This is a genomic window from Microvirga sp. 3-52 (genome assembly GCF_018383585.1).
Classification (GTDB): domain Bacteria; phylum Pseudomonadota; class Alphaproteobacteria; order Rhizobiales; family Beijerinckiaceae; genus Microvirga.
Map to the genome: position 1 here is coordinate 1 of NZ_JAHAMK010000011.1, position 55,124 is coordinate 55,124.

General features: G+C 63.2%; 60 protein-coding genes and 1 tRNA gene (1 of these 61 running past the window's edge). 35 read left to right on the forward strand and 26 right to left on the reverse strand.

Features of this window, described 5'->3' with window-relative positions; translation table 11 throughout:
- The 5 genes from KHP60_RS10555 to KHP60_RS10575 form a co-directional block, all read right to left on the reverse strand.
- Nucleotides 1-242: porin (locus KHP60_RS10555; RefSeq protein ID WP_213563859.1), on the reverse strand; the 242-nt coding region annotated here is incomplete at its 3' end.
- Between the two features lie 497 nt (nt 243-739).
- The gene (gene hppD / locus KHP60_RS10560) at nt 740-1,855 is read right to left on the reverse strand and encodes a 4-hydroxyphenylpyruvate dioxygenase (RefSeq protein ID WP_213563860.1); all 1,116 of its coding nucleotides are present in this window, start codon (nt 1,853-1,855) and stop codon (nt 740-742) included.
- 89 nt (nt 1,856-1,944) lie between these two features.
- Nucleotides 1,945-2,571 carry a maleylacetoacetate isomerase gene (gene maiA / locus KHP60_RS10565; protein WP_213563861.1) on the reverse strand — a complete coding sequence of 209 codons (627 nt, stop codon included), beginning with the start codon at nt 2,569-2,571 and terminating at the stop codon, nt 1,945-1,947.
- Nucleotides 2,568-3,071: a MarR family winged helix-turn-helix transcriptional regulator gene (locus KHP60_RS10570; protein WP_213563862.1), complete on the reverse strand. Its 504-nt coding sequence runs from the start codon at nt 3,069-3,071 to the stop codon at nt 2,568-2,570. Before KHP60_RS10570 ends, maiA begins: the two co-directional genes overlap by 4 nt.
- Before the next feature lie 201 nt (nt 3,072-3,272).
- Nucleotides 3,273-4,361, reverse strand: a complete 1,089-nt coding sequence (locus KHP60_RS10575) for a TRAP transporter substrate-binding protein (protein WP_213564006.1) — start codon at nt 4,359-4,361, stop codon at nt 3,273-3,275.
- A gap of 73 nt (nt 4,362-4,434) precedes the next feature.
- Between KHP60_RS10575 and KHP60_RS10580 the strand changes: the two genes are divergently transcribed.
- Entirely contained in the window at nt 4,435-5,454 is a 1,020-nt protein-coding gene (locus KHP60_RS10580; protein WP_213563863.1) for a fumarylacetoacetate hydrolase family protein, read from the forward strand.
- Between the two features lie 92 nt (nt 5,455-5,546).
- A complete protein-coding gene (locus KHP60_RS10585; RefSeq protein ID WP_311924879.1) occupies nt 5,547-5,762 on the forward strand; it encodes a hypothetical protein in 216 nt (71 codons plus the stop codon).
- 104 nt (nt 5,763-5,866) lie between these two features.
- On the opposite strand, the gene KHP60_RS10590 is transcribed toward KHP60_RS10585, so the two are convergent.
- Nucleotides 5,867-6,403: a DUF4142 domain-containing protein gene (locus KHP60_RS10590; protein WP_213563864.1), complete on the reverse strand. Its 537-nt coding sequence runs from the start codon at nt 6,401-6,403 to the stop codon at nt 5,867-5,869.
- Between the two features lie 192 nt (nt 6,404-6,595).
- Here KHP60_RS10590 and KHP60_RS10595 point away from each other — a divergent pair, with 192 nt between their 5' ends.
- Together KHP60_RS10595 and KHP60_RS10600 are read left to right on the forward strand one after the other, a co-directional pair.
- On the forward strand, nt 6,596-7,369 hold the full coding sequence (locus KHP60_RS10595) for a tellurite resistance TerB family protein (protein WP_213563865.1): 774 nt from the start codon (nt 6,596-6,598) through the stop codon (nt 7,367-7,369).
- A 55-nt stretch (nt 7,370-7,424) separates the two neighbouring features.
- Entirely contained in the window at nt 7,425-7,652 is a 228-nt protein-coding gene (locus tag KHP60_RS10600) for a dodecin (protein ID WP_409366277.1), read from the forward strand.
- 107 nt (nt 7,653-7,759) lie between these two features.
- Here KHP60_RS10600 and KHP60_RS10605 read toward each other — a convergent pair whose 3' ends face one another.
- The 3 genes from KHP60_RS10605 to KHP60_RS10615 all read right to left on the reverse strand — a co-directional run bounded on the left by KHP60_RS10605 (nt 7,760) and on the right by KHP60_RS10615 (nt 12,868).
- The gene (locus KHP60_RS10605; protein ID WP_213563867.1) at nt 7,760-9,016 is read right to left on the reverse strand and encodes a glycosyltransferase; all 1,257 of its coding nucleotides are present in this window, start codon (nt 9,014-9,016) and stop codon (nt 7,760-7,762) included.
- A gap of 829 nt (nt 9,017-9,845) precedes the next feature.
- Complete coding sequence (locus KHP60_RS10610) at nt 9,846-10,811, reverse strand: DUF6454 family protein (protein ID WP_213563868.1); 966 nt, start codon at nt 10,809-10,811, stop codon at nt 9,846-9,848.
- 245 nt (nt 10,812-11,056) lie between these two features.
- Nucleotides 11,057-12,868, reverse strand: coding sequence for an ABC-F family ATP-binding cassette domain-containing protein (locus KHP60_RS10615; protein WP_213563869.1), 1,812 nt, complete (start codon nt 12,866-12,868; stop codon nt 11,057-11,059).
- Between the two features lie 159 nt (nt 12,869-13,027).
- Between KHP60_RS10615 and KHP60_RS10620 the strand changes: the two genes are divergently transcribed.
- The gene (locus KHP60_RS10620; RefSeq protein ID WP_213563870.1) at nt 13,028-15,136 is read left to right on the forward strand and encodes a sensor histidine kinase; all 2,109 of its coding nucleotides are present in this window, start codon (nt 13,028-13,030) and stop codon (nt 15,134-15,136) included.
- Between the two features lie 162 nt (nt 15,137-15,298).
- Here the strand turns inward: KHP60_RS10620 and KHP60_RS10625 are convergent, their stop codons facing one another.
- Entirely contained in the window at nt 15,299-16,726 is a 1,428-nt protein-coding gene (locus KHP60_RS10625) for a coniferyl aldehyde dehydrogenase (protein WP_213563871.1), read from the reverse strand.
- Between the two features lie 412 nt (nt 16,727-17,138).
- Here KHP60_RS10625 and KHP60_RS10630 point away from each other — a divergent pair, with 412 nt between their 5' ends.
- The 3 genes from KHP60_RS10630 (at nt 17,139) to KHP60_RS10640 (ending at nt 21,201) form a co-directional block, all read left to right on the forward strand.
- The gene (locus KHP60_RS10630; protein ID WP_213563872.1) at nt 17,139-18,755 is read left to right on the forward strand and encodes an ABC transporter ATP-binding protein; all 1,617 of its coding nucleotides are present in this window, start codon (nt 17,139-17,141) and stop codon (nt 18,753-18,755) included.
- A gap of 13 nt (nt 18,756-18,768) precedes the next feature.
- Nucleotides 18,769-20,241, forward strand: a complete 1,473-nt coding sequence (locus KHP60_RS10635; RefSeq protein ID WP_409366274.1) for an aldehyde dehydrogenase family protein — start codon at nt 18,769-18,771, stop codon at nt 20,239-20,241.
- 210 nt (nt 20,242-20,451) lie between these two features.
- Nucleotides 20,452-21,201 carry an SDR family oxidoreductase gene (locus tag KHP60_RS10640; protein WP_213563873.1) on the forward strand — a complete coding sequence of 250 codons (750 nt, stop codon included), beginning with the start codon at nt 20,452-20,454 and terminating at the stop codon, nt 21,199-21,201.
- A gap of 237 nt (nt 21,202-21,438) precedes the next feature.
- Here KHP60_RS10640 and KHP60_RS10645 read toward each other — a convergent pair whose 3' ends face one another.
- Nucleotides 21,439-21,726 (reverse strand): DUF2218 domain-containing protein, encoded by a 288-nt coding sequence (locus tag KHP60_RS10645; protein WP_213563874.1) that lies wholly within the window; start codon nt 21,724-21,726, stop codon nt 21,439-21,441.
- Nucleotides 21,727-21,925: 199 nt separating this feature from the next.
- On the opposite strand from KHP60_RS10645, the gene KHP60_RS10650 reads away from it, so the two are divergent.
- The 3 genes from KHP60_RS10650 to KHP60_RS10660 all read left to right on the forward strand — a co-directional run bounded on the left by KHP60_RS10650 (nt 21,926) and on the right by KHP60_RS10660 (nt 25,393).
- Nucleotides 21,926-23,407 carry an ABC transporter substrate-binding protein gene (locus KHP60_RS10650; RefSeq protein ID WP_213563875.1) on the forward strand — a complete coding sequence of 494 codons (1,482 nt, stop codon included), beginning with the start codon at nt 21,926-21,928 and terminating at the stop codon, nt 23,405-23,407.
- Nucleotides 23,408-23,606: 199 nt separating this feature from the next.
- Nucleotides 23,607-24,554, forward strand: a complete 948-nt coding sequence (locus KHP60_RS10655; RefSeq protein ID WP_213564009.1) for an ABC transporter permease — start codon at nt 23,607-23,609, stop codon at nt 24,552-24,554.
- On the forward strand, nt 24,551-25,393 hold the full coding sequence (locus KHP60_RS10660; RefSeq protein WP_213563876.1) for an ABC transporter permease: 843 nt from the start codon (nt 24,551-24,553) through the stop codon (nt 25,391-25,393). Before KHP60_RS10655 ends, KHP60_RS10660 begins: the two co-directional genes overlap by 4 nt.
- 138 nt (nt 25,394-25,531) lie before the next feature.
- On the opposite strand, the gene KHP60_RS10665 is transcribed toward KHP60_RS10660, so the two are convergent.
- Nucleotides 25,532-26,533 (reverse strand): LLM class flavin-dependent oxidoreductase, encoded by a 1,002-nt coding sequence (locus KHP60_RS10665; RefSeq protein ID WP_213563877.1) that lies wholly within the window; start codon nt 26,531-26,533, stop codon nt 25,532-25,534.
- A 168-nt stretch (nt 26,534-26,701) separates the two neighbouring features.
- Nucleotides 26,702-27,790 (reverse strand): TRAP transporter substrate-binding protein, encoded by a 1,089-nt coding sequence (locus tag KHP60_RS10670; RefSeq protein WP_213563878.1) that lies wholly within the window; start codon nt 27,788-27,790, stop codon nt 26,702-26,704.
- Between the two features lie 571 nt (nt 27,791-28,361).
- On the opposite strand from KHP60_RS10670, the gene KHP60_RS10675 reads away from it, so the two are divergent.
- Nucleotides 28,362-29,105, forward strand: a complete 744-nt coding sequence (locus KHP60_RS10675) for a hypothetical protein (RefSeq protein WP_213563879.1) — start codon at nt 28,362-28,364, stop codon at nt 29,103-29,105.
- A gap of 81 nt (nt 29,106-29,186) precedes the next feature.
- On the opposite strand, the gene groL is transcribed toward KHP60_RS10675, so the two are convergent.
- On the reverse strand, nt 29,187-30,767 hold the full coding sequence (groL, locus tag KHP60_RS10680) for a chaperonin GroEL (RefSeq protein WP_213563880.1): 1,581 nt from the start codon (nt 30,765-30,767) through the stop codon (nt 29,187-29,189).
- 246 nt (nt 30,768-31,013) lie between these two features.
- Nucleotides 31,014-31,328, reverse strand: coding sequence for a co-chaperone GroES (gene groES / locus KHP60_RS10690; RefSeq protein ID WP_213563881.1), 315 nt, complete (start codon nt 31,326-31,328; stop codon nt 31,014-31,016).
- A 233-nt stretch (nt 31,329-31,561) separates the two neighbouring features.
- Between groES and KHP60_RS10695 the strand changes: the two genes are divergently transcribed.
- On the forward strand, nt 31,562-31,774 hold the full coding sequence (locus KHP60_RS10695; RefSeq protein ID WP_213563882.1) for an alkylphosphonate utilization protein: 213 nt from the start codon (nt 31,562-31,564) through the stop codon (nt 31,772-31,774).
- Between the two features lie 22 nt (nt 31,775-31,796).
- Here KHP60_RS10695 and KHP60_RS10700 read toward each other — a convergent pair whose 3' ends face one another.
- From KHP60_RS10700 to KHP60_RS10710, 3 genes are all read right to left on the reverse strand, one after another.
- Nucleotides 31,797-32,009, reverse strand: coding sequence for a SlyX family protein (locus KHP60_RS10700; RefSeq protein WP_213563883.1), 213 nt, complete (start codon nt 32,007-32,009; stop codon nt 31,797-31,799).
- Nucleotides 32,002-32,757, reverse strand: a complete 756-nt coding sequence (locus tag KHP60_RS10705; RefSeq protein WP_213563884.1) for a rhodanese-related sulfurtransferase — start codon at nt 32,755-32,757, stop codon at nt 32,002-32,004. Before KHP60_RS10705 ends, KHP60_RS10700 begins: the two co-directional genes overlap by 8 nt.
- 357 nt (nt 32,758-33,114) lie before the next feature.
- Nucleotides 33,115-34,488 (reverse strand): amidase, encoded by a 1,374-nt coding sequence (locus KHP60_RS10710; protein WP_249688683.1) that lies wholly within the window; start codon nt 34,486-34,488, stop codon nt 33,115-33,117.
- 437 nt (nt 34,489-34,925) lie between these two features.
- On the opposite strand from KHP60_RS10710, the gene KHP60_RS10715 reads away from it, so the two are divergent.
- The 3 genes from KHP60_RS10715 (at nt 34,926) to KHP60_RS10725 (ending at nt 36,688) form a co-directional block, all read left to right on the forward strand.
- Entirely contained in the window at nt 34,926-35,711 is a 786-nt protein-coding gene (locus tag KHP60_RS10715; protein WP_213563886.1) for a Crp/Fnr family transcriptional regulator, read from the forward strand.
- 106 nt (nt 35,712-35,817) lie between these two features.
- Nucleotides 35,818-36,102 (forward strand): hypothetical protein, encoded by a 285-nt coding sequence (locus tag KHP60_RS10720; RefSeq protein WP_213563887.1) that lies wholly within the window; start codon nt 35,818-35,820, stop codon nt 36,100-36,102.
- Between the two features lie 151 nt (nt 36,103-36,253).
- Nucleotides 36,254-36,688, forward strand: a complete 435-nt coding sequence (locus tag KHP60_RS10725) for a hypothetical protein (RefSeq protein ID WP_213563888.1) — start codon at nt 36,254-36,256, stop codon at nt 36,686-36,688.
- Nucleotides 36,689-36,756: 68 nt separating this feature from the next.
- Here KHP60_RS10725 and KHP60_RS10730 read toward each other — a convergent pair whose 3' ends face one another.
- The 3 genes from KHP60_RS10730 to KHP60_RS10740 all read right to left on the reverse strand — a co-directional run bounded on the left by KHP60_RS10730 (nt 36,757) and on the right by KHP60_RS10740 (nt 40,871).
- Nucleotides 36,757-37,875 (reverse strand): branched-chain amino acid ABC transporter substrate-binding protein, encoded by a 1,119-nt coding sequence (locus KHP60_RS10730; protein ID WP_213563889.1) that lies wholly within the window; start codon nt 37,873-37,875, stop codon nt 36,757-36,759.
- Between the two features lie 28 nt (nt 37,876-37,903).
- Nucleotides 37,904-39,043: an N-methyl-L-tryptophan oxidase gene (gene solA / locus KHP60_RS10735; protein ID WP_213563890.1), complete on the reverse strand. Its 1,140-nt coding sequence runs from the start codon at nt 39,041-39,043 to the stop codon at nt 37,904-37,906.
- Nucleotides 39,044-39,197: 154 nt separating this feature from the next.
- Nucleotides 39,198-40,871 (reverse strand): calcium-binding protein, encoded by a 1,674-nt coding sequence (locus KHP60_RS10740; RefSeq protein WP_283770693.1) that lies wholly within the window; start codon nt 40,869-40,871, stop codon nt 39,198-39,200.
- A 427-nt stretch (nt 40,872-41,298) separates the two neighbouring features.
- Here KHP60_RS10740 and KHP60_RS10745 point away from each other — a divergent pair, with 427 nt between their 5' ends.
- The 4 genes from KHP60_RS10745 (at nt 41,299) to KHP60_RS10760 (ending at nt 43,210) form a co-directional block, all read left to right on the forward strand.
- Nucleotides 41,299-41,793 carry a YidB family protein gene (locus KHP60_RS10745; protein ID WP_213563892.1) on the forward strand — a complete coding sequence of 165 codons (495 nt, stop codon included), beginning with the start codon at nt 41,299-41,301 and terminating at the stop codon, nt 41,791-41,793.
- 254 nt (nt 41,794-42,047) lie between these two features.
- On the forward strand, nt 42,048-42,347 hold the full coding sequence (locus KHP60_RS10750) for a hypothetical protein (protein WP_213563893.1): 300 nt from the start codon (nt 42,048-42,050) through the stop codon (nt 42,345-42,347).
- Nucleotides 42,348-42,470: 123 nt separating this feature from the next.
- Nucleotides 42,471-42,734 (forward strand): hypothetical protein, encoded by a 264-nt coding sequence (locus KHP60_RS10755; protein ID WP_311924894.1) that lies wholly within the window; start codon nt 42,471-42,473, stop codon nt 42,732-42,734.
- Between the two features lie 385 nt (nt 42,735-43,119).
- A tRNA-Ser gene (locus KHP60_RS10760) sits at nt 43,120-43,210 on the forward strand.
- A 179-nt stretch (nt 43,211-43,389) separates the two neighbouring features.
- Here KHP60_RS10760 and KHP60_RS10765 read toward each other — a convergent pair.
- Nucleotides 43,390-43,671, reverse strand: a complete 282-nt coding sequence (locus tag KHP60_RS10765) for a hypothetical protein (RefSeq protein ID WP_213563895.1) — start codon at nt 43,669-43,671, stop codon at nt 43,390-43,392.
- A gap of 543 nt (nt 43,672-44,214) precedes the next feature.
- On the opposite strand from KHP60_RS10765, the gene KHP60_RS10770 reads away from it, so the two are divergent.
- Nucleotides 44,215-44,424 carry a hypothetical protein gene (locus KHP60_RS10770; protein WP_213563896.1) on the forward strand — a complete coding sequence of 70 codons (210 nt, stop codon included), beginning with the start codon at nt 44,215-44,217 and terminating at the stop codon, nt 44,422-44,424.
- Between the two features lie 104 nt (nt 44,425-44,528).
- Here KHP60_RS10770 and KHP60_RS10775 read toward each other — a convergent pair whose 3' ends face one another.
- A complete protein-coding gene (locus KHP60_RS10775; RefSeq protein ID WP_249688684.1) occupies nt 44,529-45,779 on the reverse strand; it encodes an alpha/beta fold hydrolase in 1,251 nt (416 codons plus the stop codon).
- 206 nt (nt 45,780-45,985) lie between these two features.
- On the opposite strand from KHP60_RS10775, the gene KHP60_RS10780 reads away from it, so the two are divergent.
- From KHP60_RS10780 to KHP60_RS10810, 7 genes are all read left to right on the forward strand, one after another.
- Nucleotides 45,986-47,137, forward strand: coding sequence for a sensor histidine kinase (locus KHP60_RS10780; RefSeq protein WP_213563897.1), 1,152 nt, complete (start codon nt 45,986-45,988; stop codon nt 47,135-47,137).
- 364 nt (nt 47,138-47,501) lie between these two features.
- Complete coding sequence (locus KHP60_RS10785; protein ID WP_213563898.1) at nt 47,502-47,711, forward strand: cold-shock protein; 210 nt, start codon at nt 47,502-47,504, stop codon at nt 47,709-47,711.
- Between the two features lie 138 nt (nt 47,712-47,849).
- Entirely contained in the window at nt 47,850-48,059 is a 210-nt protein-coding gene (locus KHP60_RS10790; RefSeq protein WP_213563899.1) for a hypothetical protein, read from the forward strand.
- Entirely contained in the window at nt 48,056-48,349 is a 294-nt protein-coding gene (locus KHP60_RS10795; RefSeq protein ID WP_213563900.1) for a hypothetical protein, read from the forward strand. The genes KHP60_RS10790 and KHP60_RS10795 overlap by 4 nt, the downstream gene beginning before the upstream one ends.
- A 104-nt stretch (nt 48,350-48,453) precedes the next feature.
- Nucleotides 48,454-48,759 carry a hypothetical protein gene (locus tag KHP60_RS10800; protein WP_213563901.1) on the forward strand — a complete coding sequence of 102 codons (306 nt, stop codon included), beginning with the start codon at nt 48,454-48,456 and terminating at the stop codon, nt 48,757-48,759.
- Nucleotides 48,760-49,131: 372 nt separating this feature from the next.
- Nucleotides 49,132-49,365 (forward strand): hypothetical protein, encoded by a 234-nt coding sequence (locus KHP60_RS10805; RefSeq protein ID WP_213563902.1) that lies wholly within the window; start codon nt 49,132-49,134, stop codon nt 49,363-49,365.
- An 81-nt stretch (nt 49,366-49,446) separates the two neighbouring features.
- A complete protein-coding gene (locus tag KHP60_RS10810; protein ID WP_213563903.1) occupies nt 49,447-49,668 on the forward strand; it encodes a hypothetical protein in 222 nt (73 codons plus the stop codon).
- Nucleotides 49,669-50,085: 417 nt separating this feature from the next.
- Here the strand turns inward: KHP60_RS10810 and KHP60_RS10815 are convergent, their stop codons facing one another.
- From KHP60_RS10815 to KHP60_RS10825, 3 genes are all read right to left on the reverse strand, one after another.
- Complete coding sequence (locus tag KHP60_RS10815) at nt 50,086-50,256, reverse strand: hypothetical protein (protein ID WP_213563904.1); 171 nt, start codon at nt 50,254-50,256, stop codon at nt 50,086-50,088.
- A 40-nt stretch (nt 50,257-50,296) separates the two neighbouring features.
- Nucleotides 50,297-50,578: a DUF6894 family protein gene (locus KHP60_RS10820; protein ID WP_213563905.1), complete on the reverse strand. Its 282-nt coding sequence runs from the start codon at nt 50,576-50,578 to the stop codon at nt 50,297-50,299.
- A 336-nt stretch (nt 50,579-50,914) separates the two neighbouring features.
- Nucleotides 50,915-51,151, reverse strand: a complete 237-nt coding sequence (locus KHP60_RS10825; protein WP_213563906.1) for a hypothetical protein — start codon at nt 51,149-51,151, stop codon at nt 50,915-50,917.
- A 263-nt stretch (nt 51,152-51,414) separates the two neighbouring features.
- Between KHP60_RS10825 and KHP60_RS10830 the strand changes: the two genes are divergently transcribed.
- The 7 genes from KHP60_RS10830 to KHP60_RS10860 all read left to right on the forward strand — a co-directional run.
- On the forward strand, nt 51,415-51,813 hold the full coding sequence (locus KHP60_RS10830; RefSeq protein WP_213563907.1) for a PRC-barrel domain-containing protein: 399 nt from the start codon (nt 51,415-51,417) through the stop codon (nt 51,811-51,813).
- A gap of 326 nt (nt 51,814-52,139) precedes the next feature.
- Nucleotides 52,140-52,358, forward strand: coding sequence for a hypothetical protein (locus tag KHP60_RS10835; RefSeq protein ID WP_213563908.1), 219 nt, complete (start codon nt 52,140-52,142; stop codon nt 52,356-52,358).
- A 46-nt stretch (nt 52,359-52,404) separates the two neighbouring features.
- Nucleotides 52,405-52,623 (forward strand): hypothetical protein, encoded by a 219-nt coding sequence (locus KHP60_RS10840; protein ID WP_213563909.1) that lies wholly within the window; start codon nt 52,405-52,407, stop codon nt 52,621-52,623.
- 66 nt (nt 52,624-52,689) lie between these two features.
- Nucleotides 52,690-52,911, forward strand: coding sequence for a hypothetical protein (locus KHP60_RS10845; RefSeq protein WP_213563910.1), 222 nt, complete (start codon nt 52,690-52,692; stop codon nt 52,909-52,911).
- A 32-nt stretch (nt 52,912-52,943) separates the two neighbouring features.
- Nucleotides 52,944-53,375 (forward strand): hypothetical protein, encoded by a 432-nt coding sequence (locus KHP60_RS10850; protein WP_213563911.1) that lies wholly within the window; start codon nt 52,944-52,946, stop codon nt 53,373-53,375.
- 152 nt (nt 53,376-53,527) lie between these two features.
- The gene (locus KHP60_RS10855) at nt 53,528-53,737 is read left to right on the forward strand and encodes a hypothetical protein (RefSeq protein WP_249688685.1); all 210 of its coding nucleotides are present in this window, start codon (nt 53,528-53,530) and stop codon (nt 53,735-53,737) included.
- Between the two features lie 132 nt (nt 53,738-53,869).
- Nucleotides 53,870-55,124, forward strand: partial view of an AI-2E family transporter gene (locus KHP60_RS10860; protein WP_213563913.1) — the 5' portion only. Its footprint extends 1,160 nt past the window's final position; only the first 1,255 of its 2,415 coding nucleotides appear in the window; it begins with the start codon at nt 53,870-53,872; its stop codon lies off the right edge, out of view.

Here is a 55,124-nt window from a genome sequence, read left to right on the forward strand (position 1 = left end):
CCGATGGCGTCCTGCGAGCGGTCGGTCGGCTCGAGGTAGCGGAACTCGGCGCGAACACGGCCGCCGACGCGGAGGCAGGTTTCGGTGCCGGGGATGTAGAAGAAGCCTGCGCCGTAGGTGGAGCAGACGCGAACGTATTCGACAGCAGCGGCCTTCTTCGCGGGAAGGTCGGCGGCTTGAGCTCCGGCAACAGCCGCGAGACCCGCGACCGATCCGAGGAAGAGGCTCTTAGCGAGCTTCATGGTTAAACCTCCAAAGTTTCGAGACCCTGGGGGGCCGGGTTTTTGTGCTTCGAGTCTTCAACGAAGCCCTAAACACGTCCCTTTTCCCCTAGTACCCGGCGAGCCGCCTTTTTGGTCGAACTCGCCGTGATGACGACTGGGGTGCCCCCGTCGCTGCAGCCACATTATCCAGGACTGGACCGCAAGCAACTGAATGAAGGCGCAAAACGGGCAAGAGAGGGGGGTTTTCAGGGGCATGTTGCACAAACGCAACGTTCAAAGCCGGCTTCTTTACGTCTCGTTAAGACTTTGCCCCTGGACTCCACAAATCCTTAAGGAAAAAGGGTTTGGTCATTGTCCATCCGCCCCTCGGGAGACGCCGACAGGGGACCTGCTGAGGTGGACGATAACTCCCACCTGTGAATAACGCCGGTCACGATTTCGACAACCGCCTGTCCGCAGCCAAAGAAAAAGGCCGGGCGAACCCGGCCTTTCTCGAATCGCAAGACAAGTCCCGCCTAAGCGACCTTCGGGCCGATCACGCCCCGTCGGATCTGGTCTTCCTCGATCGATTCGAAGAGGGCCTTGAAGTTGCCCTCGCCGAATCCGTCGTCGCCCTTGCGCTGGATGTACTCGAAGAAGATCGGCCCGATGGCCGTCTTGCCGAAGCGCTGGAGCAGCACCTTCGTGAAGCCGCCTTCGACCACGCCCTCTCCGTCGATCAGGATTCCGTTTCTCTTGAGGCGCTCGAGAGGCTCCTCATGGCTGGGCAGGCGCTTGTCGATGCGGCCGTAATAAATCTCGTTCGGGGCGGGCATGAACTCGAGCCCGCCCTCGATGAGCGTCTCGATGGATTCGTAGAGATCGTGCGAGCCGAGAGCCACGTGCTGGATGCCCTCGCCTTTGTACTCCTGCAGATATTCCTCGATCTGCCCGGTCTCGCCCGCGTCCTCGTTGATCGGGATGCGAATCTTGCCGTCCGGACTGGTCATGGCGCGGGAGTGCAGGCCCGTCAGCTTGCCTTCGATGTCGAAGTAGCGAATCTGGCGGAAGTTGAAGAGGCGCTCGTAGAAGCCCGCCCATTCGTTCAAGCGCCCGCGATAGACGTTATGGGTCAGGTGATCGATGTAATAGAGGCCGACGCCCTTCGGCTTCGGATCGGGCTCGCCCAGCCACTCGAAGTCGACATCGTAGATGGAGCCTTTCGCGCCATAGCGATCAACGAAATAGATCTGCAAGCCGCCGATTCCCTCGATGGCGGGGATTTCGAGCTCGTTCGGGCCGATCTGCGTTTGCACGGGCTTGGCACCCATGGAAAGCGCACGGTCATAAGCATATTTCGCATCGGCCACGCGGAAGGCCATGGCCGGGGCCGACGGGCCGTGCTGGCTGGCAAAACGCTTGGCGAAGGAGCCCGGCTGCGCGTTGACGATGAAATTGATGTCGCCCTGGCGATAGAGCATGACGTTCTTCGAACGGTGCTTGGCGACCGCGCTGAAGCCCATCGTCTTGAAGAGACGATCCAGGGCCTGCGGGTCGGGATGACAGAATTCCACGAATTCGAAGCCGTCCGTACCCATGGGGTTCTCTTCGGAGATGGCGGCTGGCGGCGCATCGTGCGGGAACGGTCCCATGATTATCCTCCTGTTGTGCCTCTCTGCCGGTCGAGAGGCCTCTGCTTGTGGGAACAACGCATTCGCCCTGCGACGGATGCGATTCTTCTTCAGGTTGCGTCGGGTTGATTGGCCGGAGCGGCGTCCTGGAAGGCTTTGTGCGCGGCGCATGCCGCATCCACCGCTGCGATCTTCGGATAGTCATCGAGCGGGATGTTGAAGCGCCGTGCGTTGAAGACCTGCGGCACGAGATAGACGTCGGCCAGCGTGATCCGGGGACCGAAGGCATAGGGTCCGGGCCCCAGCAGAGCCTCGATGGCCTCGAATCCCTCCCGCACCCAATGGGCATACCATTCGTCGGCAGCGGCCTTGTCATGCCCGAGCTGGTTCTTGAGATAGGCCAGCGTTCCGGAATTGTTGAGCGGATGGATATCGCAGGCGATCAGGCTGGCAATCGCCCTCACCTTGGCACGGGTCACCGCACCGACCGGCAGCAAGGGAGGCTCCGGATAAACCTCGTCGAGATATTCGAGGATGGCCGGAGACTGGATAAGCGTCGTGGCGCCGATGTCGAGGGACGGCACGCGCTTGTGAGGATTGACGGCCTTGTAGCTCTCCTCGCGCTGCTCCCCTTTCAGCAGATTGATCGACACGGATTCGTACGTCACGCCCTTCAGGTTGAGCGCGATCCTGACCCGGTAGGCCGCGGATGAGCGGAAATAGGTATAGAGCTTCACGAGTCACCCTCCTCGGCGCTCTGAGGCGCCAGCACCCGGGCCTGCCGGGTGAGCTTGTCGATCAAGGCAGCAAGCGTTTTCTGTTCCTGCGGCGTCAGGACCGACAGGAGACGCTCCTCGACGGCAAGTGCCTCGGGAGCCACCGCCTCGTAGATCGCCCGCCCGTCCGGTGTCAGGGCCAGCCATTCCTCCCGGCGATCGTCGAGATTGGGGCGGCGAACGACGAGACCCCGCTTCTCGAGAGCCGAGACCGCGCGAGAGACCGTCGATTTGTGCATGACACCGTCGGGTGCCATGTCCCGCGCCGTGCGGGCCTCATATTGCCCGAGGGTCACGATCACGCGCCATGCGGGGATCGAGAGACCGAAGCGATCGGCGTAGATCTGGGCGAGCGCGCTCGACGTCAATCCCGCCAGAACATTGAGCCGGTAAGGCAGAAACTGCTCAAGGATGACCAGCGGCTCGGGCTCGCTCTTCTTCGCTGCAGATCCAGTTGCCATCGCCATGCCAATCGTTGCACAGGCAACCAATAGCACAATTCGTTGCACCGGCAACGAGATTCTCTGACCTTGGGTCAAGCTTGGCCGAACAAAAACGGCGCGGCCGGGGTGACCGGCAGCGCCGTCGATGGGGATCTACTGTCCCGCAGCGCCGCGGATGCTGCCGAGACGTATGGCCCTAGGAGCCTGGACGCCTTCGGCCTATGCCCGCCCGCGGGTGCGGATCATGAAGGTGTCGAACGCATATTCATTGAGCTGCCACCAGGGCAGAACATCGTTGCGATAGGCCACCATGGAATCGTAGGCCTTCTTGAAGTCCGCGTTCTTGGCCGAGAGCTCGGAGTAGAGCTCGTTCGCCGCCTTCAGCGAGGCGTCCATGATGGCCGGGGAGAAGGTGCGCAGCTCCGCGCCTGCGCCGACCATGCGACGCAGGGCCTGGCCGTTCACCGCGTCGTACTTGGCCAGCATCCAGTTGTTCGCCGCTTCCGTAGCCTGGTTCATGATGGCTTGGTACTGCTTCGGCAGCTCGTTCCACTTCTGCTGGTTGACCACGAGGTGCAGCATGGCGCCGCCCTCCCACCAGCCGGGAGCGTAGTAGTACTTGGCGACCTTGAGGAAGCCGAGCTTCTCGTCGTCGTAGGGACCGACGAACTCGGCCGCGTCGAGGGTTCCGCGTTCCAGCGCCGGATAGACGTCGCCGGGAGCGATCTGCTGCGGCACGACGCCGAGCTTGGCCAGCACCTGCCCGCCCAGGCCGCCGATGCGGAACTTGAGGCCCTTCAGGTCGTCGACCGTATTGATTTCCTTGCGGAAGAAGCCGCCCATCTGGGCGCCGGAATTGCCGCAGACGAGGGAGGTGCAGTTATATTTGCCCATCACCTCGTTGATGATCTCCTTGCCGCCGGCGAAGTGCCACCAGGAATGGAGCTGGCGCGCGTTGAGGCTGAAGGGCAGGCCCGTGCCCATGCCGAGCGCCGGCTCCTTGCCGATGTAGTAGTAGAGCGGGGTGTGGGCGCATTCGACCGAGCCGTTCTGCACCGCGTCCATGGCCTGCAGGCCGCCGACGATCTCGCCGGGGGCGAAGACCTGGATCTGGAACTTGTTGTCGGTCGCTTCCGCCATGTACTTGGAGAAGGTCTGGGCGGTGCCGAAGATCGTGTCCAGGGATTTCGGGAAGCTCGAAGTCAGACGCCAGCGGATCTCCGGCATGCTCTGGGCGATCGCCGGGGCCGCCACCGTGCCGGCCGCAGCCGCGAGCCCTGCCCCCTTCAGAAAGTTTCTTCTCTTCATCGTCGTCATTGGCGTTTCCCCGGAAAGCATTCTGTTGCAAGTTGAATGGACCATAACAACCCGGTCGGTGGCAATGAAGCTCTCTTCCCTCAACCAAGGCCGTGACGGCCGCCTCGTCATCGTGTCGAAAGACCTGACCCGCGCGACGGATGCTTTTTTCATTGTTCCAACGCTTCAGCAAGCCTTGGACAATTGGGAAAAAGTCGAGCCTCGGTTGCGAGACCTCGCGGAGCAGTTGGAGCACGGTTCCGTCCCGGCCTTCCGCTTTCACGAGCACGATTGCGCCTCGCCCCTGCCCCGTTCCTATCAATGGGCGGACGGCTCCGCCTATGTGAATCACGTCGAGCTGGTGCGCAGGGCCCGCGGCGCCGAGATGCCGGCTTCCTTCTGGACCGACCCGCTCATGTACCAGGGCGGCTCCGATTCCTTCCTCGGGCCGCGGGAGCCGATCCTGGCGGCCGACGAGGCGCACGGGATCGACTTCGAGGCCGAGATCGCGGTGATCACCGGCGACGTGCCGATGGGCGCGACCAGGGAGGACGCGGCCAGGGCCATCCGCCTGATCGTCCTCGTCAACGACGTCTCCCTCAGGAACCTGATTCCCGCCGAGCTGGCGAAGGGCTTCGGCTTCTTCCATGCCAAGCCCTCCTCCACCCTCTCGCCCGTGGCCGTCACGCCCGACGAGCTCGGCGAGGCCTGGGACGGCGGCAAGCTCCACCTGCCCCTGCTCTCCAGCCTCAACGGCAAGCCTTTCGGCAAGCCCGATGCGGGCGTGGACATGACCTTCGACTTTCCGACCCTGATCGCCCACGCGGCCAAGACCCGGCCGCTCGGAGCGGGCACGATCATCGGCTCCGGCACGGTCTCCAACAAGGACGAGAGCGGCGGGCCGGGCAGACCCATCGATCAGGGCGGGCTCGGCTATTCCTGCATCGCGGAGCTGCGCACCGTGGAGACGATCCTCCAGGGCGAAGCCAGAACGCCGTTCATGCGCTTCGGCGACACGATCCGCATCGAGATGAAGGACCGACAGGGCCACTCCATCTTCGGCGCCATCGAGCAGGAGGTGCGAGCCCTCCGGCAAGAGGGCTGACTCTGCGCATCGACCACGTCCAGCTTGCCATTCCGGAAGGTGCGGAAGATCGGTGCCGGCCGTTTTATGTCGGTCTTCTCGGGATGCGGGAGGTGCCGAAGCCTCCGGCCCTCGCGCGGCGCGGCGGCCTCTGGCTGGAGAAGGGATCCGTGCGGATCCATCTCGGCATCGAGAACGCTTTCCAGCCGGCCCGCAAGGCGCATCCGGCCATTGCCGTCGACGACCTCGATGGATTGGCACATCTGCTGACGGGAGCCGGCTTCGAGCCCTCCTGGGACGATGCCATCCCGGATGTCCGCCGGTTCTAGGTGTCGGATCCTGTCGGGAACAGGATCGAGTTCATGGACGGCTGATCCTGCAAGAAAGCCGCCGGAAGATTTCCGGCGGCCAGACTTGAAAACAGCGGGAAGCCTTACATGGCGCGGGCCGTGCCGCCGCCGAGGCTCTGCGCATGCTCGAGGTGCATTTCCAGGGTGGGCAGGGTCGCGCCGGCGAACTGGGCGAGCTGCGGGACGTCGCCGTTCTGCGAGTAGGACGTGAACAGGGCCACCGCCTCCTGGTGCGCCATGAGCTGGGCGTTCACATAGGCCGCATCGAAGTCGGACGCGGATTGAACGGTCGCCAGCATCTGTTGGTGCTTGGCGTTCATGGCGGGCGGAGACATCGGGAGACCGGCACGGCGTACGACGGACGTCATGCGCCGGGAGGCGGCGTTGTGATCGCGGATCATCTGCTGGGCGAAGCGGCGGACCTCGGGATCGCGCGAACGCTGCAGGGCCAGACGGCTCGACTCGATCTCGAACAGGTTCGAGGATGTTGCTGTGGGCACGAATTCCGCCGCGCTGGTGACGGCGATGGGGGCAGGAGCAGGAGCCGATCCCATCGGCGTCATGCAGCCTGCAACACCGAGCGCAAGGGCGCTCGAAACAAACAGTACCTTGAAGTTCATCACGGGAAGTCCTTCCTCCACCCGGTCCTGTATGGCCGAGCTGACGGCTCCCCAACGATGAAGCAGGCTTCGAAGTTCCGAACACGCCGTCCCGGCCCTGACGAATCCGTGAACCCTGGCGTGCCGAACGCGGAACTCTTGGGAATCCCCTGCCTTTTCCTGCTGCAGATCCTCGGCACAGGGAGAGTGAACATGAATCTCGGCAGCATCCTGGATGGTCTGATGCGCAATCAAGGCTCGCACAGTGGCCAGCGGACGCATCAGCAGGGCGGCTCGGGCAGCATGGGAGGCCTCGGCGGCATCCTCGGCGGGTCAGGCGGGCTCGGCTCGAAGATCCCGGGCGGCATGGGCGGCCTTGCGGCGGGAAGCCTCCTGTCGCTGATCCTGGGATCGCGTGGCGGGCGCTCCGCCGGCGGCTCGCTGATGAAGGCCGGCGGGCTTGCGGTGCTCGCGAGCGTCGCCTTCAAGGCCTATCAGGACTGGCAGACCAAACAGGCACCGGGCGCCAGCCAGCCCGGCAATCTCCCTTCGCAGCCGCCGGCGGGCAGCGGCTTCCATCTGAAGGAGGAAAAGGACAAGGAAGGCCACGAGATGGGTCTCGCCCTGGTGCAGGCCATGATCTCGGCGGCGAAATCCGACGGGCACCTGGACGGTGAGGAAAGCACGCGCATCCAGGAGCAGATCCAGCAGCTCGGCCTCGGCAACGAGGAGAAGGGCTTCCTGCTCGACATGATGGGCAAGCCCGCCGATGCGGCCGCCATCGCCCGCCTCCCCAAGACGAAGGAGCAGGCCGCCGAACTCTATGTGGCCTCGCGGGTCGCCATCGGGGATGCGGACACGCCGGAGGAGAAGGCCTATCTCGACCGCCTCGTCGCGCTCATGGACCTGCCGGCCGATCTGGTGACCCATCTCGACGCCCACATCGGCGCCGTGCGCCGGACCGTCGCCGGCGGAACGGCAGCCTGATCCCACCAAGAAGGCTTCATGGGCACCCATGAAGCCACATCTGCTTTCACGACATATGGAGCGCGCCATGGACGACCATGTCTACAAGATCGTCGAACTCGTCGGCTCGTCCGAGACCAGTATCGAGGATGCCATCCAGACGGCGATCCGGCGGGCAAGCCAATCCTTGAGAAACCTGCGCTGGTTCGAGGTCATCCAGACCCGCGGCCACGTGGACAATGGCGAGGTCCGCCACTACCAGGTGGTGCTCAAGGCCGGGTTCACCCTGGAGGCGGGCGAGTAGTTCGCAGCTCCGCCGAGGGTCATTCCGGTCCTCGCACCTGACCGGAGGATCAGTCGTGGAGCGGGCAAAGCTCCCCGTGAGAGCCCCTCCCAGGCCCTTGCGACCACTCATCTCGCGATGTGCCCGTCCAAACGGGTTTGCCGCACCCCTTCACGGATCGCAGCGACGAGCATTTCGGCCGCTATTCTCGCTCCGTCGCTGCGGATCGTCTCGGCGATGGCGGCCGCGCGCTCGCGGGTGTCCGGGGCCAGCGCCAGCCTGAGCGGGGCCAGGAGCGACGCGGTGCACGGAACCGGGCCGTCGTGCGCCGCGCCGATCCCTAATTCGGTGACACGGCTGGCCCAATACGGCTGGTCGGCGACCTGGGGCACCACCACCTGGGGCGCGCCGGCGCGGGCGGCTGCCGTGGTCGTGCCGGCGCCGCCATGGTGCACGACGGCCGCGACCCGGGCGAAGAGCGCCTGCTGGTTGACCTCGCCGATGGCAATGCAGTCGTCCCGATCGTCGATCGGCGCGAGAGCGGCCCAGCCCCGGGCGAGGATCACGCGGCGGCCTTGCGCGCGCACCGCCTCGATGGCGGCGCGGGCGGGGTCTTCCGAGCCGTGCATGGCCATGCTGCCGAAGCCGACATGAACCGGGGGCTGGCCAGCCTCGAGGAACGCCTCCAGTTCGGCCGGAAGCGGGCGCGTGTCCGGCAGGATCCACGCGCCGGTCTGCACGGTGTCGACAAGGTCGGTCGGCCGCCATGGGCTCAGGATCGGGTCCGATGCCAGCCACGGACGATGCGTGAAGACATGGTCCCGCACGTTGTCGAGGGTCGGCAAGCCGATCGACACCCGGTGAGTGTTGACCGCCGCGCCGAAGAGCGCGTTCATCGCCTCGGCGTTGTGCTCCCACAGGGCCAGGTTGTCGGTCACCTCCGGCGGGTGCGGCCAGCCGGGATACGGCATCGGCGGGTGGTGCGGAGACGGCACCATGAGCGGGCAGAAGGCCGCCCAGACGAAACGGACGTCCAGCTTTTCAGCCACCGACTGCGCGGCCGCCAGAGATGGGAACAGGCCGGTTGCCACGATGGCATCGCAGCCCTCGGCCGCCGCAGCGATCGCATCGAACTGGGCCGGGACCATCCGGGCCGCCAGCTGGGGCAGGCTCAGGCCCGACTGCTTCGCCGTCCTTATCCATTGGCGCACAGGCATGAAGGCCGGCGCCAGCGGTAGGTTCACCCGGTCCAGCAGCTCCAGGAATTCCGCATCGGCCGGAGCGCAGACCAGCACCTCCGCGCCGAGCGTCCACAAGGCCAGGCCGAGCGCCACCAGCGGCTGGACGTCTCCCCGCGACCCGTAGGTCGACAACAGCACTCGCATCTTCACGGCTCCCTCAGGTTTGATCGAGGGCCGCTTTATGGCGCACGACCGGGGGCTTGCCGCAAGCCGGGGGTCCGCTACAAAACAATAATGGAGAGTGATGAGCTTCCTTTCATTCCCTCCAAGCTGCGAACGGTCGCCCGCCGGGCCATGGCGCGGGGCGTCGAGCCTAATCGAGCACTTCGATCGTGCGTGCAGCAGAAGCCCGCCCGGTTGGGCGGCCTCTCAGACCATTTGCGGAAGAACCTCGCTTTACATGTCATCAGCCCCGGCCCGGCACGCCTCCATCCCACCTCTTCTCCCTCATCCTGAGGAGGTCGGTGTCTCCGAAGTCGTGGATCGCCGCGGATGACACTCTCCACGTCATGGCCGGCCTTGTGCCGGCCATCCCGATGCTGAGAGGTGCTGTGCTTCAGGCTATCGGGATCACCGGGACGAGCCCGGTGATGACGTCGGAGGTGGAGGTGACGTCGGAGAGTCCGAGGGCCGGTGATGACCGGACTGGAACGGTGATGACGCGGTGGGGCATAACACTGTCCTGGGTCACNGGGATCACCGGGACGAGCCCGGTGATGACGTCGGAGGTGGAGGTGACGTCGGAGAGTCCGAGGGCCGGTGATGACCGGACTGGAACGGTGATGACGCGGTGGGGCATAACACTGTCCTGGGTCACACACTTTTTCGTCCCGCACCCGCCTTCGTCACACCCTCCCCGTCATGGCCGGGCTTGACCCGGCCATCCCGATGCGGTGAGGCGCAGCGCTTCAAACAACCGTCATCACCGGCACAAGGCCGGTGATGACGGAAGCGTTGTCGTTCGTTTCGAGCGCTACTTCACCTCGGTCTCATAGATGTAGAGCGTCGACTTGTCGTCCTCGGGCATGAAGTAGCCGCGGATGCCCGTATCGCTCGCTTCCATCCAGACTGGGTTGTGGGTCATGTCCATTCCGGCGGCGGTCCAGAGCAGCACGGGCGTCTGGAAGATCGGGCGGCCGTCGGCGAGGTTGACGAGATCGAGCCCGCCGAGGCGGAACGGGGCCGCCTCGGGCGTGAGCCGCATCTCGGTCACGCCGGAGCACAGCATGCGGCTTTTGCCGGCATACTTGCAGTCCTGATAATCGAGGTAATGCGACGTGTTGAGCGTCCTCAGCTTCTCGGGACTTTCATTCGCGTTCGTAGGCTTTCCGCTGTCGTCGAGAGACCAGCGGTAGAAGCGGCGCGAGCCCCAGCTCACCCCATGCAGGGTCTTGTCGTCGGTGTTGTGCACCACGCCGCCCACGTGATCGGCAAAGCGGAACATCTCTTCGGCCTTCATGGTCTCTGGATCGACGCGGTAGACGATGGAGCGGCTGTTCGGCCGGTATTCGGCCACCGGAACCCAGATATACTTCCCGTCGTAATCGATCCCGCCCGGATGATAGATCGTGCCTTCGCCGAGGGTGATGTCGGCGATGAGGTTGCCCTTCATGTCGATCTTGAACAGATGCCCGACGCCGGCGCCTGTGTCGCGGTCGTATCCGTCCACCGGCTGCGGGAAGCGCTTCGTCGGCTGCTGGATCTCGACAGACGACACGAACAGCGTGTCGCCGATCTTCACCATGCCCTGCGGGTGATGGGTCAGGAAATTGACCGGAACGGCCGACACGGGCTTCCACTGCGTGCCGCGCGACAGTTTCGTCACGCGGTCGGCCAGAACATCCCGGTCCGGCTCCGCGGCTTGCAGAGCCGCGGGCGCGACCCCGAGACAGAGAACTGTCAGAATCGCAGTCAGGCGACGTCTCGAAATGCAGTCCATGGCGTTCCTCCTTCAATGACGATCCGCTTCTATCGAACGGGTGATGTCACTTTAGTGTCGCGTATGGATTCTCTGCAAATCCGCTCCGTCCCTCCTCGTCATGGCCGGCCTTGTGCTGGCCATCCCGATGCCGTGAAGCGCCGTGTCCTTCCGATCGGGATCACCGGCACAGATCCGGTGATGACGGGGTGAGGTCATGAACTCTCGAGCGCGTCGTGCGGCATCGAAGGGTCGTGTCGAACGCCCTACCCCTCCAGCTCTTCCCGCAGCATCTCCAACTCCAGCCAGCGCTCCTCGGCCGCGTGCAGCTCCGCCTGCAGCTGCGTGAGCGCATCCATGGCCTTCTGGAAGCGGGCGGGGTCGCGGGAATAGAGCTCGGAATCGGCGAGGATCTCCTGCACCTTGGCGATCCTGGCCTCCATCTCGCTCATGCGCTTCGGCAGGGTCTTGAGGTCGTGCTGCTCGTTGAAGGAGAGCTTGCGCTTGTCCCGGGCCGGAGCCGAGGCCGCCGGCCTGTCGGCGCTCCTGGGCTTTGCCTCCTTCTCGACCACGCGGGCCTGAACCCCGCGGCCGCGCTGGGCGACCATGTCGGTATAGCCGCCCGCATATTCGAGCCAGCGCCCCTCGGCTTCCGACACCAGGACGGAGCTCACCGTGCGGTCGAGAAAGTCGCGGTCGTGGCTGACCAGGATCACGGTGCCGGAATAATCCTGGATCATCTCCTCCAGGAGGTCGAGGGTTTCCAGGTCGAGGTCGTTGGTCGGCTCGTCGAGCACCAGGAGGTTCGAAGGCTGGGCCAGCGCGCGGGCCAGCATGAGGCGGTTGCGCTCGCCGCCCGAGAGCACGCCCACCGGGGTGCGAGCCTGTTCGGGCGAGAACAGGAAGTCCTTCATGTAGCCGATGACGTGCTTGGTCTGCCCGCCGATGGTGACCGTGTCGCCGCGCCCGCCGGTCAGGGTCTCGGTCACGGTGGCGTCGGGATCGAGGCTCGCGCGGCGCTGGTCGAGGGTGACCATCTGCAGGTTGGAGCCGAGGCGAATTTGGCCCTCGTCCGGCTCCAGAACTCCGGTGAGCATGTTGATGAGGGTGGTCTTGCCGGCGCCGTTCGGACCGATGATGCCGAGGCGGTCGCCGCGCAGGACGCGTAAGGAAAGGTTCGAGACGATCGCGCGGTCGCCATAGGTCTTCGAGATGCCCTCCGCCTCGACCACGAGGGTGCCGGACTGCTCGGCCTCGGCGAGGCTCATGGAGACCGTGCCGACGGCGCGGGTGCGCTCGCGGTATTGCTGGCGCATGGCGTGGAGATTGCCGAGGCGCCGCACGTTGCGCTTGCGCCGTGCCGTCACGCCGTAGCGCAGCCAGTCGGCCTCGGCCACGAGCTTGCGGCCGAGCTTATGGTGCTCGGCCTCCTCCTGCTCCAGGACCTGATCACGCCACTCCTCGAAATGGGCGAAGCCCCGGTCCATGCGGCGGGTCCTGCCCCGGTCGAGCCAGACCGTCGCCTGGGACAGGCTCTCAAGGAAGCGGCGGTCGTGGCTGATGAGCACCAGCGCCGAGCGCAGGCTCTTCAGCTCGCCTTCGAGCCATTCGATGACCGGCAGGTCGAGATGGTTCGTCGGTTCGTCGAGCAGCAGGATGTCGGGCTCGGGCGCCAGCACGTGGGCCAGCGCAGCGCGGCGGGCCTCGCCGCCGGAAAGGTCGGCGGGCTTCTCGTCTCCGGTCAGACCCAGCTGCTCCAGGAGGTAGCGCGCCCGGTAGGGATCGTCGCCCGGTCCAAGACCCGCCTCCACATAGGCGAGCGTCGTGGGATAGGCGGCGAGATCCGGCTCCTGCGCGAGATAGCGCACGGTCGCTCCCGGCTGCACGAAGCGCTTGCCGTGGTCCGCCTCGATGAGGCCTGCGGCGATTTTGAGCAGGGTGGACTTGCCCGAGCCGTTGCGGCCGACAAGGCAGGCCCGCTCGCCCTGGGAGACGGATAGCTCGGCGCTCTCGATCAGCGGGGTGCCGCCGAAGGTGAGAGCGATGTCTTGGAGGAGAAGAAGAGGAGGAAGCGCCATTGCCGCTCACCTGACACCTCTTAGTCGCAGATGCAAGACCGCTCGCGCCGGTTAAAGCATGGTCCGGAGAACCGGGCCATTTTTCCCGGACCATGCGCGAGAAGGGTGGACGGTCTCTGAAGTTTGTGATCCCCTTCCGATGTTAAGCTGAGCGTTTGAATGACACTGACGAGGCGTCTGCTTCTTCTTGCTCTGATCTCGGTTCTGCCGGCGATCGTGATCTGGACCTACACGGAAGTCTCGTTGCGTCGGGCCCGGGAGGCCGAGGTGAACGACCTCGCCATCAGGCAGGCTCAGCTCGTGGGCGCGGAACTCGAGAGGGTCTTCGACGGCATCCACAGCCTTCTGCTCGCCGTGGACGAGACCCCGTCCATCCGCTCCTTCGACACGGCCGCCTGCAGCCCCTACCTGAAGGCCATTCAGGAAAAGGTCCCCTATATCCTTTCCTTCGTGGCGATGGACATCAGCGGGCATATCCGATGCCGTCCGCTCGGGACCATCGATACCCAGCACTATTTCGCCGACCGGCCCTACTTTCACGAGGCCCTAGCCAGGAAGGGGCTCGTCGTCGGAGAATATACGCCTGTCTTCGAGGAGGGCGGGCTCGATCGCCATCCCGTGCTTCCCCTGGCCCTGCCCATCTGGAACGACAGGGGTGACGTGGTCGGCGTCCTGGCGGCTGCCCTGGACCTGGCATGGCTCAATCAGAAGGTGAAGGAGCGCACGGTCCCGGAGAACGGCTCGGTCACGATCGCCGACCGGAGAGGCATCGTGATCGTGCAGGACCCTCAGCCGGAACGCATGCTCGGAAAGCTGCTTCCCCAGGAGTACCAGGCTCAAGCCAAGGCAAGGACCATCGGCACCGCAGAGACCGTCAGCACCGACGGCGTCAAGCGCATCGTGGGCTATATTCCGATCGCGGTTCCGCCGAGGGACATCTACATCAATGTGGGCCTCTCCACGAAGGCCGCCTTCGCGTCGATCAATCAGGCGGCACGACGGGGCTTCATGCTGATCGCGGCCGCGCTCATCCTGGCCCTGTCCCTGTCCGCCCTGCTCAGCCGCGCCTTCATCACCAAGCCCTTCGAGATCGTCACGAACGGCATCCGGGCCTGGCGACAAGGCGATTACCAGGCGCGCATCGATCTCCCGGGGAAGTCCGGAGAATTCAGCATCCTGGCACGGGCGTTCAACGACCTGATGGACAACGTGGCGGAGCGCCAGCACGCCCTGCAGGCCAGCGAGGAGCGTGCGCGCCTAGCCCTGGAAGCGGGCCATATGGGAACCTGGTGGTACGATCCCAACAAGCGGGTCGGCGGCTGGTCCAGCCAGGCGACCGCCATGCTCGGGCTTGCCCATGCCAGCGAGATCATGGATCACCAGCACTGGCTGGACATCCTCCATCCCGAGGACTTGGATCGCGTCGTTCAGAAATGGCACGATTCCGTCAAGAACCAGGGCGACTACCAGGACGAGTATCGCATCCGGCTCCCCAACGGCGATCTTCGATGGATCAACTCCAAGGGTCGGGTCTTCTTCGACATTCAGAAAAGGCCGGTCTATTTCATCGGCATCTTCCAGGACATCACCGAACAGAAGCACGCGGAGGAGCAGCAGCGCTTCTTCCTCGACGAGCTGAACCACCGGGTGAAGAACACGCTGACCACCGTGCAGTCCATCGCCTCGCAGACCCTGCGCACCACGGAGACCTCGGCACAGTTCAAGGAAGCGTTCGAGGGCCGCCTGCTCGCCCTCTCGAAAACGCACAACCTGCTGACCCGCAAGTCCTGGCGCGAGGCGGAGCTGCGCGACGTGGCGGAGCAGGAACTGGCCCCGTATCGCAAGCCGGGCGACGAACGGGTCGTTCTCGACGGGCCGAATGTCAGGCTGCCGGCGCGCTACGCCATCAACCTCGGCCTCGTGCTGCACGAGCTGGTGACGAATGCCGCCAAATACGGGGCGCTCTCGACCAATGCGGGACATCTCGAAATGACCTGGACCGTCGTCGAGAACGAGGATCGTCCGGACCAGCTGCGCATCTGCTGGACGGAGAGCGGCGGCCCCCCGGTAGCGCCGCCGAAACGCCAGGGCTTCGGCTCGCGCCTGATCCGCCGCAGCATCGAGGGGGAGCTGGGCGGCTACATGGTTCTCAACTTCGCGGAAGGCGGCGTCGCCTACGACATTTCCGTGCCTCTGGCACACACCTCGAGAGCATCGGACTCAAAAGTGGATTCCACTTTTGGAATCAATCCGGTGCTTCCTTCGTAGGGTTCGCACTCTTAGAGCGGGAAACCGGATCCACGTCCCCGCACGCTGCGCTAGAGCATCGTGCGGAAAAGTGGACCCGGTTTTTCCGCGCACAACGATGCTCTCATTTTATGGAGAAAGCATCGGACCCAAAAGTGCAAATCCGCTTTTGGGTCCGATGCTTTAGCGCAGCAGCATGGACAGGAGACGATTCATGCGGCTGCCGTAAGGCGGGCTCGTCATGCCGGCTCCGTTGAATCGGGCCTGGTGGAAAACGGACCTCGCGTGGCTGAAGGTCAGGAAGCCGGCCTCGCCATGATAGGCTCCCATGCCGCTCGCTCCCACGCCGCCGAAGGGCAGTTCCTCCTGCACGCAATGGAGGAGCGTCTCGTTGACCGCGACGCCGCCCGACAGGGTCCGCTCGAGAATGCGATCGATCGTCTTCCGGTCGTGGCTGAACGGATAGAGCGCCAGCGGATGCGGCCGCGCGGCGATGAAGCGGCAGGCGTCGTCGACATCGTCATACGCAACTACGGGCAGCACGGGGCCGAAGATTTCCTCGCTCATGACAAGCGCATGATCCGGCACATCCGTCAGGACGACGGGAGCGATCTTCCGTTGCGCCGGATCGAAGGTCTCGCCGCCCGAATTGATTTCGTGAACCGAAGCGCCGCAGGATCGGGCATTCGCGACGAGATGCTGAAGGCGCTCGTAATGGCGCTCGTTGACGATGGCCGTGTAATCGGGATTGGCGGCAAGCGTCGGATAGAGCCGCGCCACGGCGTCTCGAAAAGCCGCAATGAATGCCTCTTGCCTGTCGCGGGGCACGAGCACGTAGTCGGGCGCGATGCAGGTCTGCCCGGCACTGAACAGCTTGCCCACGGCAATGCGTTCGGCCGCTTTGTCGACTGGATAATCCGCCATCACGAGAGCGGGAGATTTTCCTCCCAGCTCCAGCGTCACCGGCGTCAGATTCTCGGCCGCCGCCTGCATGACCTGACGCCCCGTCGATGTGGAGCCGGTGAAGAACAGGTGATCGAACTTCAACCGTACGAAAGCCCTCGCCACCTCCGGCCCACCCTGCACCACCGCGACCTCGGAGGGATCGACCACCTCGCCGATGACCTGTTCCAGCAGAGCCGACGTCCGAGGCGTGATCTCGGACGGCTTGATCATGGCCCGGTTCCCTGCCGCCAGCGCGCCGGCAAGCGGCGACAGGGTGAGCTGGACCGGATAGTTCCAGGGTCCGACGATGCCGACGACGCCGAGGGGCTGGTAAAGAACGCACCCGCGGCCCGGCTGAAACATCCATTCGATCGGCCGCCGCCGCGGCTTCATCCACCGGCGGAATTGCTTTCGCGCATGGCGCAGGGCCGCTACGACGGAATAGATGTCGGCGAGCTTCGTCTCGTGAAAGGAGCGGTGCCCGAAATCGGCCGCGGTGGCCCTCGCGAAATCGTCCGCGTGACGGATGAGGGCGTCGGCCAGCCCGTCGAGACACGCGGCCCGGCGCTCAGGCGACAGAGGCCCATGATCGGCCAAGGCGGCGCGCTGCGCCTTCAGACAGGCCTGCAGCCGGTCTCTCACCGGATCGGGAAGGGCATCGTGCAAAGGATCAAAGGCTCCACGTAAGCAGGGTCCAGCTCGTCAGTGCACAACGTCATCCTGAAAGTCTGGCCGGACATTTAGCACCTTCGTCATCACCGGCCTTGTGCCGGTGATCCCGATCCGAAAAGCACTGCGCTTCACAGAATCGGGATGGCCGGGACTGATCCCCGGATCAAGTCCGGGGACGGCCATGACGTGCGTGAAAATGGCACTCAAGATGTCCACGAAAGGCTGGTGAGCCTTCAGTTCCCATCTCGGCCAGACTCCGAATGCTTCGCTTTAGCGCAATCACGAGCCGAGCTCACCCGGAATGATATGGCGGAGCTGAAACCATTCTCAACATGGCATCGGCCAAGACGGATTGACGAAGCGGCAGAGATCGCAAGGATGAGCCTTCAGTCCCTCCAGCAGGAGCATGAGTTTGAGCGGCCCCTCCCCCGTGCTGTCGATCGAGAACCTTTCCATCGGCCTTCCCGCCCTGGCCGACCGTCAGCATGCGATCAAGGACCTGTCGCTGGCCATCAACCCGGGCGAGACGCTCTGCGTGGTGGGCGAGTCCGGCTCCGGCAAGTCCATGACCGCCATGGCGACCATCGGGCTCTTGCCCAACGGCGTCAGGGTCCTGTCCGGCTCGATTAGGCTCGGCGACCGCGATCTCCTCAGTCTCGACGAGGCGGGCTGGTGCGACGTGCGCGGCCGGGAGGTCGGCACCGTGTTCCAGGAGCCGATGACCTCGCTCAATCCGGTAATGCGGGTGTCGGACCAGATCGCCGAGACCTTTCGCGCCCACAACCTGCTCAATCCCGCCGAGCGCGACCGCCGGGTGCTCGACCTCCTCGCCGAGGTCAACCTGCCGAACCCCGAGCTGATCGCGAAGGCCTATCCGCACGAGCTCTCCGGCGGCCAGCGCCAGCGGGTGATGATCGCCATGGCGCTTGCCCTGGAGCCGAAACTCCTGATTGCCGACGAGCCGACGACAGCCCTCGACGTGACGACCCAGGCCCAGGTTCTGAAGCTGATCGACAACCTGCGCCGCAAGAAGGGCACGGCGGTGCTGTTCATCACCCACGATTTCGGCGTGGTGGCCGAGATCGCCGACCGGGTCGCCGTGCTGCAGCATGGCGAGCTCGTCGAGCAGGGAACGGCCGAGGAGGTGCTGACCCGCCCGCAGCACCCCTACACCAGGCGCCTGCTGGCGGCGGTGCCCTCGCTGACCCCTCCGGCCCCGAAGCAGCTCACGGGTGAGCCCATCGCCCTGAAGGTCGACGCCCTGACCAAGACCTACGGCGGGCGAGGCTTCTTTCGCAAGAGCCGCGAGGTTCAGGCGGCAGACGCGGTGAGCTTCGATATCCGACGCGGCGAGACCCTCGGCCTCGTGGGCGAATCCGGTTCCGGCAAATCGACCGTAGGGCGATGCGTGCTGCGCCTGATCGAGCCGGACGGGGGCGCCATCGAGATCGGGGACCTGAACTTCGGCGCCCTGTCCCAGCGGGATCTGCGCCCCTACCGCCGCCGGATCCAGATGGTGTTCCAGGACCCCTTCGCCTCCCTCAACCCGCGGCGCACCGTCGGGCGCATCATCGCCGAGGGGCCGATCACGCAGGGGGAAGACCCGGCAAAGGCCATGGACGAGGCCCGCATCCTCCTGGAGAAGGTCGGCCTGCCCGTCCAGGCCATCGAGCGCTATCCGCACGAATTCTCCGGCGGCCAGCGCCAGCGCATCGGCATTGCCCGGGCGCTCGCCATGAGGCCCGACGTGCTGGTGGCGGACGAGGCCGTCTCCGCCCTCGACGTGTCGGTTCAGGCCGAGATTCTCAGGCTGATCCGGGGGCTGCAGGAGGAACTCGGTCTTGCCATTCTTTTCATCACCCACGACTTACGGGTGGCCGCCCAGATCTGCGACCGCGTAGCAGTCATGCAAAAAGGGCGGATTGTGGAGATGGCGGAAACCGCGCAACTCTTCGCCCACCCGCGGGACGCGTATACGCGCCAGCTCCTGGCCGCCGTGCCGGGCATGAACAAGATGATTTAGGGAGACGACAACCGTGAACGATCAGGTCAGCGCGACGCTCGCGCCCAACATGGTATTCCAGAACCTCATCGGCGGGCGCGACCGCCCGGCTTCGGACGGCATGAATCTCGACGTGCTCTCCCCGATCGATGGCTCGCTGCTGGCCCGGATCGCCGCCGGGACGGCCCAGGACATTGATGAAGCCGTCACGGCAGCCCGTGCCGCCTTCGAAGGCGCCTGGGGCAAGCTGACGGCGACGGAGCGTGGGCGCCTGCTCATGAAGCTCGCGGCAGTGGTCGAGGCCCATGCCGACGAACTCGCTATCCTGGAAAGCCGCGACAACGGCAAGCCGCTGCGCCAGTCGCGCGCCGACGCCATCGCGCTCGCCCGCTATTTCGAGTTCTACGGCAGCGCCGCCGACAAGCTGCACGGGGACGTGATTCCCTATCTCAACACCCATTTCATCGGCGTCGAGCGGGTGCCGCACGGAGTGACCGGGCATATCGTGCCCTGGAACTACCCGATGCAGATCTTCGGCCGCTCAGTCGGCGCGGCTCTGGCCGCCGGCAACGCCACCGTGGTGAAGCCTGCGGAAGATGCGTCTTTGACGATCCTGCGCGTCTCCGCGCTCGCCCGCGAAGTCGGCTTCCCCGATGGCGCGCTCAACGTCGTGACCGGCCTCGGCCGCACGGCGGGTGCTGCGCTCTCCGCCCATCCCGGCATCGACTTCCTGTCCTTCACCGGCAGCCCGGAGACCGGCACGGCGGTCCAGACGGCGGCGGCGAGGAACCATGTGGGCGTCACCCTCGAACTCGGCGGCAAGTCGGCCCAGGTGGTCTTCGACGATGCCGATCTCGAGCGCGCCCTGCCGACCCTCGTCAACGCCATCATCCAGAACGGCGGCCAGACCTGCTCCGCCGGCAGCCGCCTTCTGATCCAGCGCGGCATCTTCCAGGATGTGGTCGATGCGGTGGCGGAGCGCTTCCGCGCACTTCGCGCCGGACATCCCGAGCACGAGCCCGATCTGGGTCCGATGATCAACCAGGCCCAGCAGCGCCGCGTCCTTGCCTACCTGGAGCGCGGCCGCAACGAGGGGCTGAACATCATCGGCGAAGGCGCGGTGGCGCCTGATGCGCCGGCAGGCGGTTATTACGTGGCTCCGGCTTTCCTGGCCCCGGTCCCGCACGAGAGCATCCTGTCGCAGGAAGAGGTCTTCGGCCCGGTTCTGGTGGCGACGCCCTTCGACGACGAGGCGGAGGCGATCCGGCTGGCGAACGGTACGCCCTTCGGGCTTGCCGCGGGCGTATGGACCCGTGACGCCATGCGCTCGACCCGCGTCGCCCGCTCCACGCGCGCGGGCCAGGTCTTCGTGAACTGCTACGGCGCCGGCGGCGGCATCGAGCTGCCCTTCGGCGGCTTCGGCCGCTCGGGCCACGGCCGCGAGAAGGGCTTCGAGGGGCTGATCGAGTTCACCACGACGAAGACCCTCGTCATCGCGCACGGGTAGGCAAGGATCATACCTCCGCACGTCATGGCCGGGCGTGTCCCGGCCATCCCGATCGGAAGGGCGCTGCGCCTCACCGATCGAGATCACCGGCACAAGGCCGGTGATGACGACGGAGGGAATGTACGGCAAGTCTGAGCTGAATCAGAAAGCCCAGGTAACCCTCCTCCACCCTTGTGAGGAGGCAAAGGCACACGTTGAAAGGGAAGAAACATGAATCGCCTTGAAGGCAAGGTGGCGCTGGTCACGGGCGCCGGCTCCGGATTCGGTCTGGGCATCGCGGAAACGTTCGCCCGCGAGGGCGCCAAGGTCGCCATCATCGACATCAACGAGGCAGCCGCCAAGAGCGCAGCCGAGAAGATCGGCCCGGCCGCCATCGGCCTTGCCGCCGACGTGTCGAGGGCCGCCGATGTGAATGCCGCGGTGGAGAAGACCGTTGCCGCCTTCGGCAAGCTCGACATCGTCGTCAACAACGCGGGCATCAGCCATCGCAACCGGCCGATGCTGGAGGTGGAGGAAGACGAGTTCGACCGGGTCTTCGCCGTCAACGTGAAGTCGATCTATCTCTTCGCCAAGGCGGCCGTGCCGCTGATGCAGAACCAGGGCGGCGGCGCGATCATCAATGTCGGTTCGACGGCGGGCCTGCGCCCGCGTCCCGGCCTCACCTGGTACAACAGCACCAAGGGCGCCGTGCACACCATGACCAAATCCATGGCCGTGGAACTGGCTCCCAACAGGATCCGGGTCTGCGCGCTCGCCCCCGTGGCCGGCGAGACGCCCCTGCTTGCCACCTTCATGGGCGAGGACACGCCCCAGAAGCGCGAGCTGTTCGTCAACTCGATCCCGCTCGGCCGCTTCTCCACCCCGCAGGACATCGCCAACGCGGCCCTCTACCTGGCCTCCGACGAAGCCAGCATGATCACCGGCGTGGTGCTGGAGGTCGATGGCGGGCGGTGCATCTGACCCAGACTGTACCCTCTCTGTCATCACCGGCCTTGTGCCGGTGATCCCGATGTGAAAAGCGCATCGCTCTTCATCGAGGTGGCCGGGACAAGCCCGGCCATGACGCCAAGCGGACTAGTGCCCGGGTGTCATTCCCGGCCGGAGCGTCAGCGGAGGGGAAGGGAATCCACCCGTACGCTTACGCTATGGATCCCTTTCCCAGCCTGCGGCCGCCGGGGATGACACGAAGCTATCTTGTCACGCCTTCGACCACTCGAACGGCAGCGGAGCCTCCTTGAAGGCGAACCGGTCGAGATGCGAGGCCACGACGCCTTTCATCCGCTGGAGCGTCTCGTCGTCCTCGGCTTCCACGTTCACAGTCAAGGCATCGGGATCCGCCTTCATCGTCGCGACGGCCGCCGGGAAGCGGACGATGCCTTCGTTCTCCGAGAGCTGAACGTCGAGCTTGTGGCTCCAGTGCTTGCAGAGCTGCTGGAGGTATCTGGCACCGTTGGCGGTGGGCACCCGGGCGGTCTCAAGAGCCATAACTTCAAGCCTTTCATTCCGCCAATCGCCCTGAAACATCCGGCTCCGGCGGATCTATCCACCCCGATGCTTAGGCTTCGGTCCCGGTGAAGTTAAGTGAAGAATCGGTAATGAGCATCTTCCATCCGGCGCGGTCCCGCGTAAGCTGGGCTCACCGCGACCTGTCGCAGCCCATGACCTTGATGGAGTTCAAGCCCTGATGACGAAGCGCCTCCTGACTGCCGCCCTGCTCCTCTCCGTCAGCGTCATCCCGGCCTTTGCGGCCAAGACCTCCCTCGTGGTGGGCATGCCCATCGAACCGCCGGGCCTCGATCCGACGGTTGCCGCTCCCGTGGCCATCCGCGAAGTCACTTGGGTCAACCTCTACGAAGGCCTCGTGCGCATCGACCGGGCCGGCAAGGTTCAGCCGCTCCTGGCGAAGAGCTGGGAGGTCTCCCCCGATGGCCTGACCTACACGTTCCGCCTGCAGGAGGGCGTGAAGTTCCACGACGGCTCGACCTTCGATTCGGCGGACGTGAAATTCGCCTTCGACCGCGCCCGCGATCCGAAATCGACCAACGCCCAGAAACAGATTTTCGCGCCGATCGCCTCCATCGAGACGCCCGATCCGGCGACCGTGGTGATCAAGCTGAAGGAAACCTCGGGCAACTTCCTCTACTATCTCGGCTGGGGCGACGCGGTGATCGTGGCGCCGGAGACGGCGGCCGGCAATGCCGCCAATCCGGTCGGCACGGGGCCGTTCAAGTTCAAGTCCTGGACGCGCGGCGATCGGGTCGAGCTCGTGCGCAATCCGGATTACTGGCAGAAGGACAAGATCAAGCTCGACAACGTCACCTTCCGCTTCATCAGCGACTCGCAGGCCCAGGTCGCCGCCGTGAAAGCGGGCGATGTGGATGCCTTTCCGAATCTCGCAGCCCCCGAACTCTTCGCCGAGTTCCAGAAGGATTCGCGCTTCAAGGCGGTGGCCGGCAACACGGAAGGCGAGACCGTGGCGGGCCTCAACAGCGCCAAGAAGCCCTTCGACGACGTGCGCGTGCGCCGCGCCCTCATGCACGCGGTGGACCGCAAGGCGCTGGTCGAGGGCGCCTATTCCGGCTTCGGCCAGCCCATCGGCAGCTTCTTCTCGCCGAACCATCCGGCCTTCGTGGACACCACCAACATCGTTCCCTACGACGTGGAGAAGGCCAAGGCGCTCCTGAAGGAAGCGGGCTACGGCAACGGCCTGTCGATCACCATCAAGTCGCCCCAGATGGCCTATGCCAGCCGCTCGGCGGAGTTGCTCTCCGCCATGATGGCCGAGGTCGGCGTGGACCTGAAGATCGTCCCGACGGAATTTCCCGCCAAGTGGATCGAGGAGGTCTTCAAGAACAAGGATTACGACGTCACCATCGTGTCCCACACGGAGCCGCTCGACATCGATATCTTCGCCCGCGACAGCTATTACTTCAATTACAAGAACGACAAGTTCAAGACCGCTCTGGCGGAAGCCGCCAAGACCACGGACGAGAAGGCGCGCTACGCCAAGTATGCCGAGGCTCAGAAGATCCTGGCCGAGGACGTCCCTGCCCTCTTCCTGTTCCAGCTGCCGAAGCTCGGCGTGTGGAACGCGAAGGTGCAAGGCCTGTGGGAGAACTCGCCGATCCCGTCGAACGACGTGACGGAAGTGTCCTGGACGGAGTGAAACCGGCGCGTATTCTCGCGCCGTCCTCCAGGAGGATTCTCCACGTCATCACCGGCCTTGTGCCGGTGATCCCGATGTGAGAGACGCCACGCCTTTCCGATCGCGATGGCCGGGAGAAGCCCGGCCATGACGGGGTGGGTGTCATTCCCGCCCCTACCCCCTCCCCGAAAGCGGGAGGGAATGGATGGTCCCTGAATTCATGCTGCGTCTCGTCATCTCACGCCTCGTCTCGCTCGCCGTCACTCTCCTGGCCGTGTCGCTGGCGATCTTCCTGATCCTGGAAGTCCTGCCGGGCGATCCGGCCGCGATCATGCTCGGCACGGCTGCGCGTGAGGATACCCTCGCGGCCCTGCGGCAGGAGCTCGGGCTCGATCAGCCGGCGCTCGTACGCTACCTGCAATGGATCGGCGGGATCCTTCACGGCGATCTCGGCACCTCGATCACCTACAAGATGCCGGTCTCGACCCTCGTGGGCGAGCGCATGAACGTGACGCTGCCGCTGAGCCTGCTCGCCATTCTCATCTCGACTGCGCTCGCATTGCCGCTCGGCGTCGCGGCGGCCGCGCGCCGGGACGGGCCGGTGGATCGCGCCGTGCTGGTGTTCAGCCAGCTCGGCGTCGCCGTGCCGAATTTCTGGATCGGCCTTCTGTTCATTCTCTTCTTCTCGACCTGGCTCGGCTGGTTTCCGGCCGGAGGCTTTCCCGGCTGGAGCGGCGGAATATGGCCCGCTTTCCAGGCACTCCTTCTGCCCGCCGTCGCGCTCGCCCTGCCCCAGGCGGCCGTGCTCACCCGCGTGACCCGCTCGGCGACCCTCGAGGTGATCGGCGCCGATTTCGTGCGCACCGCCCGCGCCAAAGGCGTCGACAGGGGAGGAACGCTGCGCCGTCACGTGGTGCCGAATGCGCTCATCCCCGTCACGACGATCCTCGGATTGCAGCTTTCGTTCTTCTTCGGCGGCGCGATTCTCGTGGAGAACGTGTTCAACCTGCCGGGCCTCGGACGTCTCGCCTATCAGGCGCTCAATCAGCGCGATCTCGTGGTGATCAAGGACATCGTGCTGATCTTTTCCGGACTCGTCATCGTGGTGAATTTCATCGTCGACATCGGCTACGCCATCCTCGACCCGCGCCTGAGAGCCCAAGCATGACGAAGCGCGCCCGCATTCCTCTCAACACTGCCCTCGTCGTCGGCGGCATTCTCACCGCGCTGCTGATCGTCACCGCCCTCGTCTCGCTCGTCTGGACGCCGGAGGCGCCGACGCGCGTGCGCGTCGCCATGCGCCTCAAAGGCCCCGGCGAGGTCGGTCTTCTCGGGACCGACCATTTCGGCCGCGACGTCGCCTCGCTCCTCATGGTAGGCGCCTGGAACTCGCTCGCCATCGCCTGGCCCGCGGTGCTGCTGGGTGCGGCCATCGGCACGGCCATCGGCTGCGCGGCGGCCGCCTGGAAGGGCATCGCCGACGAGATCGCCATGCGCGTCTCCGACGTGGTCTTCGCGTTCCCGGCCGTGCTCTCCGCCATCATGATCGGCGCGCTCGTGGGCTCCGGCCCTCTCGCGGCCATCCTGGCGATTGCGGTGTTCAACATCCCCGTCTTCGCCCGCGTCACGCGCGGCGTCGCGCTCCAGGTCTGGACGCTCGACTACATCGCGGCGGCCCGTGCCATCGGCAAGCATCCTTTGAGGATCACCTGGGAGGACGTGATGCCCAACATCGCAGGCGCGCTCATCGTCCAGGTGACGATCCAACTCGCGCTCGCCATCCTGACCGAAGCGGGCCTGAGCTATCTCGGCCTCGGCGTACGCCCGCCCAATCCGAGCTGGGGCCGCATGCTGAGCGATGCGCAGACCTATCTCTCCCAGGCCCCTCACCTCGCCATCGCGCCGGGGATCGCCATCGCCCTGTCGGTGCTTGGTTTGAACCTGCTTGGTGACGGCCTGCGTGACGCGCTCGATCCGACGTTGAAGGGACGTGGCGCGACCGCTTAGGGGCGCCGGTGCGTGCGTTCCTACCACGTCATCACCGGCCCTGTGCCGGTGATCCCGATACGGTGAAACGCGGCGCCTCATAGGATCGGGATGGCCGGGACAAGCCCGGCCATGAGGGGCGGAGTATTGCTGGATGCTCTATGTAACCTTGCGATCCATAGACTCCCGCACCTCGCTGAGGATCTCGTAGGAGCGCAGGCGCCTGGAATGGTCGTACACCGCGGCCGCGACCATTACCTCGTCGGCGCCGGTCTGCGCGATGAAATTCTCAAGCCCGTCCTGCACGGTCCTGGGCGATCCGACGAAGGAGCAGGACAGCATGTTCATGGCCTGCGCCTTCTCGCTTGGCGTCCAGTAGCTCTCGATATCGTCGATGGGCGGCTGGAGCTTGCCGCGGGTGCCGCGGAAGAGATTGGTGAAGGATTGCTGCGCCGAGGTGAAGAGATGGCGCGCCTCCTCGTCCGTATCGGCGGCGATCACGTTGACACCCACCATGGCATAGGGCCGGTCGAGCTGGGCGGAAGGCTGGAAGCGCTCGCGATAGACCTGCAGCGCCTGCATCAGGGCGCCGGGCGCGAAATGCGACGCGAAGGCATAAGGCAGGCCGAGCATCGCGGCGAGTTGTGCGCCGAAGAGGCTCGAGCCCAGAATCCAGATCGGCACGTTCGAGCCTGCCCCGGGCACCGCCTGGATCACCTGGTCGGGCTGGACGGGCCCGAGGAGCGCCTGCAGTTCGAGGACGTCCTGCGGGAAGGTGTCGGCCGAGGTCGGGTCGCGGCGCAGCGCGCGCAACGTGCGCTGATCGGTGCCGGGAGCGCGGCCGACGCCGAGATCGATGCACCCCGGGAACAGGGCGTCCAGGGTGCCGAACTGCTCGGCGATGACGAGCGGCGAGTGGTTCGGCAGCATGATGCCGCCCGCACCGATGCGCATCGTCCTGGTGCCGCCGGCCACGTGGGCGATCACCACGCTCGTCGCCGCGCTGGCGATGCCGACCATGTTGTGGTGCTCGGCCAGCCAGTAGCGATTATAGCCCCACGTTTCAGCGTGCTGCGCCAGGTCGAGGGTGTTGCGCAAGGCATCGGACGGCGTGAAGCCTTCGGGAACGGGCGCGAGATCGAGAACGGAAAAGGGAGGCATGGACAATCTTTCTGGTGCGGTTCAAAGCCGAACGAGGGTTGCCATGAGATCATCATTCTGAGCCCCGGATGCAACCCGTAAAGCCTCCCGCTCGGGGCACGGCAGCCCTGCAAAGAAAAACCCGGCGCTTTGGACGCCGGGTTTCTCGATGGCTCGATGGAGCAAGGATCAGCCGCGGGTGCGGGCGCGGATCATGTAGGTGTCGAAGGCATACTCGGCCACCTGGAACCAGAGGTATTCCTCGTTGCGGAACGCGCGGAGCGAGTCGATCAGCTTCTTGAAGTCCGCATTCTGAGCGGAAATCTCCGCATAGACCTCGTTGGTCGCCTTGTAGGCGGCGTCGAGGATCTCCTGCGAGAACGGGCGCAGCTGCGCGCCGGCGCCCACGAGGCTGCGGAGCGCAGCCGGGTTCTTGGCGTCGTACTTGGCCAGCATGTCCATGTTGGCGGCCATGCAGCCGGCCTGCAGGATCGCCTGATAGTTCTTCGGCAGGGATTCCCACTTGCCCTTGTTGAACAGGAAGTGGAGCGTCAGGCCGCCCTCCCAGAAGCCCGGATAATAGTAGTACGGGGCGACTTTCTGGAAGCCGAGCTTCTCGTCATCGTAGGGGCCGATCCACTCGGCGGCGTCGATGGTGCCGCGCTCCAGCGACGGATAGATGTCGCCGCCGGCCACCTGCTGTGGAATGACACCGAGCTTCGCCATCACCTGACCGGCGATGCCGGCGATGCGCATCTTGAGGCCCTGGAGATCCTGAACCGTCTTGATCTCCTTGCGGAACCAGCCACCCATCTGGGTGCCCGTGTTGCCGCCGGGAAGGGCGTAGAGATTGTGCTTGGCCATGAACTCGTTCACGAGGCCGATGCCGCCGCCGTGATACTGCCAGGCGTTGAGCTGGCGGGCATTCAGCGTGAACGGCACCGCCGCGGCGGCCGCGAAGGTCGGATCCTTGCCGACATAGTAATAGGCCGCCGTGTGGGCCATCTCGACCGTACCACCGGACACGGCGTCAGCCGCCTGGAAGGTGCCGACGATCTCACCGGCCGAGAACGGCTGGATCTGGAACTTGCCTTCCGTCGCTTCCGACACGTATTTCGCCAGGAAGTCGGCGCCGCCATAAATGGTGTCGAGGGACTTCGGGAAACCCGACGTCAGACGCCAGCGGATTTCGGGATTGGACTGAGCGATGGCGGGCTTGGCGACGGCGCCTGCGGCGAGGCCGGCGCCGGCCGTGGCGAGAAAATTGCGGCGTTTCATATGTGCCTACTCCAGTTCGAGGGCATGTCGCGCTTTGCGGAGGGCTCGGTAACAAGCGATGCATGACCACGAGTAAAGCTAGACGAAAGGCGAAGGTCGCATCGCTCTATCCCGGCAACCGGATGTCCCTGGTCCCTGTTCCTCGGGCCGCTCCGGCGTCAAATCTTTGATATGACGAAGGTGTGGCTCCGGACCATGAACGCGGCTCGGTCGATGCGCCACCGCAACGGCTGAGCGGGCATGATCTCAGCGCACCCCCACCCCGCCACGCTTGCATGGCAAACAGGGGGAAACGTTGCAATCAGGCCCTTTTGCCACCCTGTCACGGCCTGGATCACAATGATATATAGTAGATGAAATTAATCATCCAAGAGATAAATAATCCTCATCAGTAAACAACCAGAATCTTGTAGCATTTACTTACAGAAGCATCAGTATTACGAAAGCATACCTCCAACGAGTCAGCTCGTTACTTACTGTCGACCACAGATTTGCCACAGTTGTTAAATGAGTTTGAGCTGAGCAAGGGGAAGAGCCAATGTGCTCTTATAGGCCGATGAACAAGACGCTTATGTTGCTTGGTGCCTCCATCGTCACGCATGGGATGATGTTCAGCGCTGCGGAGGCCCGGTTGGTCCGTTACGAGATCAACGGAAAACAGTATTCTTACAGCACCAACAATCGCGCCCAGACGGCGGAGGCGAGGAAGCGGATTGCCGCTGCAAAGGCGGCCGAGGCGGCCAAGACAAAGGCCGAGGCGGAAAAGGCCAAGAGCCCTCTCGCGGCGGCTTTCGGTTCAGCCACGCAGAAGGAGGCCAAAGAGGCGGACGAACGGCTTCGGCAAATCCTTTCCGGCCCGACGGAGTACATGGCGGTCTCCCAACCCGTCCGCGACCGCGCCGACGAACCCGCAAAGAAGCCCCAGGACAAGCAAGCGCGCCAGGCGTCCGTCGCCAAGCCGGCGCCGCGGCCCATCGCCGTCGTCCGCGCCCCGGCCAAGCCGATCCTGGCTTCAGCCACGACGGCATCCCTCGTGATCGCCGAGCCGGTCAGCCCCCACCGTGAGGCGAAGGTCAAATCCGTCTCGTTCGACATGCAGACCGGCATCAGGACCACGATCATGGTCGACGGGACGATCGAGGAGGAGCCGTTCGACAGCAGCGCCCTTGCCTTCCTGGCTCCTGAACCGGAAAAGACGAACAGTCTGACGGCCTTCGTGAATCAGCTGCGCAGGATCGCGCCGGAGGAAGCGACGGGCTCGATCAGAACCAGCGTGGCCGAGCCGGAAGACGACTCCCTGATCCGGCATCGTTAGAATGCCCGGGAGGCCGTGAGCCGAAAGAAAACGGCGCCGGTTTCACGGCGCCGTCCCTAAGCTTCCGATGAGCCGGAGCTCTTAGAAGTCCATGCCGCCGGCCGGCATCGCCGGAGCGGTCTCCTTCTTCGGCTTCTCGGCGATCATGGCCTCCGTGGTGATGAGGAGGCCCGCGACGGAAGCGGCGTCCTCAAGGGCGACACGCACGACCTTCGCCGGATCGATGATGCCGAACTTGTAGAGGTCGCCATACTCGCCGGTCTGAGCGTTCCAGCCAGCGGAGTAGTCCTTGGCTTCCGCCACCTTGCCGACGATCACGGAGCCGTCCTCGCCGGCATTGATGGCGATCTGACGAGCCGGGGATTGAAGCGCGCGGCGCACGATCTCGACGCCGGTCTTCTGATCGTCGTTGGCAGGCGTGACGGTCTCGAGAGCCGCCAGGGCACGCAGCAGGGCCACACCGCCGCCGGGCAGGATGCCCTCCTCGACGGCTGCCTTGGTGGCGTGCATGGCATCGTCGACGCGGTCCTTCTTCTCCTTCACCTCGACCTCGGTCGCGCCGCCGACGCGGATCACCGCGACGCCGCCTGCGAGCTTGGCCAGACGCTCCTGGAGCTTCTCACGGTCGTAATCCGAGGTGGTCTCCTCGATCTGCGCCTTGATCTGGCCGACGCGGGCCTCGATGTCGCGCTTGTCGCCGGCGCCATCGACGATGGTGGTGTTCTCCTTCTCGATCACCACCTTCTTGGCGCGGCCGAGCATTTGCAAGGTCACGCTCTCGAGCTTGATACCGAGATCTTCGGACACGACCTGGCCCTTGGTGAGAACCGCGATGTCTTCCAACATGGCCTTGCGGCGGTCACCGAAGCCGGGCGCCTTCACGGCGGCGATCTTCAGGCCGCCACGCAGCTTGTTGACCACGAGGGTGGCGAGAGCCTCGCCTTCCACGTCCTCAGCGATGATGAGGAGCGGCTTGCCGGTCTGAACGACGGCCTCCAAGACAGGCAACATGGCCTGCAGGCCCGAGAGCTTCTTCTCGTGGATGAGGATGTAGGGATCCTCCAGCTCCACGCGCATCTTCTCCGCATTGGTGATGAAGTACGGCGAGAGATAGCCGCGGTCGAACTGCATGCCCTCGACGACTTCGAGTTCGGTCTCCAGGGACTTCGCTTCCTCGACGGTGATGACACCCTCGTTGCCGACCTTCTGCATGGCTTCCGCCAGCATGCGGCCGACCTCGGCATCGCCGTTGGCCGAAATGGTGCCGACCTGGGCGATCTCGTCGTTGGAGGTCACCTTCTTGGCATTCTTCTTGAGGTCCGCCACCACGGCTTCGACGGCCATGTCGATGCCGCGCTTGAGGTCCATGGGGTTCATGCCGGCGGCTACCGCCTTGGCGCCCTCGCGCACGATGGCCTGGGCCAGAACCGTCGCGGTGGTGGTGCCGTCGCCGGCGCGGTCGTTCTGCTTGGACGCGACCTCGCGCACCATCTGGGCGCCCATGTTCTCGAACTTGTCGGAAAGCTCGATCTCCTTGGCGACGGTGACGCCGTCCTTGGTGATGCGCGGCGCGCCGAAGGACTTCTCGATCACCACGTTGCGGCCCTTGGGACCGAGGGTGACCTTCACCGCATCGGCGAGGATGTCGACGCCACGGAGCATCTTGTCGCGNGATCTCCTTGGCGACGGTGACGCCGTCCTTGGTGATGCGCGGCGCGCCGAAGGACTTCTCGATCACCACGTTGCGGCCCTTGGGACCGAGGGTGACCTTCACCGCATCGGCGAGGATGTCGACGCCACGGAGCATCTTGTCGCGGGCGTCCAGGGCAAATTTGACTTCTTTAGCAGCCATAGTTCGTCACTCCTGATGAGACGTAACGATGTGTGACTCTGATTGCGGGATTGGCCTTAGGCGGCCTTCTTCTGGGCGGCGGTCTGCTCCAGCACGCCCATGATGTCGCTCTCCTTCATGATCAGGAGATCCTCGCCATCGATCTTCACTTCCGTGCCGGACCACTTGCCGAAGAGCACGCGGTCGCCGACCCGGACGTCGAGGGGAACGAGCTGGCCCTGCTCGTTGCGTGCGCCGGGACCGACAGCGATCACCTCACCCTGCTGAGGTTTCTCCTTGGCCGTGTCCGGGATGATGATCCCGCCGGCCGTCTTCTCCTCGGCATCGATGCGCTTGACCACGATACGGTCGTGCAAAGGACGGAACTTCATGAAGCTTCCTCCAATGATATCAGTACGTTAACTGCTCACGCGGAGCCTCTCCGGCCTCCGCGGTCGATGATTTGGTTTGGCAAGCTTCACCGTTCAAGAGGGGTGAGAAAAAATTTTGGCACTCGTGGGAACCGAGCGTCAGCTTGGCTACTTCGAGTCCGATTGGACAACCCGCGCGCCGGGCGGCTATGCCCTTTCCCGCCGGGTGCCAAAGGCTCCCAGGGAGATGAAGAATGGTTGTGAAGGACAGCAACGGGATCACCCTCAACGAGGGGGATTCCGTCCAGGTCATCAAGGATCTCAAGGTGAAGGGCTCCTCCACGACCTTGAAACGGGGCACCGTGTTCAAGAACATTCACCTGACGGATTCCGAAGGCGAGATCGAATGCCGGTCGGCTCAGATCAAAGGCCTGGTACTCAAGACCGAGTTCGTGAAGAAGGTCTGATCATCCCCTTCCGCCGGCCCGCTCAATAATGCGGCGGCGGAGGCTCGGGCGCGGACGGCCCGCCTGTGCTGTCCTCGACCTCCTGGACGCGGTCCAGCAGTTCATTGAGCTGGCGCCTGAGGGCGTCGATCTTCTTCCACTGGTCGATGACCGTCTGGTTCAGGTCATCGATCATCTGGTCCTGATAGGCGACGCGCACCTCAAGCGCCTCGACGCGGGCCTCAAGATCACTCATCGGATTGTCCCGTCTCGCCCGCCTGCTCCACGAGCCCGTGACCAAGGGCGACCCGCTCGTCGAAGACGAAACATCCGCCGTTCCAGCGGCTCTCCGTTTCCGAAACCTCTTCCAGGTACTTGAGAATGCCGCCCTTGAGGTGGAAGACCTCCTCGAAACCCTGCGCCAGCATGTACGAGCTGGCCTTCTCGCAGCGAATGCCGCCCGTGCAGAACATGGCAACCTTCCTATGCTGCTTCGGATCGAGCTCGTTCCTCACGAAATCCTTGAACTCGCTGAAGCGCTTAATCCGCGGATCGACCGCCCCTTCGAAGGTCCCCATCTCGACCTCGAAATCGTTGCGGGTATCGAGCAGCACGATACCGGGCTCGTCCAGCAACCTGTTCCATTCGTCCGGGGTCACGTAAGTCCCGACCCGTCGCAGCGGGTCGGTCTGCGGATCGCCGAGGGTCACGATCTCCTTCTTGAGCCGCACCTTCATCCGCTTGAACGGCATCTCGACGGCGGTTGAGAACTTCAGCTCGAGATTGTCGAGACAGCCCTTGAAGAGCGTGCCGTCGCGCAGCTCGACGATCAGCGCATCGATCGCCTCAGGGCTCCCGGCCACCGTCCCGTTGATGCCCTCGTGGGCGAGCAGGAGCGTGCCCCTGATACCGAGATCCAGGCAGATCTTGTGCAGCGGGTCCTTCAGATCCCGGAAGTCCGGCAGCGGGACGAACTGATAGAGGGCGGCAACTTTGTACGTCATGGCGGCTGTTTATCAGGAGGCGGCTTTCAGGAAAACCCGAAGCAGCAATCCTCGGTGTCGCTCCCCCTCCGGCCATGGCCGTCCCCGGACTTGATCCGGGAATCGGTCCCGGCCATCCCGATTCCAAACATCACCCTCGGTGTCATTCCCGGCCGAAGCGCAGCGGAGGGGAAGGGAATCCACGATCAGGCGCCATGCCATGGATCCCCTTCCCGCACTGCGTGCGCCGGGGATGACACCCACCCCGTCATGGCCGGGCCGGTCCCGGCCATCCCGCTTATGTGAAGCGCGGCGCTTTTCCCATCGGGATCACCGGCACAAGGCCGGTGATGACGTCGGAGATTTACATTTTATCATTCAAAGCTTCGGCCAGGGCCGCCTATCCTGGCACATCTCCTCACAGGCATGCGAGAGCCGCAGCACGCCCACATCGTCGAAGCGACGGCCGATGATCTGGAGGCCAACGGGAAGACCAGCCTTCGTGAATCCCGCGTTCACCGAGGCGGCCGGCTGGTCCGACATGTTGAACGCGACCGTGTAGCCGATATGCTCGAACGGCTCCTCCGGATTGTGAATGGGCGATGCCAGTTCCGCCGGATAGGCGACACAAGGAGCCACCGGCGAGATCACGAAGTCGAAGCGATGCGTCGCCGCGACGGCCGCGTGCCGCATCACCATCATCTGGTTCATGCCATGATAGACCTCGGCGCCTGTCAGCGCCTTGCCGCCTTCGGCCCATTGCAGGATGTAGGGCAGGATCTTCGCACGATCCTCGTCGCTCAAGGGAGCGATGTCCATCCACGCCCGCTGGCGCCAGAAATCGTCGAGACCGTCGAGCATCTCGCGGGTGATGAAGGCAGGCACCTCCTCAACGACGGCACCAGCCCCGGCAAAGGCACTCGCGGCGCTTTCCACGACCGCTCGGACCTCCGGGTCGAGGGTCATGCCGATGCCCGCCTGCATCATCACGCCGATCTTCAGGCCCTTGATGTCGATATCGAGATCGAGCCAGGGCAGATCCTGATAGGGCAGGCTCATGGGATCGCGCATATCAGGACGCGTGAGGCTTTTCATCATGAGGGCCGCGTCACGGACCGTGCGGGTCATCGGTCCCGCGACTCGGCCGTAATAGGTCGGATCGATGGGGATGCGGCCAAAGCTCGGCTTCAGGCCGAACACGCCGCACCAGGAGGCCGGCAGGCGGATCGAGCCCCCGATATCGGTGCCGATATGGAACGGCCCATAGCCGGCCGCCGCTGCTGCGCCCGCCCCCGCCGAGCTGCCGCCCGGGTTCTTCGAGAGATCCCACGGATTGCGCGCGAGCGGGTGAAAGCTCGACAATCCGGACGAAAGCATGCCGTAGTCCGGCATGGTGGTCTTGGCGAGAATGACCACGCCATCCTCGCGCAGGCGTGCCGCCGACGGTGCATCCTCGGCAGCCGGGATGAGCGGACGCGCCGCGGTGCCGAGCGGCACCGGCGTTCCCTTGGTGGCGATGTTTTCCTTGATGGTCGCGGGAATGCCGTCGAGCGCCTTCGCCTGCCCGCTCATCCAGCGCTGCTCCGCGGCGCGTGCATCGCGAAGCGCCGCGTCCGGGTCGAAGGCATAGAGCGCCTGGAGCCTCGGCTCATAAGCATCGATGCGTGCAATCACAGCCTTCGTGACTTCGACGGGAGACACCGCCTTGCGGGCATAAGCTTCGAGAAGCTCGGGAGCCGACCAGTCGGCCAAATCCGCCGATGTGCTGCCGTGTGTCTGATGCGAAGATGATTGCGGACTCAATGCGAAATGCTCCTCAAGGGATTCGACTCGCGGCCATGCTGGAGCCTTCCGTGATACGGGTAAACCGGTTTTATCCGTGCTCGCGTGCATAGGCCTATGCCACCAACGCAGAGGCATCGCGTGAAGTCACCCGAAAGAGGCTCCGGCATGATACTCTTTGGAGGCATGTCCGTCGGATCATGGCACAAAGCCGGGGCTCCCTCGTTCCCAGTAGGCGATGAGCTGTTGCCCCGACCCAACCCCTGCAGCAAAGGCCACGTCAGCGAGTGCGAAACGCCTGTTCATAAAGGCATACGGAGATTGCACACTCCGGATTTGTGAAACTATCATCCTGTCGAGGTGCCCGGCTTCTTTCTCGAGGATCTGCAACGCAGTGATACCCTACCATGAAGAATGGTAAGAAGGCCGCCGTTCACCAGAGAAACCAGCTCCTCGCTGCTCTGGAGCCAGATGATTACTCGTGGCTCGAACCTCATCTCGAAGTCGTGGATCTGCCTCGGGGCAAGGTCATCTACCAGACCGGCGAGCCGATCCGGTACACTTACTTCCCCCATGATGCCGTCGTTTCCCTGGTCACCGTTCTGCAGAATGGTGGCTCGGTCGAAATGGCGGTGTTCGGCAGGGAATCCGTGTTCGGATTCGTGAGTGCCCTCGTCACTCGCCAGTCCTTTGGACGTTATGTCACCCAGATTTCTGGCACGGCATCACGTGTTGTTCTGGACCGCCTGAGCGAGGCCATCGACAAGCGCCCGAAGATCCGCCGTGTGCTTTTCCGATATACGGAAGCTCTTTTGGCTCAGACGCTCCAGACCGTCGCATGCAATGCTGTCCATACCGTGGAAGCCCGGTGCTGCCGCGCCATCCTGAGCACCCGCGACCGAACCGACAAGGACGACATCCCCCTCACACACGAAATCCTGGCCGAGATGCTCGGGGTTCAGCGCTCGACGGTGAGCAGCGTCACGAGCGCGCTTCAGCGGATCGGTCTGATCAGCCAAGGCCGTGGAACCATCAGAATTACCGATCGCGCCGGGCTCGAGGAAACGGCATGCGAATGCTATCACGCGATCCGCCGGAGCTTCGAGAGGCTCTTGCCGGAAGGCTCCAGGGAGGCCGAACCGAGCGCGCGCCCCCGCCTCGTACGGGCAAAGCATCGAAACACGGCGAGTTGATAGGAGAGAAAGATTTCTTCTCGTTCTGTCGGGTTCCCAACAGACGGGGTACTCCTACCTTAGTATTGTGGGGACTTATTAACGCAAAGTTAATATGAGGGACGAGATGAGCGATACTAAGTTTCATAACAATGAATCGAACAATGGGGCTCTCCTTCCTAGAATGTATTCACCCACCTTTCAGCCGTTGCTTCAGTCTCTCCTCGCGACTCTCGCCGACATCGATTTCGACTACGAGCAGGAGCGCGAGAAGCTGAGCATCAACTCACCGGATACCAACATCAAGATCCGCGCTCTCGAGAAGTTGAAAGCTCGCCACTATGAGCGCCGGCAGCCTTACATCCAGCAACTCGCCATCCTGCAGAAACGCATGATGGAATTAAGAGCATAGTCAAACGTCTCCCTGTTCGGCGCGCATCAAACGCCGGGCGTTAAGCCCGGGAACAACATTCTCTGGGGGCATAAGCACTCAACGGTCAGGTCAGATGAGTGCGTTCACAAGACCTGAGCACATACCAACTGCTCACGAGGGATTGTCGACAATGACTGAGGAAGAAATCGAGATCGTTGCGGAGGAACTGGCCAAGATCGGTGGTGTGACTTGGTATCCGGGTCGGGAAAAGGGAACCCTGATGAGGGTTGTCTGCGACCGTTACCGCGACAGGGCCAAGGTGGCGATCGAAGCACTCGAGCGTTACCGGGCGGGTCAACAAGCCGCTCTCGCGCAAGACAACAGACAGGTCGGCAGGGTACCAGAGAGCAATCGGGCGCAGGCCCTGACTCATGACGGGATCAGACCCGGAACGACCGTCATTTACCGTCCTCCGGGGGATCGCAGGGCGTATTCTTGCCGGGTCGTCGAGATCGAAGGCAATCGTGCGTATCTTGCCCCCATCCTCAGGGCCTGCACAGACTGGGTGTCCATCGAGCACCTCGTCCCGATGCAGGAGCCCGATAAGGCGGCGGCGCACGATTAGAGCATCTTCGAATAGTGCCAGGGCGGCCCGACAGGGCCGCCCTCGCTTTGTCGGACAGAACCTATCCCTTACTGGGTCAGCTTGCTGTACGTGCCGCCCTTCCAGACGTTGATGTTGTATTTCGGGTCCCTGACATCGCCCTTCTCGTCGAAGGTGACCGGCCCGAGGACGGTCTCGACAGACGAGCTGCGCAGGGTCTTCGCCACGGCTTTCGGATCGGCGCTCCCGGCCTTGCCGATCCCCCCGGCGATCGCCTGAACGGTTGCGTAGGAGAACAGGGTGAAGCCTTCCGGCACGAAGCCGATCTGCTGGAACTGGGCCAGTGCTTCCTTGGCCGCCTCGCTGTCGCGACCGTCCGGCGGGAAGGTGAACAGGGTTCCGTCAGCCGCGGGACCTGCCACGGCCCCGAATTCAGGCGTCGCGATACTGTCGCCCATCATCAGCTGGAACTTGTAGTTCTGATCGGCGGCCTGACGCATGATGAGGCCGGCTTCGGTGTGGTAACCGCCGAAATAGAGAAACTCGACGCCCTGGCTCTTGAGCCGGTTGACCACGGCTTTATAATCCTTTTCACCGGGGTTGATGCCCTCGTAGAGCACTTCCTTGACGCCGGCGCCGTTGAGGGAGGCCTTCACCACATCCGCAAGACCTTTTCCGTAGGCGCTCTTGTCGTGAAGGATGGCAATCTTCTTGGTTCCGTAATTCTGCTTGATCCATGGCCCGATGAATTTGCCCTGGGCGTCGTCGCGGCCATACAGGCGCATGATCGTCGACCAGCCTTGCTCGGCCGCCTTTTCGGTCATGGCGGGATTGCTGGAAGCCGGGCTCATCATCAGAACGTCCGCCTCCGCATAAACCTCGGAGGCCGGGATCGACGAACCGGAGCAAGCATGACCGTCGACGAACTTGATGCCCTCGGCGATGATGCGGTTGGCAATGGCGACGGCCTGCTTGGGATCGCAGGCATCGTCATAGATGACGACCTTGATGTTCTTCCCGTTCACGCCGCCGCTCTTGTTGATGGCCTGTGCCGCCAGTTCGGCGCCGTTCTTGAGCTGCTCGCCGATGGTGGCCACTGCACCGGTCATCGGACCGGCCACGGCAATGGTGATATCCTCCGCGCGAGCGAGCCCGGTTCCGGCCAGCAAGGCCAGGACGGACAGATGACAGGCGAATTTTCTTTTCATGGCGGTGCCTCCTTCATGCTTCTCCGTTTCAGGCTGATTGCCGCCGGAAACGATCGAGCTTGAAACGAGAGATGTCGTTGGCAGGCGTTTTTCCAAGGGCAAGGTCCGCCAGCACCTCTCCGATCACGCTGGCGAACTTGAACCCATGCCCCGAACAGGGCGAGGCCAGGATGATCCGCGGATCCGCCGATGACCGGTCAAGCACGAAGTCTTCGTCTGGTGTCCGGGTGTACATGCAGGTCCGCATGGCCTTCAGGGGTCCGTTGGCCTCCGGCATCGCGAGGGCGAGCATGCGCCGGATCTGCGCTTCGTCGGCAGCCCCGCCGTCTTGTGTCAGGTCGTCGGCCGACGGGAGATAGGCGCCCTTGCGGTGGGAGGCCGTCTTGACGCCCGTACCGGCGAAATCCGGAAAACCGTAGCAGGCATCGTCCTCGGATTCGAGAATGTAGACCGGGCAGCGATCCGGGGAGAAATAGGCTGGCTGCAGAGGCTCGAACCAGCCGAGCACCTGACGCGTCAGCTTGAGATTGGGCTTCAGCTCGGGCGCAAAATCGCCGATCCAGGCACCCGTCGCGATGATCACGGCCCCGGCTTCGATCTCGCCGTCATCCGTTGATACACGCACGCCCGAGCCGCGCGGCTCGATGGCCGCGACACGAGTCCGTGTCCGAACGTCGGCCCCATGGCTTTCCGCCAGCCGGACGAATTGCCGGATGGCCAGCTCCGGACGCAGGAACCCGCCGTCCGGCTGATACAATCCGCTCCAGTGGGACGGGAGCCTGAAAGCGGGAAAGCGCCGATTGATCTCGGCAGCGCCGAGGACTTCATGGTCGAGACCATGCTGCCGGGACGCCTCGAGGGATCCCGCGACGATGGGGCTGCCGGGACAGCCTGCCTCGAGAACACCGGTCACGGTGAGGATCGTCTGGCCGCAGAGCCCCTCCAGCTCGCGCCACTTCTCCATCGCCCGGCGGGCCAGCGGCACATAGGACGGGTGCTCGAAATAGGAGAGACGGATGATCCGGCTCTCGCCATGTGAAGAGCCCTTGTCATGTCCCGGCTCGAACTGTTCGATGCCGATCACGCGCAGTCCCTGACGAGCAAGATTGAAGAGGGCAGCGCTCCCCATGGCGCCGAGCCCGATCACCGCCACATCGAACGTCGTCATCGACCGAACCTTTCAAGATCGTACCAAATGCGGGCGCCTACATTCCGCGGTGGGCAACGGTTCGTCAATCCGGGCTTCTGCGGGCCGGCCCGAGCCTGTGGCAGGGGCCTTGAGCAAAAGCCCCGCAGGAATCTGCGGGGCCGATGAGTTCATCCTATATGATGAAAAAGTCTTTCTCGCTGATGGACGCCTTGTTGCTGAACTTGGCGATCTCGACGGCGGCGGCTCTGCCGGCTCCGTCCTTGTCATAGGAGAGGACACCCGTCTTCTTGTCGTAGACGAGATAATCGTTCTTGTCCTTGGCATGGCTTCCGATCGTGAAGAATGCCTTGGCAAGCTTGAGGGGCTTGTCCGGAGTGCCCTTCTTGATCGCGCTATAGAACGACTTGTTCGACTTGAACAAGGCATTGTCGAGCGCGATCTTGTCCTGCCCTGACTTGAAGTCCTTCACGGTGTCGGTGTTGGTTTTGCTCAACGTCGTATCGAACACGAACCAGTCCTTGCCGGTGCCACCGGTCAGGATGTCCTTTCCGGACTTGCCGTAGATCGTGTCGTTTCCGGCACCGCCATTCATCGTGTTCCTGGACGAGGTTCCAAGCAGAACGTTGTCGAACGCATTGCCGTTGAGAACAGGGACATTGCCGACCGCATAGACGGTATCGATGCCGGAATTCGATCCGAGCGTGAAGCTGGCGCTCGCATAGACCACATCGGTGCCGCCGGTGTCGACGATGACATCGTTGGCGTTGTCGACGTAATAGACGTCGTTTCCGCCGCCGCCCTGCATCACGCTGCCGCGACCCTTGCTGCTGAGGACGTTGCTGCCTTCATTGCCGATCAGGGTTGTGGTGTACTCGTTCCCCGTCAGGTTGATCGAAGCATGGCCATCCGCGGCTCGCAGGATCTCCACGGCACTCATGCCGATGTCATAGCTCACGCTCGTGATGACCGTGTCCGTACCGGCGTAGTACGACTGCTCACGAGCTTCGTCATTGGCGCTGTCGACGTAATAGACGTCGCTGCCCTCTCCACCCTGCATATGGTCCGTGCCTGCACCGGCATCCAAGGTGTCATCGCCTCCGGAACCGTAGAGCGAGTCGCTGCCGAGGCCGCCCGCGATGTAATTCGCCTGTCCGTCGCCGGACAGCGAGTCGTTATAGTTGGAGCCAATGACGTTCTCGAAGTTCACCCATGTGTCGCTTTGCGAGTCGTTGACCCCGCCTCCGCCGGCGCCGAGGCTGACGGACACTCCCTGGCCCGACAGGGCATAGGACACGGTGTCTACGCCAGCACCGCCATCCATGGCCTCCTGACCCGATCCGCCGATGATCGTGTCGTTGCCGGCGCCGCCGAGAAGCTTGTGTTTCTCGCCATTGCCGATGATCAGATCGTTATGGGCCGTGCCGATGATGCCTTCGATCGAACTGTAGACATCGCCCTTCGCTTCGCCGGTGCTGAGCCCCGTGTCGCGCAGGTTCAGGGTCAGCCCGATCGAGGAACCGGCGTAGGATGCATAGTCCCAGTAGGTGCTTCCAGAACCGCCGTTCAGAACGTCAGCGCCTTCTCCGCCGACGAGGGTGTCGTCATTGTTGTCGCCGCCGTTGAGAACGTCGTTGCCGGCGCCCCCATCGAGATAGTCCTTGCCGTCTCCGCCGTTGATCGTGTCATCGCCGCCGTGGCCGTAGATGACGTCGGCGAAGTCGACAGAAGCGTCGTTGTGCCCATTCAGCGTTTCACTGGTGTCATCGCCGTGAATGACATCGGGCTGAATTGCTGCCAAGGCCGACAAGCCGTTTGAATTGTCGAGATACTGAGGTTGTTCAGACAAAGTTTCGTCCACTTCGAACATGCGTTGTTTAGGTTTGTTTGCTCAGGCCTAAGCTCGGCCGTTTACGCATGTGCAAAGAGGCTGTGCAAGTTTGCAAAGCCGGAGGGGCATTCTATTGAGAAGGATCGCTGCAGGCAGTTTGCTAGTCTTTGCAAGAGCTTGACATTGCATGCCGGGCAGACATGTCCGTTCCGGACCGTGCGCAGCCACACAGAACACGGAATATCGTTCTGCAGCGTATAGTTGACTTGCTTCACGGCCGGCTACCTGGATGCGGCATCCTCTGACACACAATGACGCGAGAAGCCCCCCTGCCCTTGCTGATTCATGCCGGCCTGGAAGGGTTTGGCGGGCCGCTGTGAGACCGTCGATCCTGGAACCCTTTCGACGCGGCTGCGGTTCTCGTTCATTGAAGGAGGAGGAACACATGAGCCGAGGGTTTCCATCCATGACAGCCCTGTTGGGGCTTCTTGCCGTCGCCGGCTATCAGAACAGGGATAAGATTGCCGAGATGCTCGGTGGTCTCACATCCAACTCAGGTGGCACACCGGGTGGTGCACCGGGTGGTCCGGGACAGCAACAAGGCGGCCTAGCCGGTGCAGGTGGCCTTGGCGGCTTGGGCGGTTTGCTGGGCGGGCTTGGTGGACAAAACCCAGGCGGCCTGCTGAGCGGCGGCCTGGGTGAGCTGGTCGACAGCTTCCGCCAGAATGGCCAGGGCGATATCGCCGAGTCCTGGGTTGGCACCGGCCCGAACAAGGAGGTCGCTCCACAGCAATTGGAGCAGGCGATCGGGCCGGATGTGTTGGCCGCCCTGGCGCAACAGACCGGGCTGTCGCGGGAGGAGATCGTTGCGCGCCTGTCGAGAGAGCTCCCGCAGGCCGTCGATCAATACACACCCGAAGGGCGGATCCCCAGCGCCTGATATCATTAATTGATCGATCATTCGGGAGGCGAGCGCCGCCGGTTGGTTCGGCGGCGCTCAAGAGCCTGGATCGCAGCAGAGCGTTTCGGCTTTCCTGCACGGACCGGCACTTTCTCGCCTTGACCTACCTCCCGCCTTCATCGTCCCGTTCCCGGAAGCCTCTGATCAGGCAGCCTTCGATCGCTCTCGCTTGTGTGCCGGTACTAGGCTAGGATTCGATACTGGATGTGCTCCTTCGGAGCGGGACGGCGGCTATGCTCTGGGCGAAGAAGGCCATCGGCCCTACCGAATGGGGGCCGACTCAGGATCAGTTCGAAGAACTATTCGTCAAGCTCGGAGGCCCGAAGCAGATGATGCTTGCTGCCGCGTCCGACCCAGCATCCGGCCAATCCATCTTCCTCATGAGCCTTCCCAACACGACGTTCCTCGGCTTCTTTTCAGGCTTCGAATGCGTGACCGAGGACGCGCTCCCCTCGGAGGCTGCACTGCTCGTCGGCCATAACGACGAACTGCTCAAACACTTCAGATATCCGGCACGGAGGCCGCTGCCTTAGGCCAAACGGCTCTTATCCCCGAACTTTCCCATCTGAAGCAAACTTCCGGCAAGCTTGGGCATTGGGTTGCCACAATTCGCTGCCAATGGCCGGCATCTTCGAGCCTTTGCAGGGGAGAGCATTGTGACCGCAGCCCACGATTTCGACGAGATGGTGGATCTTCTTGCATTGAGCCGGCCATTCGAGCGGTCGGCGGGCATGAACATGGCCTGCAAGATCGCGACCTTACCGCTTCGGGAGGCCATCACCCTGGTCGTCGAAGATTGGGCCGACGACAAGTTCAGGCAGCTGAGTGCCGTCATCGTCAGGCAGTCGGCTCCCGCCATCCGCAGCTTCGACGAGATCCGGTATCTCTACGAGAAGGCCGAGATCGCGCCGGCGACATGAGCGGAGCGGGGCAGCGCCCCCTCAGGATTCATGTTGCCCTGCATTTGGGCTCGAAGGCTCATATTTCACCACCCACCCCCCTTCCCTGCCAGGCTGGCAACCGCTTTGATGGGCCCAATTCAGCAACCACTCGGGGGACGAGGTGGAACTCAACGAAGCAAAGTGCTCATGCCCAAAGTGGTTTCCGGTCTTCCTTTCCGGCATCGGGCTTGCGAGCCTCGCCCTCTCCCACCTGTTCTGGTGAACCCCGCCCTCCAAGCGCCCGAGGGCGGCTTTTCCTTCTGCGGCTGATGCGATCGGACGATTTTGGACCTTGACGAAAAGACCCTGTTCGCGTCTATTGCGCCACCTGCGAAGCGGGATCCCAGATCCGGCCTTTTCGCCTGGAGACGTGGCCGAGCGGCTGAAGGCACTCGTTTGCTAAATGAGCATACCCCAAAAGGGTATCGAGGGTTCGAATCCCTCCGTCTCCGCCATTTCTAAGTCCTTGATTTTACTGGATTTGAGAGTGCGCATCAGGCGCATTCGTCAGAGGCTGCCGCGGAAGGTCTGGCCAATGGCTGGACAGATGCCTGTGAGCGCCCGTACTGCACCAAGAAGTGCTCCGATGCGTGTTTTAACTCCGCTTCATTCACATCCGTGCCGGTCCTGACGCTCATTTCTGAGCGTCTGCCCCGCCTGCTTCTCCCTGGAGCCTCTCATCGTACCACTCGGCCAGGTCGGCGGCGAAATCCTCATCCTGATCCAGGCGCACCAGGAAGGCCGAGGCGAGGAAGTAGTGGAACGGAATGTCGGAATGCTCATCGTCGAGTATGGCGTCGACTTCAGGACTGGCGAAAAGCTGGCGGCTGATCTGCCCATCCTCCATGCCCAGGACGACAGCAACCTGTCCAGGCTCCAAGGTGATCGTGGTCTTCTGGTCCTTGCTGTCGGTCATGCTGACGGCTCCCTGGTGACGGCGCTCGGCCACACCCACTCAATTCTGTGGAAGTGAGCACGTTCCCCGTGGCGGGCATCAGCCTGCTTCGGACCTGACGCCGCTCATGCGGCCGCGGGTCGCCCAAAACGGAATGGAAAAAGGGGAACATCGCCACTCCATCCAGGTTGGCTCAGTCCGATCACAACTCCGTGGAGAAGCCAGAAGGCACAGAACGCAGGCGCCAATCAGGGTGGAGTCAACAAGACCCAGGACAAGAGCGCGGACAGCAAGCGTCGGCAGGACAACGAAACCGGAGACGGCAACACGGAAGCGAAGCCGCTTGATCCTGGGACCGGAACAGACGGCCGGGCGCCGAGCGACATGTCCGGCGGCCGGAGCTAGGACGCGTTCAAAATTTGATGATCACTGCAGACCAAAGGAGATGTCATGGCCAAGAAAGCTCGCATGAGGCCGTCCTGGAAGAAGGCAAGGCGGATCAAAAGTCAGCCTTCAGGATCACGCGCTGAGAAAGTCACTCAGAAGCGCAGCTAGAGGCAGATCATGACCAGCAGAAACCACAACAACCGCAGCGAGAAGCAGAAGGGGCACGCGCCCGACCGAAGCGACGAGGCTGTTCCGAAGGGCCACAGCAAGGATGCCGGGCATCATCCGCATCATGGCGATGGCGGCGGTGGCGTTCCCAAGGCGCAAGGCCAAGGCCAGGCGAACGAAGGGGTGGACAACCGCAAGCAGAACCGCGGTCACGGCTAGCAAACGTTTCGGTGGCGTGGCCATTCGGGCCCGCGGATACCTCCCCTGTCAGGCCTAGCCTCCGGCCATATCAGCCTGAGATCATGGAGCCCGGATCTTGAGGCTCAGAGCGGGGGGCGAGCCTTCTGCGCGGCTCGCTCCACCGCGTTGGCGACAGCGTCAGGAGCCAAGTGATGGACCATGTGTCCGAGTCCCGGGAGCGCGATGAACTCGCTCTGCGGCAGCTCCCGATGCAGGCGCTCCGATTGACGGCCCACATCGGCAATCTGATCGTCGGCGCCTGTGATGATCGTGATCGGCATCTTGAGTTCGCTGTAGTGATGATGCAGCTCCATCACTGATGGGGTCATGAGGGCTGCATCCTCTGCCGCGGCGCGAAGCTGCGACGGTCGCAGCATCATCTTCTTCGGGAACAGGCGATCGAACCGCTCCGGCACCTCCGCTGGCGCGAACATTTGTTTGATCAGGCCCGGCAGCATCGCGCGGGCGACCAGGGGAGAGATGGTGTGGCGCATGGCGTCGCCGATCACGGGAACAGCCGGCGGGGAGAACAGAAACGTGTCGGCCCGCAAGGTCGGGTAGTAGTACCCTGAGGCAAGCACGAGGCTGCCCACGAGCGCTGGATACTCCACGGCGAGGGCGACCGCAACCAGGGTGCCCCACGAGTGCCCCAGGATGACCGCTTGTTCAACGCCGAGCTGCTTCAAGGCACGCCGGAAGAGCTTCGCGTGGGCCCGTGGGGTCCAGAGCTGGCGAGGTCTGCTGCTGTAGCCATAACCAGGACGATCAATCACGATCACCCTGTAGCGGGACGCCAGNGCTTGTTCAACGCCGAGCTGCTTCAAGGCACGCCGGAAGAGCTTCGCGTGGGCCCGTGGGGTCCAGAGCTGGCGAGGTCTGCTGCTGTAGCCATAACCAGGACGATCAATCACGATCACCCTGTAGCGGGACGCCAGCCGGTCCACGAGGCCGCTGACGGTAAAGTCCTGGATCATGGTGCCGTTGCCATGGATCAGCACGACAGGCTCGCCCTCGCCGCGCTCGATGTAGTGCAGGCGCACGCCATCAACATCGAGAAACCGGCCCATCGGCGGCGTCTTGCGCTCGGCAGCCCCGGCTCTCTGTCGATTGTACAGAACAGCTGCGCCAAGCGCTGCGGCCGAGCCTGCCAGGACCGGTGCAAGCCAGCGCCAATGGCTCGAATGAGAGCTCTGCTTAGGACGAGGCGTGCCGCCCGACCTAGCAGTCTTCTGCCTGTGGCGACGGGTGTTGCCCTGTTGCTGTTCGGCAAAATAAGGGGCCGCGCCTGCCGCGGTGCGCGGGCTCTCATCGACGTTCGTCTTCATGCGAGACATGCGCACTCTCCATTGGTGATGATCGTGGGGAACGCCCGAGAAGCAAGTCGGTTGCTGCAGCGCACAAATCCAATGCACACGCCCGTTCCAACAAACGACTTCATGTGCGCAGCTTCGATGGACCGAGGCGGAGCCTTTCCAGTGTAGGCATGTTGTCAGGGGTTATGCAGCAGCCCGGTTTGGCCCCGGCTGATTACCAGGGGCCCATGTCGAACCAGGATCTACATCTCACACTCCTTGAGTCGGAATTCGGCCGGGTGCTCGATCAGCACTCGAAGGACTCACGTGGAAAAGTCGTCCATAAGGGCCATGGGGCGAGTGGGTTACGGCTACGAGACCGGGGACGCGACCGCCGCTTCCGCCAACTGCTCGATGCCCTGCCTGCGGCGGTATACACAACGGACGCAGGCGGACGCATCACCTTCTACAACGAAGCCGCTGCCGCGTTGTGGGGCTGTCGGCCCGAACTCGGCAAGAGCGAGTGGTGCGGGTCCTGGCGGCTCTTCTGGCCGGACGGAACTCCTCTGCCACACGATCAATGCCCGATGGCGATCGCCCTCAAGGAGGATCGCGCAATCAGAGGTGCGGAAGCCATTGCCGAGCGCCCGGATGGCACCAGGGTCCCGTTCATTCCGTTTCCAACCCCGCTGCACGACGCGTCAGGCGCGCTTGTCGGCGCAGTCAATATGCTGGTGGACATTACCGACAGAAAGCGCGCGGAGAATCAGCAGGAGCTGCTGGTGCGTGAGTTGCACCACCGGGTCAAGAACATGCTCGCGACCGTTCAGGCCATCATGAGTTCGACCGCTCGCGCGTCAACATCGATCGAGGAGTTCCAGCAGGCTTTCACGGGCAGGATCATGGCACTGGCGCGGACTCATTCGCACCTCGCGGAAGACGAGTGGCAGGCAATCTCCATTCGAGATCTTCTATGCAATGAGCTGGAGCCCTACGATGACGGCTTCCCTGGCCGGGTGCTCCTCGACGGCCCGGCTGTTGATCTCCCTTCAGCCACCGCCATACCACTCGGAATGGCCATCCATGAGCTGACGACGAACGCCGTTAAGTATGGAGCCCTGTCGGCGCCTGGCGCGTCCGTCGTGGTTTCATGGGCTCTCGAGGAGGAGCAGGGCCGGCGCGAACTCACCATCGAGTGGGTTGAGCGGAACGGTCCGGTCCTCAGTCCGCCAGGCCGGAGGGGCGTCGGCTCCCAACTCCTCGAACGCGTCCTGAGCAGTCAGATCGGTGCGCGTGCCATGATCTCCTACCAACCGGAAGGGCTGCGGGCGCACCTGGCGGTCCCCCTTCCGTGTCGCGTGTCTGCCCCCGATCCCATGGATAGTCGCACCCGACTTTAGGACCCACGGCAAGCTGTCATCGATCTCGCGCATGTTCAGACCTGCGGCAGCGGGTGAATGGGACGAGCCTGATAAAGTCTGAGAGCATTCGTGCTCCGCCAGATACAGTCCTGTCTTCGAATTACGTCGGAGACAGGCAAGATCTGTCCAAATCAAGTGCGAAGACACGCAGCACTTGTTATCAACCGGGAAAGAGTCTATATAGTTTTATCGGATTTTGGCCGGACAATCGGGTCGTTTCGCTTTTGGTTCTGCCAGGCGCACGTTCGGACTCTCTTACCATTACATCGACGAACCGAGTTGAGGCCGCGCTTCTGCGCGCCTGTGCTCACGTGCACTTCCAGCCTAACCTAAGGATCTTCCCATGATTACGGGCACCGTGAAATTCTACAACGACATGAAGGGCTTCGGCTTCATCCAGCCCAGCGACGGCAGCAAGGACGTGTTCGTCCACGCCACCGCGCTCGAGCGCGCCGGCATGCGCGGCCTCGTCGAAGGCCAGAAGGTCTCCTTCGACACCGCCGAAGACCGCCGCTCCGGCAAGGTCGCCGTCAACAACATCGAGACGGCATAAGCAGCGATGATCGGCTCAGGACATCAGCCTGCGCCGCCCAAGCCGCAAAGCCGCTCCCCCGTGGGGCGGCTTTTTTGTTGCTTACCGCCCCGGCGGTCATCCGCCCTGCCCGTAAGAGCTGAGCGTCAGGAGAACCCGATGTCGCACAAGTACAAGGTCCATCAGCTGGTCCGCATCACCCACCCGACCTTCTCCGACAAGCGGGCGACGGCCAGCGGCATCTACGAGGTGACGCGCCTCATGCCGGCCGATCAGACCGGCGAGGTGTCGTACCGGATCAGGTCGTCCGGCTTCGGCGAGCGGGCCGTGCGCGAAAGCCAGATCGCCGCCCGGGCGTCGGATCTTTGACCAGCGGCGCGGCCTTCTTTGACGGATCGCAGGTCTACGATCCCGTCGCGCTGCTGCGCCACGACCACCAAACCCTCTACGTCGCCCGCATCGGCAGAAAGACATCACGGCAATTTATGATCCTCACGGCAACGGGAGAGCCTGCATGGCCGCACGAACCGCTCGGCAGCCTCTCCGATGTCGCCTGGGCGCTTCGAGCACACGAGTGGCACCTCGTCACGCCCGAGCCTATGGGCGAGAGTACGCAGCAGGCCAGGATGTTGGCCCGGTTGCTCGCCGAGCGGGCTTAACCGGCGCCTCGCGCACGGAGGCGAATAACAGATGAGTCCGACGGCGCGGTCGGTGGTACATTCGTTTCCGGACTCGCAAGAAATCCGCAGAGAGGAACTGCAGCATGGTTGATGATCCGACCAATCTCGACGCACATCGCGGCATGGCGGCTCAGAAGGCCACCGACCTTCGCCGTCTGCGGTCCGAGGTCGAAGCCGATCAAGCGGCGCTGCACGCAAGGCAAGCGAAGCTTGAGGATCTGCTCGCGGCAGCGCCTGCCACCGATTGGCCGGAAGCCGTCGAGAAGGCACGCTACCTGCTGGGTCTGTTCACACAGAGTTTGGACGCAGCCGATCTGCGCCGCCGCAAGCTGATCGACCGGGTGCTGGCGGACTTCGATCATCTGCTCGACAAGCCGACCCACGACTGAGACGATCTTTCTCCCAGACCTCACTGACAATGGAGACCATCGATGGCCAGAGGCGAACAACGCGGCAATCGCGAGGCAAAGAAGCCGAAGAAGGAAAAGCCGAAGCCCGCCGTGGCGGCTTCATCCTTTGCGAACCAGAGCAAAGGCAGTGCCCCCGCGAAACCGCCCGGTGGTAAGCGATAGCATCTCCGTAGGTGACCCGGATGCATCCTGGTCGACCCATCAGGCGCGGCGGCATCCTGCACGCGGAGTTGTGTGATGCGCTGATCGGCCCAGGAGCACGGGTGCGGTTTGCAACCGCATCAGCTTTGAGAGGCAACCGGCTGCTTCATTTGCGATCTTCAGACAGCCGACAGACAACCGGAGAACACCATGCCTGAGGCACATCGACTTTCACGTTTCCTGATCTCTTCGTCAGCAGAGGGCGACCCGCAGCTCATCATCGAGCTTGAGGACGGCTCAAGGCTGGCCGTGACGGCAAGCTTTGAACAGATTGAGGATATGGCAGATGTCCTGGATGAAATCCTGGACGCTGCGGACCTCGAAGAGGAAGACGATACAGAGCGATTGCCGGCCTTCGTGCGAAGGGACAGCTCCACTCCTTGATGCCGGTAGGCTGGCGCCTCGTGGCGGCAGTTACAGTATCGAGGATGGCGACGGAACGTGGAAAACCGGGGAGGAAAGCTGATGCATAAGGGACTTTTCGAGGACTGCGAGGGACCCATTCGAGGTCTGCGTCTGCCACTCAACGCCTGGAACGTGCTGGATCGAGAAAACATTACGACGCTCGCTCAACTCACCGCCATTGCCGACCGGGTCGAGCGGCTTCCAGGCATTGGCGCAAAGACTGCCCTGGCGATCAGAGGCGAGCTTGCGCGTATTGCTCTTCGTGACGCTCAGTCTCCTTGATTGCCGGTCAGCTTTTGTCAGCTCCACGCAATACTTTCTGAGGCACTGATAACGCTCCTCCTGATGCCTTGCATTCCCGCCATTCGTACGCCTTCAGTCCGTTTCCGATGATGGGAGATCGTCAATCCAGGGGGCGATTTCGGCCAACCTTGCCGATGCACGGACGGAGGCCCGCGATGCCAAACGGGGCTTCTCGGCAATCCTGTAGATCACATGGATCGTGGGATGTGCATGCATCCCGGCAGCCCCACGAAGGTCAGCGCCCCAGGATGTACAAGCGCACATCCATCGGGCGACGCCGGCTCGCTGCCTATGTGCGTCATGAATACTGGATTGAGACTGGAACTTGCCATGGACAAGCTCCGTCGTGCAGCGGGGCCACGGCACAGCCCGCGTAGCGTGAGCCTGGGCCTCGGATCAATCGTTGTCCGGGGCTCGATCCGGCGACGGAATATCGCGGTCGCCATAGCCGCGCCGCCCGTCGAGCTTTACCTTCGGGATCGGAGCAGGACGATCCTCCAGCATCCTTACGGCTTTCCAGACCGAATTCACGACGCGTTGCGTGAGGCTGAGATGGCTTTTGCTCATAACTCGTTCTCTTTCGTCGATCACCCCTGTGCGGACGCCGTCATTCCGCCTCAGCTTTGCCGCTTGCTTTTGGGTCAACGGCTTCTGAAAACCCAACCGTCAGAACATGTTGGTTTGCTCTGTCCATGATCTCGACATGCCAGCTTCGCCGGTCCTCGCCCTTCTGCCCGCCCTCTTGGAGCAGATCGCGCGCCTTGGCGATGGCGCCGTCCCGCGCCGCATGAAGATCAGGATAAGTGTCTCCTTCGGGATCCTCCAGGAGATCGCTCCCAGTCCGAACGTTGAAGTAGTATAGAGCCGTTTCCAGCTTAGGCGCAGGCACGGAAGAAGGCTCATGGGAGGGGTGACCTGATCGAGGCGCGCCACCCTCATCATCCCACCGTTTGAGATCCTCCTGCTGACCTGACGTCTTCGGATCTTTGCCCATCGTAGAAATGTAGGACATCTACCCGACATTTTGATGACCATGTCCGGGATCAAGCAGCTATCGGAGCGTTGCTCGGCACTCCAGCGGATCTGCCTTCCGGACACGGAGCTCGGGGATCGCCGCCTGCTGGCGAAAATCGCGCACAGCCCTCTCAGGCTAAGACCTTACAAAGGTCATGTCACCCTTCGGCGACGGCTCGGCGGTCCGATGCCCACATTTTCCGCACACGGCTTAGCAACCTGTGCAGATACCTCTCGCGATGATCTTCATCTTGCGATCCCAGATCCGCTCTTGCGCCTCCGCCTTGACCCGGGCGGCTCTTCCCAGAGCCGCCGACTCCTCGGCGGTATACGACTTCGATGCAGACACTTTGGGGGTCCCTGCCTGTGGCTCACCTCTGTCCTTGGCATCTGTGGCTTGAGTTGTCATCAACATGGCAAGCAGGGCTGTCGCCATCATCATCCGCATGGATCGCTCCTCAGGGAGCACATCGTGCGGCTCCAAGCTTTCATATGGTGGTCGCTACCCCGATTCGTAAGCCAAGCATCACCTTCTCGATATCCCGATCCGTTTCACGTTTCCCATGTTGTTTGTCGTAAGCTGGCAGATGCGCTGTTGTCCTCGTGCCGGAGGCTGCCAGTTCCTGCCTTCGACGGCGCGGGGGGATCCTCCAAAATCGGCCACTATTCCCGCAGAGACTGACGCCAGGCCCTCATCCCGGGACAAGCCCGATGCGTATTTCCGCGATTATCGTTCTGTCCGCCCTCGGATTGGCCGATGTGTCTCATGCCCAGAGCACCCCGCCCGCCTCAGACGCCCCCAAGTTCATCACGATCAGCAACAATGCGATCCTCAGTTCGCGCTTAATCGGACTGACCGTCCTTAGCTCGACCGGCCAGAGCATGGGCAGGATTGAAGATGTCGTCTTCGAGGGTGGGCAGATCAGTGGTGTGGTGCTCTCTGTCGGTGAGATCCTGGGCGTCAGCCAACGCTACACGGCCGTGGATCCATCTGCGATCTCGATCAAGTACCTAGAGGCCGAGGGCAAGTGGCAGGCCACGATGAACGCTGATCTTGAGCAGCTCAAAGCAGCTCCGGAGTTTCGCTACGAAGGCAAATGGGAGCGCTGATCCTCCTCACCAATCATCAACACAGAGAATAGCGTCTGGCCCAATGTTCCGAAATTACACGGGTGAATAAGGCTTCGCGCGGGGCGCAAGTACCTAATCTCCAAACGCGATTATTTCGCAAAAACTATATTCGTTTGCAATATACCAGTTATCGGCCCCTACTTTTTTGATTTTATTTATCGTCCTCGATGTAATTCTCTGACCAATTCCCATATCAACTGATACGAACTTGTCAGTGCCTGTCATTTTCGCTCCATGCCAAGTTTGGTTTGGAGGAGGATGGGGCTCTTTCGAGGAGGCCCGGCATGTGTATGAGAAAACACCCCATGTTCGATCTTGAGCATTATCAGGATCATGGTGATCCTGGCCTTATGCCCTTCGCTGTGCAGGGAGCGCAGGCAACGTGGCTGCGGCTGACGGCGGCAGAGTTGTCAGGGGTGCGAACCACGTCAGAGCTCATCGAACGGGTCGAGGAGAGATACAGTCTCTCCCATGAGCAGGCCATCCGGGATGTTGAATTCTGGGTCCTGGATAAGCAGCTTTGAGCCGGTCGCTGCATGAGTGAGACCAGCCCCATTGATGGAGGCGACGATGTTTGGCTATCAGGGCGGCGAAAGCAAAGAGACTGTCACTCGCAAGACTGGATATCGGGACGACGCAAAGCGTCAGTGGAGCTGCCTAACTCCTTTGGACCTGTCGCAGATCAAGAATGAAGAGCAGCTGATCACGCTGGTGAAGGTGAGATACAGCCTGCCGTATGAGATCGCCAAAGCTGATGTTCAAGGCTGGATGGCAGGCAAGCAATTCTAATATTCCCCAGAGGGTTGAGTTGGGTAGCTGTGCGCTCGGTCCGAACGGATAATAAGGGAGATCTTGATGGCAACGGAGTTCTATGTCGTTCGACATCATGGCGCTTGGCGCATCCGGGTGAATGGCAAACATCACGGGGAGTACGATTCCCGCCTTTTGGGCATTAACGCCGCAGTGACGGAAGCCAAAGCTGCCGGGCCAGGGGCGAAAGTTTTCAGCACGGGGATCGTCAGTCAATCAAGCCAAGAGTGGCAGTCTTCGGAAGGGCCAGATCCGCTCTCCCCTTGATCGTTTATGGTACGATCTCACAGGAGACACGCATGAGTGAGCGCATGAGCCGCCTTTGTGACGAGCTGCGCATCAAACTTCACGGTATTGACCGCCGCCTCGAGGCACTCAAATCGAATGGAGTAGCAGCTTTCGACAAGTCGCAGGACCTGCTTGAGAGCCAGCTGGACCGAGTTGAGCAGCGCATCTATGACAATCGCGTTACCGTCGAAGCAGCCAATATCAGGGTCAAGACATGGCTCGCGGAGAAAAGGGCCGGCTCCGTCTCTGACAGAGCGCATTGGAAAGAGAACCACAAGACCTATCTGCTGGAAGCGCGCGCCGATGATGCCGAGGCCTACGCCATCGCCGTCTTCGAGCTGGCGGCATCGGCAGCCGATGAGGCCACTCTGGCGGTCCTGCAGGCCCTCCTCGCACGGAGCGATGCTGACACCGCCTCGGAAGCTGAAGCGCCCCTGGGGTGAGTCCTCAGCTTCAAGGATGATACACAGCGCGCTGAATCCGATTCAGCGCGTTTTCGAGAGTGCATAGCGAAGAGGCAATGTTGGTCGATCAGTCTGGTTTCTTGGCATGCCGCAACCTACACCCATACATCTAGCAAGGCGGAGTTCCTGTGATGTTCGTCATCGAGTTCTTCCGGATCCGCGACACCGACAAAGCTCACGCCGTGCTCGGGTCTGTTGAACACGACACGACGGATTTGGAGGAGGCAAAGGTGAGAGCCCGATCCATGTTCGAGACCCTGGACATGCCGCAAAGGCCGGATGCGCTGCGGATCCTGGACCCGAACGGCGATGAGGTGTTTTTCTGGAATCCACAGGGCTAAGGCACCTCAAGGCGACATAGCCTGTGATCCTACCCCTTGTGTGCTCTCGCCCCGCCGGTGGAAGGCCCGGGGGATCCAATGGGCCGGCGCCGGGGTTGTCCCATGAACAACCTGAGCTGAGAGCCTCGTCCCATGGCCGATCCGGCCCTGCCTCCATCCGTCGCGCAGCCCGCAAGCTCTCCCGTCCTGACGGCGGGCGGCATCGTCCTGGCGATCGGGGGGCTCTACTTCGGCCGGGACATCTTCATCCCCTTTGCCCTTGCGATCCTCCTGAGCTTTGCGCTCACCCCGTTGGTAAATTGGCTCCGGCGCCTGAAACTGCCTCGGATAGCCGCCGTACTCATTGCCGTCACGCTGGCTTTCATCCTCATCGGCGGCATCGGCTTCGTCGTCGGCCGACAGCTCGTCCAGCTCGCCAACAACCTACCGACCTACCAGACCACCATCACCCAGAAGATCCGTTCCTTGCAGCAAACCGCCCCAGGCGGCGGCATTGTTGAAAAGGTCACCAGCACCATTCAGGATCTCGGCAAGGAAATCTCCGGCGGGGAGACGTCCGAGGACAAGCCGGTGCAGGCCCCCGGCCCCGCGCTCCGCGGCACGCCGCAGGAGCCCGTCACCGTGCGGTTGGAGCCTCCCAGCCCCCGCCCGCTAGAGGTGATCCAAACGATCGTCGGCCCTCTGCTCGCGCCGCTCGCCACCGCCGGCCTCGTCATCATCTTTGTGATTTTCGTACTGCTCGAGCGGGAGGATCTGCGAGACCGCTTCATCAAGCTTGCCGGAGCGGGCGATCTTCAGAAGAGCACACAGGCCATCAACGATGCGGCCGCCCGGGTCAGCCGCTACCTCCTGATGCAGCTCCTGGTAAACCTGAGTTACGGCATTCCGATCGGCATCGCCCTCTACTTCATCGGCGTGCCCAACGCAGTGCTGTGGGGGCTGCTCGCAGCGGTGCTGCGGTTCGTTCCCTATCTCGGTCCCTTCCTCGCAGCCCTGTTTCCCATCGCCCTGGCGGTGGCTGTCGATCCCGGCTGGACCATGCTGTTCTGGGTCGTGGGACTGTTCCTCATAGCGGAACTCGTCAGCAACAACGTCATCGAGCCGTGGCTCTACGGCTCCAGCACCGGCCTGTCGTCGCTCGCCATCATCATGGCGGCGATCTTCTGGACCACCCTGTGGGGGCCGGTCGGGCTGTTCCTGGCAACGCCCCTGACCGTCTGCCTCGTCGTGATCGGCCGGTACGTGCCGCGGCTCGAATTCCTGGGGATCCTCCTTGGAAGCGATCCGGTGCTCGCGCCGGAGGAGCGTCTCTATCAGCGCCTGCTCGCCGGCAATCTGGAGGAGGCGGTAGAGTTGGCTGAAGATTATGTCGACGAGCGCTCGTCCC

Coding starts and splice junctions, on each gene's coding strand:
- hppD (WP_213563860.1), bottom strand. CDS start 1,855: ATGGGACCGTTCCCGCACGATGCGCCGCCAGCCGCCATCTCCGAAGAG.
- KHP60_RS10570 (WP_213563862.1), bottom strand. CDS start 3,071: ATGGCAACTGGATCTGCAGCGAAGAAGAGCGAGCCCGAGCCGCTGGTC.
- KHP60_RS10575 (WP_213564006.1), bottom strand. CDS start 4,361: ATGAAGAGAAGAAACTTTCTGAAGGGGGCAGGGCTCGCGGCTGCGGCC.
- KHP60_RS10580 (WP_213563863.1), top strand. CDS start 4,435: ATGAAGCTCTCTTCCCTCAACCAAGGCCGTGACGGCCGCCTCGTCATC.
- KHP60_RS10590 (WP_213563864.1), bottom strand. CDS start 6,403: ATGAACTTCAAGGTACTGTTTGTTTCGAGCGCCCTTGCGCTCGGTGTT.
- KHP60_RS10595 (WP_213563865.1), top strand. CDS start 6,596: ATGAATCTCGGCAGCATCCTGGATGGTCTGATGCGCAATCAAGGCTCG.
- KHP60_RS10600 (WP_409366277.1), top strand. CDS start 7,425: ATGGAGCGCGCCATGGACGACCATGTCTACAAGATCGTCGAACTCGTC.
- KHP60_RS10605 (WP_213563867.1), bottom strand. CDS start 9,016: ATGCGAGTGCTGTTGTCGACCTACGGGTCGCGGGGAGACGTCCAGCCG.
- KHP60_RS10610 (WP_213563868.1), bottom strand. CDS start 10,811: ATGGACTGCATTTCGAGACGTCGCCTGACTGCGATTCTGACAGTTCTC.
- KHP60_RS10615 (WP_213563869.1), bottom strand. CDS start 12,868: ATGGCGCTTCCTCCTCTTCTTCTCCTCCAAGACATCGCTCTCACCTTC.
- KHP60_RS10620 (WP_213563870.1), top strand. CDS start 13,028: ATGACACTGACGAGGCGTCTGCTTCTTCTTGCTCTGATCTCGGTTCTG.
- KHP60_RS10630 (WP_213563872.1), top strand. CDS start 17,139: ATGAGTTTGAGCGGCCCCTCCCCCGTGCTGTCGATCGAGAACCTTTCC.
- KHP60_RS10640 (WP_213563873.1), top strand. CDS start 20,452: ATGAATCGCCTTGAAGGCAAGGTGGCGCTGGTCACGGGCGCCGGCTCC.
- KHP60_RS10645 (WP_213563874.1), bottom strand. CDS start 21,726: ATGGCTCTTGAGACCGCCCGGGTGCCCACCGCCAACGGTGCCAGATAC.
- KHP60_RS10650 (WP_213563875.1), top strand. CDS start 21,926: ATGACGAAGCGCCTCCTGACTGCCGCCCTGCTCCTCTCCGTCAGCGTC.
- KHP60_RS10655 (WP_213564009.1), top strand. CDS start 23,607: ATGCTGCGTCTCGTCATCTCACGCCTCGTCTCGCTCGCCGTCACTCTC.
- KHP60_RS10660 (WP_213563876.1), top strand. CDS start 24,551: ATGACGAAGCGCGCCCGCATTCCTCTCAACACTGCCCTCGTCGTCGGC.
- KHP60_RS10665 (WP_213563877.1), bottom strand. CDS start 26,533: ATGCCTCCCTTTTCCGTTCTCGATCTCGCGCCCGTTCCCGAAGGCTTC.
- KHP60_RS10670 (WP_213563878.1), bottom strand. CDS start 27,790: ATGAAACGCCGCAATTTTCTCGCCACGGCCGGCGCCGGCCTCGCCGCA.
- KHP60_RS10675 (WP_213563879.1), top strand. CDS start 28,362: ATGTTGCTTGGTGCCTCCATCGTCACGCATGGGATGATGTTCAGCGCT.
- groL (WP_213563880.1), bottom strand. CDS start 30,767: ATGCTCCGTGGCGTCGACATCCTCGCCGATGCGGTGAAGGTCACCCTC.
- groES (WP_213563881.1), bottom strand. CDS start 31,328: ATGAAGTTCCGTCCTTTGCACGACCGTATCGTGGTCAAGCGCATCGAT.
- KHP60_RS10695 (WP_213563882.1), top strand. CDS start 31,562: ATGGTTGTGAAGGACAGCAACGGGATCACCCTCAACGAGGGGGATTCC.
- KHP60_RS10700 (WP_213563883.1), bottom strand. CDS start 32,009: ATGAGTGATCTTGAGGCCCGCGTCGAGGCGCTTGAGGTGCGCGTCGCC.
- KHP60_RS10705 (WP_213563884.1), bottom strand. CDS start 32,757: ATGACGTACAAAGTTGCCGCCCTCTATCAGTTCGTCCCGCTGCCGGAC.
- KHP60_RS10715 (WP_213563886.1), top strand. CDS start 34,926: ATGAAGAATGGTAAGAAGGCCGCCGTTCACCAGAGAAACCAGCTCCTC.
- KHP60_RS10720 (WP_213563887.1), top strand. CDS start 35,818: ATGAGCGATACTAAGTTTCATAACAATGAATCGAACAATGGGGCTCTC.
- KHP60_RS10725 (WP_213563888.1), top strand. CDS start 36,254: ATGACTGAGGAAGAAATCGAGATCGTTGCGGAGGAACTGGCCAAGATC.
- KHP60_RS10730 (WP_213563889.1), bottom strand. CDS start 37,875: ATGAAAAGAAAATTCGCCTGTCATCTGTCCGTCCTGGCCTTGCTGGCC.
- solA (WP_213563890.1), bottom strand. CDS start 39,043: ATGACGACGTTCGATGTGGCGGTGATCGGGCTCGGCGCCATGGGGAGC.
- KHP60_RS10745 (WP_213563892.1), top strand. CDS start 41,299: ATGAGCCGAGGGTTTCCATCCATGACAGCCCTGTTGGGGCTTCTTGCC.
- KHP60_RS10750 (WP_213563893.1), top strand. CDS start 42,048: ATGCTCTGGGCGAAGAAGGCCATCGGCCCTACCGAATGGGGGCCGACT.
- KHP60_RS10765 (WP_213563895.1), bottom strand. CDS start 43,671: ATGACCGACAGCAAGGACCAGAAGACCACGATCACCTTGGAGCCTGGA.
- KHP60_RS10770 (WP_213563896.1), top strand. CDS start 44,215: ATGACCAGCAGAAACCACAACAACCGCAGCGAGAAGCAGAAGGGGCAC.
- KHP60_RS10780 (WP_213563897.1), top strand. CDS start 45,986: ATGTCGAACCAGGATCTACATCTCACACTCCTTGAGTCGGAATTCGGC.
- KHP60_RS10785 (WP_213563898.1), top strand. CDS start 47,502: ATGATTACGGGCACCGTGAAATTCTACAACGACATGAAGGGCTTCGGC.
- KHP60_RS10790 (WP_213563899.1), top strand. CDS start 47,850: ATGTCGCACAAGTACAAGGTCCATCAGCTGGTCCGCATCACCCACCCG.
- KHP60_RS10800 (WP_213563901.1), top strand. CDS start 48,454: ATGGTTGATGATCCGACCAATCTCGACGCACATCGCGGCATGGCGGCT.
- KHP60_RS10805 (WP_213563902.1), top strand. CDS start 49,132: ATGCCTGAGGCACATCGACTTTCACGTTTCCTGATCTCTTCGTCAGCA.
- KHP60_RS10810 (WP_213563903.1), top strand. CDS start 49,447: ATGCATAAGGGACTTTTCGAGGACTGCGAGGGACCCATTCGAGGTCTG.
- KHP60_RS10815 (WP_213563904.1), bottom strand. CDS start 50,256: ATGAGCAAAAGCCATCTCAGCCTCACGCAACGCGTCGTGAATTCGGTC.
- KHP60_RS10825 (WP_213563906.1), bottom strand. CDS start 51,151: ATGCGGATGATGATGGCGACAGCCCTGCTTGCCATGTTGATGACAACT.
- KHP60_RS10830 (WP_213563907.1), top strand. CDS start 51,415: ATGCGTATTTCCGCGATTATCGTTCTGTCCGCCCTCGGATTGGCCGAT.
- KHP60_RS10835 (WP_213563908.1), top strand. CDS start 52,140: ATGTTCGATCTTGAGCATTATCAGGATCATGGTGATCCTGGCCTTATG.
- KHP60_RS10840 (WP_213563909.1), top strand. CDS start 52,405: ATGTTTGGCTATCAGGGCGGCGAAAGCAAAGAGACTGTCACTCGCAAG.
- KHP60_RS10845 (WP_213563910.1), top strand. CDS start 52,690: ATGGCAACGGAGTTCTATGTCGTTCGACATCATGGCGCTTGGCGCATC.
- KHP60_RS10850 (WP_213563911.1), top strand. CDS start 52,944: ATGAGTGAGCGCATGAGCCGCCTTTGTGACGAGCTGCGCATCAAACTT.
- KHP60_RS10855 (WP_249688685.1), top strand. CDS start 53,528: ATGTTCGTCATCGAGTTCTTCCGGATCCGCGACACCGACAAAGCTCAC.